Annotated in this window: 46 protein-coding genes and 1 pseudogene (1 of these 47 running past the window's edge); 28 read left to right on the forward strand and 19 right to left on the reverse strand. The window is 66.7% G+C overall.

Features of this window, described 5'->3' with window-relative positions; translation table 11 throughout:
- Positions 1-149 precede the first annotated feature (149 nt).
- Together HMPREF3114_RS06610 and HMPREF3114_RS06615 are read right to left on the reverse strand one after the other, a co-directional pair.
- Positions 150-695 (reverse strand): WG repeat-containing protein, encoded by a 546-nt coding sequence (locus tag HMPREF3114_RS06610; RefSeq protein ID WP_070489395.1) that lies wholly within the window; start codon positions 693-695, stop codon positions 150-152.
- Positions 692-2,398 (reverse strand): alkaline phosphatase, encoded by a 1,707-nt coding sequence (locus HMPREF3114_RS06615; protein WP_053497129.1) that lies wholly within the window; start codon positions 2,396-2,398, stop codon positions 692-694. Before HMPREF3114_RS06615 ends, HMPREF3114_RS06610 begins: the two co-directional genes overlap by 4 nt.
- Before the next feature lie 154 nt (positions 2,399-2,552).
- Between HMPREF3114_RS06615 and HMPREF3114_RS06620 the strand changes: the two genes are divergently transcribed.
- On the forward strand, positions 2,553-3,887 hold the full coding sequence (locus tag HMPREF3114_RS06620; protein ID WP_053497131.1) for a dicarboxylate/amino acid:cation symporter: 1,335 nt from the start codon (positions 2,553-2,555) through the stop codon (positions 3,885-3,887).
- Between the two features lie 325 nt (positions 3,888-4,212).
- Here HMPREF3114_RS06620 and HMPREF3114_RS06625 read toward each other — a convergent pair whose 3' ends face one another.
- Complete coding sequence (locus HMPREF3114_RS06625; RefSeq protein ID WP_227836959.1) at positions 4,213-4,920, reverse strand: C40 family peptidase; 708 nt, start codon at positions 4,918-4,920, stop codon at positions 4,213-4,215.
- A 197-nt stretch (positions 4,921-5,117) separates the two neighbouring features.
- Positions 5,118-5,657 (reverse strand): C40 family peptidase, encoded by a 540-nt coding sequence (locus HMPREF3114_RS06630; RefSeq protein WP_005418044.1) that lies wholly within the window; start codon positions 5,655-5,657, stop codon positions 5,118-5,120.
- Positions 5,658-5,768: 111 nt separating this feature from the next.
- On the opposite strand from HMPREF3114_RS06630, the gene HMPREF3114_RS06635 reads away from it, so the two are divergent.
- The 7 genes and pseudogenes from HMPREF3114_RS06635 (at position 5,769) to HMPREF3114_RS06660 (ending at position 11,321) form a co-directional block, all read left to right on the forward strand.
- Complete coding sequence (locus HMPREF3114_RS06635; RefSeq protein WP_005418041.1) at positions 5,769-6,251, forward strand: FKBP-type peptidyl-prolyl cis-trans isomerase; 483 nt, start codon at positions 5,769-5,771, stop codon at positions 6,249-6,251.
- 99 nt (positions 6,252-6,350) lie between these two features.
- Positions 6,351-7,595: a DUF418 domain-containing protein gene (locus HMPREF3114_RS06640; RefSeq protein ID WP_005418032.1), complete on the forward strand. Its 1,245-nt coding sequence runs from the start codon at positions 6,351-6,353 to the stop codon at positions 7,593-7,595.
- A 26-nt stretch (positions 7,596-7,621) separates the two neighbouring features.
- A pseudogene (locus tag HMPREF3114_RS20940) lies at positions 7,622-7,783 on the forward strand (amino acid dehydrogenase); the annotation flags it as partial.
- Positions 7,780-9,138: a glutathione-disulfide reductase gene (gorA, locus tag HMPREF3114_RS06645; protein ID WP_005418027.1), complete on the forward strand. Its 1,359-nt coding sequence runs from the start codon at positions 7,780-7,782 to the stop codon at positions 9,136-9,138. The pseudogene HMPREF3114_RS20940 and the gene gorA, both read left to right, overlap by 4 nt.
- 159 nt (positions 9,139-9,297) lie before the next feature.
- On the forward strand, positions 9,298-10,218 hold the full coding sequence (locus tag HMPREF3114_RS06650; RefSeq protein WP_053497135.1) for a DMT family transporter: 921 nt from the start codon (positions 9,298-9,300) through the stop codon (positions 10,216-10,218).
- On the forward strand, positions 10,215-10,553 hold the full coding sequence (locus HMPREF3114_RS06655) for an MGMT family protein (protein WP_229765988.1): 339 nt from the start codon (positions 10,215-10,217) through the stop codon (positions 10,551-10,553). Before HMPREF3114_RS06650 ends, HMPREF3114_RS06655 begins: the two co-directional genes overlap by 4 nt.
- A 93-nt stretch (positions 10,554-10,646) precedes the next feature.
- Complete coding sequence (locus HMPREF3114_RS06660) at positions 10,647-11,321, forward strand: rhomboid family intramembrane serine protease (RefSeq protein ID WP_005410509.1); 675 nt, start codon at positions 10,647-10,649, stop codon at positions 11,319-11,321.
- Between the two features lie 89 nt (positions 11,322-11,410).
- Here the strand turns inward: HMPREF3114_RS06660 and HMPREF3114_RS06665 are convergent, their stop codons facing one another.
- From HMPREF3114_RS06665 to HMPREF3114_RS06695, 7 genes are all read right to left on the reverse strand, one after another.
- Positions 11,411-12,994 carry a phytoene desaturase family protein gene (locus HMPREF3114_RS06665; protein WP_053497241.1) on the reverse strand — a complete coding sequence of 528 codons (1,584 nt, stop codon included), beginning with the start codon at positions 12,992-12,994 and terminating at the stop codon, positions 11,411-11,413.
- A gap of 73 nt (positions 12,995-13,067) precedes the next feature.
- Positions 13,068-13,562: a VOC family protein gene (locus HMPREF3114_RS06670; protein WP_053497139.1), complete on the reverse strand. Its 495-nt coding sequence runs from the start codon at positions 13,560-13,562 to the stop codon at positions 13,068-13,070.
- Positions 13,563-13,685: 123 nt separating this feature from the next.
- Positions 13,686-15,695 carry a M13 family metallopeptidase gene (locus HMPREF3114_RS06675; protein WP_005418018.1) on the reverse strand — a complete coding sequence of 670 codons (2,010 nt, stop codon included), beginning with the start codon at positions 15,693-15,695 and terminating at the stop codon, positions 13,686-13,688.
- Positions 15,696-15,911: 216 nt separating this feature from the next.
- Positions 15,912-18,014, reverse strand: a complete 2,103-nt coding sequence (locus HMPREF3114_RS06680) for a M13 family metallopeptidase (RefSeq protein WP_053497141.1) — start codon at positions 18,012-18,014, stop codon at positions 15,912-15,914.
- Between the two features lie 172 nt (positions 18,015-18,186).
- Positions 18,187-20,214, reverse strand: coding sequence for an alpha/beta hydrolase family protein (locus tag HMPREF3114_RS06685; RefSeq protein ID WP_053497143.1), 2,028 nt, complete (start codon positions 20,212-20,214; stop codon positions 18,187-18,189).
- 94 nt (positions 20,215-20,308) lie between these two features.
- Positions 20,309-23,287 (reverse strand): TonB-dependent receptor plug domain-containing protein, encoded by a 2,979-nt coding sequence (locus HMPREF3114_RS06690; protein ID WP_014647913.1) that lies wholly within the window; start codon positions 23,285-23,287, stop codon positions 20,309-20,311.
- Positions 23,288-23,674: 387 nt separating this feature from the next.
- Positions 23,675-26,464 carry a TonB-dependent receptor plug domain-containing protein gene (locus tag HMPREF3114_RS06695; protein ID WP_005418014.1) on the reverse strand — a complete coding sequence of 930 codons (2,790 nt, stop codon included), beginning with the start codon at positions 26,462-26,464 and terminating at the stop codon, positions 23,675-23,677.
- Between the two features lie 214 nt (positions 26,465-26,678).
- Here HMPREF3114_RS06695 and apbC point away from each other — a divergent pair, with 214 nt between their 5' ends.
- Entirely contained in the window at positions 26,679-27,533 is an 855-nt protein-coding gene (gene apbC, locus HMPREF3114_RS06700) for an iron-sulfur cluster carrier protein ApbC (RefSeq protein ID WP_005418013.1), read from the forward strand.
- 78 nt (positions 27,534-27,611) lie between these two features.
- Positions 27,612-28,184, forward strand: a complete 573-nt coding sequence (gene dcd / locus HMPREF3114_RS06705) for a dCTP deaminase (RefSeq protein ID WP_005418012.1) — start codon at positions 27,612-27,614, stop codon at positions 28,182-28,184.
- 70 nt (positions 28,185-28,254) lie between these two features.
- Here the strand turns inward: dcd and HMPREF3114_RS21180 are convergent, their stop codons facing one another.
- Genes HMPREF3114_RS21180 through HMPREF3114_RS06715 form a run of 3 tightly spaced genes read right to left on the reverse strand, consistent with a single transcriptional unit; the run spans position 28,255 to position 29,528 of the window.
- The gene (locus tag HMPREF3114_RS21180; protein ID WP_005418011.1) at positions 28,255-28,422 is read right to left on the reverse strand and encodes a LiaI-LiaF-like domain-containing protein; all 168 of its coding nucleotides are present in this window, start codon (positions 28,420-28,422) and stop codon (positions 28,255-28,257) included.
- 15 nt (positions 28,423-28,437) lie between these two features.
- Positions 28,438-28,860, reverse strand: coding sequence for an HIT domain-containing protein (locus HMPREF3114_RS06710; RefSeq protein ID WP_049414742.1), 423 nt, complete (start codon positions 28,858-28,860; stop codon positions 28,438-28,440).
- A complete protein-coding gene (locus tag HMPREF3114_RS06715; RefSeq protein WP_053497147.1) occupies positions 28,857-29,528 on the reverse strand; it encodes a dienelactone hydrolase family protein in 672 nt (223 codons plus the stop codon). Before HMPREF3114_RS06715 ends, HMPREF3114_RS06710 begins: the two co-directional genes overlap by 4 nt.
- A 203-nt stretch (positions 29,529-29,731) precedes the next feature.
- Between HMPREF3114_RS06715 and rimO the strand changes: the two genes are divergently transcribed.
- The gene (gene rimO / locus HMPREF3114_RS06720; protein ID WP_070489397.1) at positions 29,732-31,093 is read left to right on the forward strand and encodes a 30S ribosomal protein S12 methylthiotransferase RimO; all 1,362 of its coding nucleotides are present in this window, start codon (positions 29,732-29,734) and stop codon (positions 31,091-31,093) included.
- Positions 31,090-31,914, forward strand: coding sequence for a DUF3025 domain-containing protein (locus tag HMPREF3114_RS06725; protein WP_053501132.1), 825 nt, complete (start codon positions 31,090-31,092; stop codon positions 31,912-31,914). Before rimO ends, HMPREF3114_RS06725 begins: the two co-directional genes overlap by 4 nt.
- Before the next feature lie 54 nt (positions 31,915-31,968).
- Here the strand turns inward: HMPREF3114_RS06725 and greB are convergent, their stop codons facing one another.
- Both greB and HMPREF3114_RS06735 read right to left on the reverse strand, forming a co-directional pair.
- Positions 31,969-32,475: a transcription elongation factor GreB gene (gene greB / locus HMPREF3114_RS06730; RefSeq protein WP_005418006.1), complete on the reverse strand. Its 507-nt coding sequence runs from the start codon at positions 32,473-32,475 to the stop codon at positions 31,969-31,971.
- Between the two features lie 87 nt (positions 32,476-32,562).
- Positions 32,563-34,068 carry a helicase HerA-like domain-containing protein gene (locus tag HMPREF3114_RS06735; protein ID WP_070489399.1) on the reverse strand — a complete coding sequence of 502 codons (1,506 nt, stop codon included), beginning with the start codon at positions 34,066-34,068 and terminating at the stop codon, positions 32,563-32,565.
- Between the two features lie 122 nt (positions 34,069-34,190).
- On the opposite strand from HMPREF3114_RS06735, the gene HMPREF3114_RS06740 reads away from it, so the two are divergent.
- Positions 34,191-35,801 carry a transglycosylase SLT domain-containing protein gene (locus HMPREF3114_RS06740; protein ID WP_053501135.1) on the forward strand — a complete coding sequence of 537 codons (1,611 nt, stop codon included), beginning with the start codon at positions 34,191-34,193 and terminating at the stop codon, positions 35,799-35,801.
- Positions 35,802-35,824: 23 nt separating this feature from the next.
- On the forward strand, positions 35,825-36,172 hold the full coding sequence (locus HMPREF3114_RS06745) for a ribonuclease E inhibitor RraB (protein ID WP_053501137.1): 348 nt from the start codon (positions 35,825-35,827) through the stop codon (positions 36,170-36,172).
- A gap of 141 nt (positions 36,173-36,313) precedes the next feature.
- On the opposite strand, the gene asd is transcribed toward HMPREF3114_RS06745, so the two are convergent.
- Positions 36,314-37,156, reverse strand: a complete 843-nt coding sequence (gene asd, locus HMPREF3114_RS06750) for an archaetidylserine decarboxylase (protein WP_053501139.1) — start codon at positions 37,154-37,156, stop codon at positions 36,314-36,316.
- On the reverse strand, positions 37,153-37,803 hold the full coding sequence (locus HMPREF3114_RS06755) for an SCO family protein (protein ID WP_070489401.1): 651 nt from the start codon (positions 37,801-37,803) through the stop codon (positions 37,153-37,155). Before HMPREF3114_RS06755 ends, asd begins: the two co-directional genes overlap by 4 nt.
- A 122-nt stretch (positions 37,804-37,925) precedes the next feature.
- On the opposite strand from HMPREF3114_RS06755, the gene prmB reads away from it, so the two are divergent.
- The 13 genes from prmB to HMPREF3114_RS06820 all read left to right on the forward strand — a co-directional run bounded on the left by prmB (position 37,926) and on the right by HMPREF3114_RS06820 (position 56,300).
- Positions 37,926-38,855, forward strand: a complete 930-nt coding sequence (prmB, locus tag HMPREF3114_RS06760; protein ID WP_053500256.1) for a 50S ribosomal protein L3 N(5)-glutamine methyltransferase — start codon at positions 37,926-37,928, stop codon at positions 38,853-38,855.
- Positions 38,852-39,955, forward strand: a complete 1,104-nt coding sequence (gene aroC, locus HMPREF3114_RS06765; protein ID WP_053500252.1) for a chorismate synthase — start codon at positions 38,852-38,854, stop codon at positions 39,953-39,955. The genes prmB and aroC overlap by 4 nt, the downstream gene beginning before the upstream one ends.
- Positions 39,948-40,985, forward strand: a complete 1,038-nt coding sequence (locus HMPREF3114_RS06770; RefSeq protein WP_053500250.1) for a 2-hydroxyacid dehydrogenase — start codon at positions 39,948-39,950, stop codon at positions 40,983-40,985. Before aroC ends, HMPREF3114_RS06770 begins: the two co-directional genes overlap by 8 nt.
- 90 nt (positions 40,986-41,075) lie before the next feature.
- Positions 41,076-42,104 carry an aspartate-semialdehyde dehydrogenase gene (locus HMPREF3114_RS06775; protein WP_053500248.1) on the forward strand — a complete coding sequence of 343 codons (1,029 nt, stop codon included), beginning with the start codon at positions 41,076-41,078 and terminating at the stop codon, positions 42,102-42,104.
- A 130-nt stretch (positions 42,105-42,234) separates the two neighbouring features.
- Entirely contained in the window at positions 42,235-44,265 is a 2,031-nt protein-coding gene (locus HMPREF3114_RS06780; RefSeq protein ID WP_053500262.1) for a FimV/HubP family polar landmark protein, read from the forward strand.
- Between the two features lie 26 nt (positions 44,266-44,291).
- Positions 44,292-44,654, forward strand: a complete 363-nt coding sequence (locus HMPREF3114_RS06785) for a VOC family protein (protein WP_049414720.1) — start codon at positions 44,292-44,294, stop codon at positions 44,652-44,654.
- Positions 44,655-44,687: 33 nt separating this feature from the next.
- The gene (gene truA, locus HMPREF3114_RS06790) at positions 44,688-45,458 is read left to right on the forward strand and encodes a tRNA pseudouridine(38-40) synthase TruA (protein ID WP_053500246.1); all 771 of its coding nucleotides are present in this window, start codon (positions 44,688-44,690) and stop codon (positions 45,456-45,458) included.
- Positions 45,455-46,111, forward strand: coding sequence for a phosphoribosylanthranilate isomerase (locus HMPREF3114_RS06795; RefSeq protein WP_053500245.1), 657 nt, complete (start codon positions 45,455-45,457; stop codon positions 46,109-46,111). The genes truA and HMPREF3114_RS06795 overlap by 4 nt, the downstream gene beginning before the upstream one ends.
- A 168-nt stretch (positions 46,112-46,279) precedes the next feature.
- The gene (locus tag HMPREF3114_RS06800) at positions 46,280-46,954 is read left to right on the forward strand and encodes an OB-fold-containig protein (RefSeq protein WP_053500243.1); all 675 of its coding nucleotides are present in this window, start codon (positions 46,280-46,282) and stop codon (positions 46,952-46,954) included.
- Positions 46,954-48,972 carry a hypothetical protein gene (locus HMPREF3114_RS06805; RefSeq protein WP_005417967.1) on the forward strand — a complete coding sequence of 673 codons (2,019 nt, stop codon included), beginning with the start codon at positions 46,954-46,956 and terminating at the stop codon, positions 48,970-48,972. Before HMPREF3114_RS06800 ends, HMPREF3114_RS06805 begins: the two co-directional genes overlap by 1 nt.
- 82 nt (positions 48,973-49,054) lie before the next feature.
- On the forward strand, positions 49,055-54,442 hold the full coding sequence (locus HMPREF3114_RS06810; protein WP_070489402.1) for a DNA repair ATPase: 5,388 nt from the start codon (positions 49,055-49,057) through the stop codon (positions 54,440-54,442).
- Positions 54,439-55,146, forward strand: coding sequence for a cell division protein FtsY (locus HMPREF3114_RS06815; RefSeq protein WP_070489404.1), 708 nt, complete (start codon positions 54,439-54,441; stop codon positions 55,144-55,146). The genes HMPREF3114_RS06810 and HMPREF3114_RS06815 overlap by 4 nt, the downstream gene beginning before the upstream one ends.
- Positions 55,147-55,190: 44 nt before the next feature.
- On the forward strand, positions 55,191-56,300 hold the full coding sequence (locus HMPREF3114_RS06820; RefSeq protein WP_070489405.1) for a toxic anion resistance protein: 1,110 nt from the start codon (positions 55,191-55,193) through the stop codon (positions 56,298-56,300).
- Positions 56,301-56,371: 71 nt separating this feature from the next.
- Here the strand turns inward: HMPREF3114_RS06820 and HMPREF3114_RS06825 are convergent, their stop codons facing one another.
- Positions 56,372-57,259, reverse strand: a complete 888-nt coding sequence (locus HMPREF3114_RS06825; protein ID WP_070489407.1) for a LysR family transcriptional regulator — start codon at positions 57,257-57,259, stop codon at positions 56,372-56,374.
- A gap of 97 nt (positions 57,260-57,356) precedes the next feature.
- Here HMPREF3114_RS06825 and trpB point away from each other — a divergent pair, with 97 nt between their 5' ends.
- Positions 57,357-57,671, forward strand: the start of a protein-coding gene (gene trpB / locus HMPREF3114_RS06830) for a tryptophan synthase subunit beta (protein ID WP_005417953.1). Its footprint extends 903 nt past the window's final position; only the first 315 of its 1,218 coding nucleotides appear in the window; it begins with the start codon at positions 57,357-57,359; the stop codon falls past the right edge of the window.

The raw sequence follows: 57,671 nt of genomic DNA on the forward strand, positions 1-57,671 counted from the left end.
CGAGCCCCCATGGATGGGTTTACGGCGTGTCCTGACCACCCACACCGCGCCCCCCAACTCACAGAAAACCAGAGCCGCTTTTGATTTTGATTTGGCTTCGGCTTCGGCTTCGGCTTCGGCAGGTGCAGGGCGCAGCCCTGCGGAAAAAACTACTTCACCCGGCGGCCCGAGCGGTCGATGCGGAACCGTTCTCCGCCTTCCATCGGCGTGTGGCCATCGGCATCCGGCATGCCACGCCGGCAGCCGTTGCAGACCTCGGCCACGCCATCCTGGAACGGCCAGGCGAAATCGAAGGTGCCCGGCACCACCTGGCGGAATTCCAGATCGAAGTAGCTCACGCGATTGCCGACGCGGCCGCGCAGCAGGCCTTCCTGCGGCGTTTCCGGGCCGTTGTCCCAGGTAAGCACCGGCAGGCTGTGGCCCGTGCGGTCGACGTAGTGGAAGCCCTGGTCGGCATACACCACGGCCAGGCCGTGGTCGTCGTAGTTCAGGTCCTTCAGCGTATCGGCGCTGATCTTCAGCCGGTGATCGACCACCTCGCAGTTGGGGAGCGGCCACAACCCGTGTTCGTCGGTCAGCAGCTTGCATGCCGGTGCCTGTGCCTGTGCATTGGCACTGACCAGCACGCCAAGCATTGCCAGCGACCGCGCAAAGCGGCCGCTGGCAGGGGCAGGGCGGGCCTGCGGCGCGATCACTTGGCCTCGGCCTTGCGTTCGAAGGCCGTCGGTGCCGGCAACTGCACAGGGACGCCCTTGTCATCGCAGGTGCCGGCCTGGCACAGGCGCTCGCGCAGGGCTGGGGTGGCCTGCACGATCATGTGGTAGATCGCGTTCTGTTCCAGCGTGCCGCGGATCGCCTTGCTGCCCGGGCCACGTGCCCAGATGCCGACGTCCTCACCACCATGCGATTCGGACTTCATCGGCACCAGCGCTTCCTGCATGTAGTCCGGATGCTCGGTGTCGACCTCGCGCAGGTTCGGGCGACCGTTGGCCGGTTCGAAGCTGCTTGGGTTGTGCGGGTAGCGCTTCGGCCCGGCCGGCTGCTGGTTGCTGCTGCCGGTGTGGCCTGGGCCGTTGGCGTAGCTCAGCGTGGTGTACGGCTGGCCGGTGCCGTCCAGGGCGTAGTCCAGCTTGCCGGCGCCGTCTTCGCCGCCCTTGTCCTTCACCTTGCCCAGGATCGGGTTGCCGCGTGCCGGGTAGCCGACGAAGTTCAGCGTGTGCGAGTGGTCGGCGGTGACGATGATCAGGGTGTCGTCGGCCGAGGTCAGCTCGTTGGCCACGCGCACCGCATCGGACAGCGCCACGGTCTCGGTCAGTGCACGGTAGGCATTGCCGCTGTGGTTGGCGTGGTCGATGCGCGCGCCTTCGATCATCAGCACGTAGCCTTCCGGGTGCCTGGAAAGGTTCTTGATCGCTGCAGCCGTCAGTTCGGCCAGGCTCGGCTCACCGCCCGGATCCTGCGGGCGCTCGTACTCGTAGCGCATGTGGTCCGGTTCGAACAGGCCAAGGATGGCCGGCGCATTGGCGGCCGCGGCCAGCTGCTTGCTGTTCCAGACATAGGCACCCTGCGGATGCGCCTGCTGCCATTCCTGGACCAGGCTGCGGCCGTCCAGGCGCTGGCCGACCTTGTCGTCGTATTCCGGGTCGCGCTCTTCCACGGTGGTGAACTCACCACGGCCGCCACCAAGGGCGACAAGCGGGCCGCGCCCATAGCGCGAGGTCGACAGCAGCTGCTGGGCGATGTCCTTGCAGCCGGCCGCCTTGGCCGCTTCAGTCAGGTCGGTGTCGTTTTCCCAGTTGCGCTCGGGCGAGTGCGCGTAGGTGGCAGCCGGGGTGGCATGGGTCAGGCGTGCGGTGGAGACCACGCCGGTGGCCAGGCCGGCGCTGTCGGCCAGCTGCAGCCAGGTCAGCAGGCCCTTGGACAGGCTGTCGGCACAGTCGGTGCGGCTTCCGGCACTGACGCCGATCGCGCCCATGTGGGTCTTCACGCCGGTGGTGATGGCGGTCATGGTGCCGGCCGAATCAGGCGTCTGCGAATCGGTGTTGTAGGTCTTGCTGAACGCCGTGGCCGGGAAGCGTTCCCAGGACAGCAGGTTCTCCTCGCCGGAGCCGCCCTTGCGCTGGCCCTCGTAGATGCGCGAGGCGGCCACAGTGGTCAGGCTCATGCCGTCGCCGAGGAACAGGATGACGTTCTTGGCCTTGCCGGACATCGCACCATTGGCCGCAGCCTGGGCGGCCCCGCTGCGGTACCACCACTGCGGGGTCTCGCCGGCCGGATGGGCGACGGGATCGACGGCGACCTTCAGGCCGGCCGGGGCGGACGCGGGGGCGGAGCTGGCGCAGGCGCCCAGCAGAAGGGTGGTGGCGCAGGCGGCCAACAGGGAGACGGAACGACGCATGGACGCTGGGATCTCACAAACTGTAACGGGACATTCATTATGCCCGCCCCAGCAAGGCACGCCGATGACACACTGATTTGCCGGCCGGGCGGTCGTTCTGCGGGCTGCCTTGGGCTATCGTGCCAGCATCCCTTCCTTCCCCTCTGGATTGCCTATGAAGCTGGTCTCTGCCTGGCTGCGGATTCCGTTCTGGCAGCGCGTGGTCGGTGGCTTCGTGCTCGGCGCGCTGGCCGGCTGGGCGCTCGGCCCGGCCGCGGAAACGTGGTTTGGCCCGCTCGGTGAGCTGTACGTCACCCTGATCAAGATGATCGCCGTGCCGCTGGTGTTCTTCGCGGTCATCAACGCGATCTCGTCGCTGCACGGGCAGAAGTCCGTGGCCGCGCTCAGTGGGCGCACCTTCCTGTGGTTCGTGATTACCGCTGCGCTGGCAGTGTGTGTCGGCCTGGCCGTGGGTACGGTGCTGCAGCCCGGCGCGGGTGGCCTGCAGTTGTCGATGGCCAGCAACTACGTGCCGCGCGAAGTGCCCAGCGTGGTGCAGGTGCTGCTGGACGTGGTGCCTGCCAATGTCTTCTATGCGCTGTCCGGCATCGGCACCAAGGTCAACGCGGCCGGTGAGACCGTGCTGGCTGCGGGTCGCGGCTCGATCCTGCCGGTGATCTTCTTCGCCGGCCTGGTGGGCTTTGCCATCGTCAAGCTGGGCGAGAAGGTGACCGAGGCGCGCAAGCTGGTTGGCCAGATGAGCGACATCATGATCCAGGTGACCCGCTTCGTGCTGGAAGTCACCCCGATCGGCACCTTCGGCCTGATCGCAGGCCTGGTCGGCAGCTATGGGTTCGAGAAGCTGCTGCCGCTGGGCCATTTCGTGCTGGCGTTGTACGTGGCCTGTGCGCTGCACATCGTGGTTGTCTACAGCGCGCTGCTGCTGGCGCACGGCCTGAACCCGCTGAAGTTCTTCCGTGGCGCCGCACCGGGCATGCAGGTTGCGTTCGTCAGCTCGTCCAGCTTCGCTGCGATGCCGGTGGCGCTGCGTTCGATCACCCACAACCTGGGCGTGAACAAGGACTACGGTTCGTTCGCGGTGCCGCTGGGCGCCAGCATCAAGATGGACGGCTGCGGCGCGATCTATCCGGCGCTGTGCGCGGTGTTCATTTCGCAGTACAGCGGCGTGCCGCTGACCCCGGAGCAGTACGTGGTGGTGCTGATCGCCTCGGTGCTGGGCAGCTTCGGCACCGCCGGCGTGCCGGGTACTGCGGTGATCATGGCCACGGTGGTGCTGAGCGCAGCCAATCTGCCGCTGGAGACCATCGGCTACCTGTATGCCATCGACCGCATCCTGGACATGATGCGCACGATGACGAATGTGACCGGCCAGATGCTGGTACCGGTGCTCGTGGCCAAGGAGACCGGGTTGCTCGACCAGGCGGTGTATGACAATCCGTCCAGCAATGTGGGCGTGGACGATCCCGACCCGACACCACCGCAGCGCTGAGGTGTGTGGTGAATTGAAAGGCCCGCCCTGACCGGCGGGCCTTTTGTTTGGGAGATGCCCGACGCGGTGCCGGCCAAGGGGGCCCCGGGGTGGATCCACACTGAGCGAGGATGAAGGCAGTGCCGACCAACGGTCGGCCCCCACCGGCAAGCCCCGCCCCGATCGGCGGAACCCTGGAGCAGAGCCACGGTAGATCCACGCCATGCGTGGATGAAGGTGGTGCCGACCACGCTCGGCAGCTACCCATCAATTGCATGGGCTCAATAAAAAAAGCCGCTGCAGGGCAGCGGCTTCTCGCATCAGGCGGCGCCGTAGCGCCAGCGGGTCAGAGGTCGACCCGGCGGGCCTGCATGAACTTGTTGCCCCAGTAGCCACTGAGCAGGGTGTCCACGCGGACGTCCTTGCCGGAGCTCGGTGCGTGCAGGAAGCGGCCGTCGCCGACATAGATGCCGACGTGGTCGACGCGGCCCTTGCGGCCGAAGAAGACCAGGTCACCTGCGGCCAGCGCGGTGCGGTCGTTGATCAGTTCGGCGTTGTCATCGTGGGCCATCTCGCGCGAGACGCGCGGCAGCTCGATGCCCAGGGCCGAACGGAACACATAACCGACCAGGCCGCTGCAGTCGAAACCGCTGTCCGGGTTGCTGCCACCCCAACGGTACGGAGTGCCCAGCAGGGTCATCGCGCGGCGCAGCAGCGACTGCACCTTGCCGTTGTCGGCGGCGGTACCGACAACGCTGCCATTGGCGGCGCTGCTGGTGTCGTAATTGGCGAGCAGGCGGCTGAGGTCGCCGGCCACCACGGCCGAGCGGTCCATCAGCGGGATGGTGTCGTTGGCGGCCAGGTGCGGCAGCAGGGCGGCCAGCGTGGCGCTGGCGGCGGCATCGACGCGGCTGCGCTGCGGAGCGGCAGCCTCGGCCTTGGCGGCCGGTCGGGCGGCGCTCTCGGCCACCGGGGCCGGGGGCACATCGGAACGGTTCGGAGCGGTCTGCGACCAGGCCGGAAGGCTGGTCAGGCACAGTGCCAAGCCAAGCAACAACGGGCGGGCACTGCGTGAAGATACGGAAGTCTGGCCTTCGCTTTTCAGGTCGTCAGTCGTCACGCGTCGGTCACAGGAAAAAAACGATGGGGCATCATGCCCTGTAAAAGCGCCGATAAGTTAAAAATTCCGTTAGTAAAACGTTATTGCGGCAGTGATTTTCGTCACAGTTTTGAACATATCGCCTGTTCATTTTAGCGAAGGACGCGTTTCGCCCCCGTGTAGTGGTCTTTCCAGTAGGGGCCGCTGAGCGAGTCGAGGCGTACCGTTCCGCCGGTACTCGGCGCGTGCACGAAACGCCCCTCACCTACATAGATGCCGACATGGGTGACGCTGCCTCGGCTGCCGAAGAACACCAGATCGCCGGTGGCCAGGCGCTGCGGATCGATCTTCGGGCCCTGTACCGCGGCCAGGTCGCGAGAGGTGCGCGGCAGTCGCAGGTCCAGCATTTCCCGATAGACATAGGCGACCAGGCCGCTGCAGTCGAAGCCCGAATCCGGGGTATTGCCGCCATAGCGGTAGGGCGTGCCGACCAGGCTGATGGCCCGCATCAGCACCGAGTTGGCGGCCTCGGGGTTGTCCGGCACGGTCTTCGGCCAGTTCGCCGTCGGCGGCGGCGGCGCCGGGCGGGTGGCCTTGCCGCCTCCACAGGCGGTCATCAACACGGGCAGGGCCAGCAACAGGGCCGGGGCGAGGAACCGGCGCGGGCCGGACGAAACTGGCGTGATGTGCATGATCTCCGGATAATGCGCCACCTTGGATTGGCCGTCATGATGGCGGCGTCCCCGCCGGGCGACAACCCGCCCCAACCCGCCTGCCTCCGGCAGATCCAGACAGAGTTGCGCATGAAGATCGAAAAAGACCGCGTTGTCCGCTTCCACTACACCGTTTCCGAAGTCGGCCAGGAGCCGATCGAGTCGTCCAAGGACCGCGGCGAGCCGCTGGCGATCCTGATCGGCCACGGCAACATCATCCCGGGCCTGGAAAACGCCATGATGGACAAGGAAGCCGGCGCGACCTTCAACGTCGACGTCAAGGCGGCCGATGCCTACGGCGAGCGTCGTGAAGGCCTGTCCCAGCGCGTGCCGAAGAAGCACTTCGGCAACACCAAGCTGGCCCCGGGCCAGCAGGTCGTGCTGCAGACCAACTTCGGCCCGCGTGCGGTGACCGTGCAGAAGGTCGGCATGAGCGTCGTCGACGTCGACCTGAACCACCCGATGGCCGGCAAGGACCTGCACTTCGACGTCGAGATCGTCGACGTGCGCGAAGCCGGCAAGGAAGAGATCGACCACGGCCACGTCCACGGCGACGGTGGTCACCAGCACTGATCGCAGCGCGATCGTGATGGATGCAGCGGCCCGCTTCGGCGGGCCGTTGCGTTTCTGGAACACGGCGCGGCCATCCATGGCGTACGGGCCGGCGGCATAATGGCGGACCTGCCTGACGGACGCCCCGTGAACGCCGCTTCTCCTTCCCTGCAGCCGGTCGCTTCCGGCGAACGCATCGCCGTGCTGGACGTGCTGCGCGGTGCCGCGCTGCTGGGCATCCTGCTGATGAACATCGAGGCCTTCAGCGGACCGCTGGACCTGGCCTTCACCGGCATCGACGTGCATTGGCAGGGCATCGACTACTGGGCCGATGCCTTTGTGTACGTGTTCGTGCAGGGCAAGTTCTTCACCCTGTTCTCGCTGCTGTTCGGCGCCGGCTTCGCGGTGATGGCGCAGCGCGCTGAGGCCGCCGGGCGCGACTTCACCCCGTTCTATCTGCGCCGCAGCGCTGGCTTGCTGCTGATCGGCCTGTGCCACGCGCTGCTGGTCTGGTCCGGCGACATCCTGGTGATGTACGCGTTGGTCTCGTTGCCGTTGCTGGCCTGCCGCGAGGCGCCGCGCAGCTGGCTGCCGTGGATGGGCGTGACCGTCTATCTGGGCGGCGTTGCGCTGATGCTGCTGGTGGGCGCGATGGTGTCGATGGCTTCGACCGAAGAGGTGCGGGGCATGCTTGCCGAGGCGCAGCAGAGCATCGACCTGCAGCGGCAGGTGTACGGGCAGGGCAGCTGGGCGCAGGCCACTGTGCAGCGCCTGAGCGAGTTCGGCACCTCGATGGGCGCGCTGCTGATCACCGGCCCGGAAGTGCTGGGCATGTTCCTGATCGGCAGCTGGTTCGCCGGCAGCGGCGCGTTGGCGACGCCGGAGCGCTTTCCGCGGCTGTACGCGGTGCTGCGTTGGGGGGCACTGCCGCTGGGCCTTGTGGTCACGCTGCTGGGTGTTGCCTGGAAGCCCTATCTGGCGCCGGGTGCCTACGGCCTGCCGGCGACGGCGGCGATGGCGCTGGTGACGATCGGTGGCCTGCCGATGTGCCTGGGTTACCTCGCGTGGATCGTGCATTGGCGTGCGCGGTTGGCCTGGCTGGCACCGGTCGGGCGCATGGCGCTGACCCACTATCTTGGCCAGTCGCTGCTGTGTACCTGGACCTTCTACCAGTATGGCCTGGGCAGGTTCGAGACGATGCCGCGCAGCGTGCAGCTGTTGTTCGCGCTGCTGCTGTTTGCCGCGCAGGTGGTCTTCTCGCACCTGTGGCTGCGCCATTTCCGCTTCGGCCCGATCGAGTGGATATGGCGTGCGATGACCTATCGGCAGTGGCCATCGATGCGGCGCGGGACGGAGCAGGGGTGAGCGATGGGCACGCATGCGCTGTGCCGATCGGCCGCGCGCCCGCGCATCCTCACGTCTGGCTTGCAACGGGGCATGGCATGCTCGGCATCAGCATGAGCGCCGGCACCGGCCAGCTGATCGCTGATCTCGTCTGCGGCCGCACGCCAGCGATCGATCCTGCCCCTTACCGACCCGAGCGATTCCGATGAGCACTGCACCTTATGATTACGACCTGATCGTCCTTGGCGGCGGCTCCGCCGGCCTGGCCGGCGCCATCCGCGCAGCACAGCATGGCAAGCGCGTGGCGATGCTGGAACCGGGCGAACTGGGCGGAACCTGTGTCAATGTTGGCTGCGTGCCGAAGAAGGCGATGTGGCTGGCGGCCGACCTGCACGAGCGCATCGGCCTGGCCAATGCGATGGGCTTCGATGTCGAGGCACGCCCGGCGCTGTCGTGGAAGGAGCTGGTGATCCATCGCCAGGCCTACATCACCAACATCCACACCAGCTACCGCAAGCGCCTGGATGAAACCGGCGTGGTGCGCATCCCTGCGCGCGGCCGTCTGCTCGATGCGCATACCGTGGCCTGCAGTGACGGCGTGCATTACAGCGCCGAGCACATCCTGATCGCCACCGGCGCGCATCCGCTGCGCCCGGATATTCCCGGCGCTGAACTGGGCCTGGTTTCCGATGACTTCTTCGATCTGCGTGCGGCACCGGCCGAGGTGGCGATCATCGGTGGCGGTTACATCGCGGTGGAGCTGGCCGGCCTGCTGCAGGCACTGGGCAGCAAGGTCAGCCTGCTGGTGCGCGGCCAGCGGCTGCTGGATCGCTTCGATTACGAGCTGACCGATCAGCTGGCCGAGAACCTGAAGCAGCAGGGCGTGCGCATCCATTTCGGCTATCGCCTGCGCGAACTGCAGCGCGATGGCGAACGCGTACGTGCGTTCGGTCATGATGGCCCGCTCGACAGCGTGTTCGATGCAGTGTTCTTCGCCACCGGCCGGCGCGGCAACAGTCGCGACCTGGGCCTGGAAGCGCTCGGCATCGGCATCGGCGAGCACCAGCAGGTGGAGGTGGACGAATGGCAGACCACCTCTGTGCCGAGCGTGCACGCGGTGGGCGACATCGCTGGCAAGGTCGGCCTGACGCCGGTGGCGGTGGCCGCTTCACGGCGGCTGATGGACCGCCTGTTCGGTGGACGTCCGCAATCGAAGATGGATTACGAGAACGTGGCCAGCGTGGTGTTCTCGCACCCGCCGCTGGGTGCAGTGGGCATGAGCGAAGAAGAAGCGCGCGCGCGTTTTGACCAGGTGAGCGTTTACCACAGCCGTTTCCGCCCGATGCTGCAGGCGCTGGCCAACGGCACCCAGCGCAGCCTGTTCAAGATGGTGTGCGCGGGCCCGGAAGAACGGGTTGTTGGCATCCATCTGCTGGGTGAAGCGGCCGACGAGATCCTGCAGGGCTTCGCGGTGGCGGTGAAGATGGGCGCGACCAAGGCCCAGTTCGACGACACCGTGGCGATCCACCCGACCTCGGCCGAGGAAGTGGTGCTGATGCGCTGAGCCCGCAGTTGTAGAGCCGAGCCCGCGCTCGGCTGCTTTTCGCCCAGGCTTGGCGAAGCCGAGCGCAGGCTCGGCTCTACAGGGCACCGGGGGCGCCCATGCGACAATGGACGCCCCCACGTCTTACCGGGCCGCTCTGCGCGGCCCGCCGTCGTCCTGATGTCCAGCCCCGCCTCCCGTATCGCCACCGCTTCCCCGCGCATTGCGCTGGGGGGTATCGGCCTGGCCGCGATCGGCGCCATTGCTGCTTCCGGCAAGGCCATCATCGTCAAGCTCGGCCTCCGTCATGGCGTCGATGCCACCTCGCTGCTCGCCCTGCGCATGCTGATGGCGCTGCCGCTGTTCGTGCTGATGGCACTGTGGGCTGCGCGCCGGGCAGAGCCGCTGTCCTGGGCCGACCGCGCCCGCGTGCTGTGGCTGGGCTTCACCGGCTACTACCTGTCCAGCCTGCTCGATTTCCAGGGCCTGCAGTACATCAGCGTGACCCTGGAGCGGCTGATTCTTTACTTGAACCCGACCCTGGTGTTGCTGATCAACGTGCTGCTGGCACGGCAGCGGCCGGGCCGCTGGCAGATCGGCGCGCTGGTGCTGAGCTATCTGGGCGTGCTGCTGGCCTTTGGCCACGATCTGCAGCGCGAAGGTGGGCAGATCATCGTCGGCAGCCTGCTGGTGCTGGGCAGTGCGCTCAGCTACGCGCTGTACCTGTTCGGCAGCGGGCAGGTGGTGGCACGCATCGGCGCGGTGCGGCTGACCGCCTACGCCAGCTGCGTGGCCAGCGTGCTGGTGCTGCTGCACTTCGCGGTGACCCATCCGCTGCCACTGCTGTGGCAGGCACCGGCGCCGGTGCAGTGGCTGTCGCTGGTCAATGCCACCGTGTGCACGGTGCTGCCGGTGCTGGCGATCATGCTGGCGGTGCAGCGCGTGGGTTCGTCGCTGGCCGCGCAGGTCGGTATGCTGGGCCCTGTTTCCACCATCGTGATGAGCCTATGGCTGCTCGACGAACCGATGGGGCCGGCACAGATCGCCGGCACCGTGCTGGTGCTGATCGGCGTTCTGCTGGTGACCCGCCTGCGGCGCTGACGCCGGAGCAGGCGCGTGCGCGCATCCTGGCGGTGATCCGCGCGATCCCGGCGGGGCAGGTGATGGGCTACGGCCAGGTGGCGATGCGCGCGGGCCTGCCCGGGCGTGCGCGCCTGACCGCGCGCATCCTGGGCCAGAACGACGACCCGGACCTGCCCTGGCACCGCGTGCTGCGCTCGGATGGGCGCATCGCCATGGAAGAAGGGTCGGCGGGCTGGCGCGAGCAGTCGCAGCGGCTGCGTGCCGAGGGCGTGGTGGTTGAGAACGGCCGGGTGCGGATGCCCACGACCGATCCGGCGGTTGCGCTGGATGCTGCCGTTTGGGGCCCGGGCTGAGCATCGCTGGCGACTGAACAGGCCGGACCTGCCGGTCGCCAACAAGGCGCGGTGCTGCGGCTATGATGGAGGCCGTTCCATGCCGGTGCTCCCATGTTCCCGCGTCTGCCAACCGTCACCAAGGCCCTGCTGATCGCCAACGCGATCCTGTTCCTGCTGCAGCAGCCGTTCCTGCTTGGCATGCAGACCTTCGAGCCGTTCATGCTGCAACCGCTGCAGCAGGGCTTCGATGCGTTCTCGCCGGGCGGCAACTTCCAGCCGTGGCAGCTGCTGACCTATGGCTTCCTGCATGGCAGCTTCGGCCACCTGTTCTTCAACATGCTGGCGGTCTTCATGTTCGGTGCGCCACTGGAGCAGACCTGGGGCGAGAAGCGCTTCCTGCTGTACTACCTGGTCTGCGTGGCCGGTGCCGGTGTCTGCCAGCTGCTGGTGGGTACGCTGCTGGAGAACCCGGCCACGGTGCTGGGGGCCTCTGGCGGCGTGTTCGGCCTGCTGCTGGCCTACGGCATGCTGTTCCCGAACCAGCGGGTGATGCTGCTGTTCCCACCGATCCCGATGAAGGCGCGCACCTTCGTAATCCTGTTCGGCGTGGGCGAACTGGTGCTGGGCATGACCGGCTGGCAGCCGGGCGTGGCCCACTTCGCGCACCTCGGCGGCATGCTGTTCGGCTGGTTGCTGATCCGCTACTGGCGAGGGCAGCCGCCGTTCAACAAGCGCCGACCGCCCGGCCCACCGAAGCGCCCGAACCATCTGCGCAGCGTCAAATGATCCGAAGGATCATTTGACGCTGTAGGTGCCGACCGTTGGTCGGCAGCCTTCTCCCACGCGGGTAGGTGCCAACCTTGGGTGGCACGCCTTCAGAGATCCTGCAACACTACCTGCGCCGCATTGTGACCTGGCGCGCCGGTCACGCCGCCCCCGGGATGTGTTCCCGACCCGCACAGATACAGGCCGGGCAGGGCACCACGATAGCCAGCCTGGCCAACCATCGGCCGTGCCGAGAACAACTGGTTGGCACTGAGCGCTCCGTGGAAGATGTCGCCGCCGATCAAGCCGAAGGTGCGCTCCAGATCCAGCGGTGACAGCACCTGGCGGCCCAGTACGCTGCCAGCGAAACCCGGCGCATACCGTTCAACGGTGGCGATCATCAGATCGGCCACCGTTTCACGATGATCATCCCAGTGACGCCCGCCGGGCAGCACGGGCGCCACGTGCTGGCAGAACAGGCTGGCCACATGCTGCCCGGGCGGCGCCAGCGAATCGTCCAGCGTGCTGGGAATGAGCATTTCCACGATCGGTTCGCGTGACCAGCCATTGCGACGCGCATCCAGCCAGGCACGGTCCATGTAATCCAGGCTGGGGGCCATGATGATCCCGGCGCTGAGGTGATCGCCGGGACCGGGCAGAGCGCGGAAGTCCGGCAGCTGCGACAGCGCGACATTCATCCGGAACGTGCCCGAACCGCAGCGCCAGTTCGCCATGCGTTCGCGCGTTGCGTCCGGTACCTGCTCCGGTGCCAGCATCTGCTCGTACAGCAGCTTTGGATTGACGTTGGCGATCATCGCGCGTGCGCGCAGGATTTCGCCGTTGGCCAGCGCCACGCCCACGACACGACCCTGCTCGATCAGCAGGCGTTGCACACCGGCATCCACGCGCAGCTCAGCCCCGGCCTCCCGCGCGGCAGTGGCGATGGCCTGGCTGATCGCGCCCATGCCACCGATCGCATGGCCCCACGCACCTTTCATGCCATTGCACTGGCCGAACACGTGGTGCAGCAGTACGTAGGCACTGCCTGGTGTATACGGGCTTGCGTAGTTGCCGACGATGCCATCGAAGCCGAACAGCGCCTTGATCGGCTCGCTTTCGAACCAGCGGTCCAGGTACTCGGCGGCCGACAGCGTGAACAGGTCCAGCAGTTCCTGGCGACGCGGCGCATCCAGCGTTGCCAGTTCGCGGCCGAGCTTCCCCATCTGCCATAGTGCGGGCAGCGCACGCCAACCACCCGCCACGCCCAAGTCCGGGGGCGCGCGCAGGGCCCAGGCACGCAGCACATCAGCGAAGATCTCCAGGCGCGCTTCGTATTCGGGTAGCCGCTGTGCATCCCGCTCGGAAAACTTCGCGACCTCGGCCTGGGTGCGGCCCGGTGCGGACAGCAGGTAGCGGCCGTCCGGCAATGGCAGGAAGTTGTTGGCCGGGCGATTGATGATGCGCAGCCCATGCGCATGCAGCTGCAGGTCGTCGATCACCTTCGGCTGCAGCAATGACACCGTGTAGGACGCCACCGAGTTGCGGAACCCGGGGTGGAATTCCTCGGTGACCGCCGCGCCGCCGAGAACGCCACGACGTTCCAGCACCAGCACCTTCTTGCCAGCGCGTGCGAGATAGGCCGCGCAGACCAGGCCGTTGTGGCCACCACCGATGATGATCGCATCCCAGGACATCAGCACCTCGGAAAAAGGGGACGGAGGGAATTAAGTCGCAATCCGCATCTGCGCACAGGGGGGAAGAAACGACTTAATCCCCTCCGTCCCCTTTTTTGATTGCCGCTTCGATGGTGGCGATGTCGATCTTCTTCATCGGCATCATCGCATTGAAGGCGCGCTTGGCCAGTGCCTTGTCCTGGCTGGTCACCGCTTCGATCAACATGCGTGGGCTGATCTGCCAGGAAATGCCCCATCGGTCCTTGCACCAACCGCACTGGCTCTCCTGTCCGCCGTTGCTGACGATGGCGTCCCACAAGCGGTCAGTCTCGGCCTGGTCCTCGGTCTGGATCTGGAAGGAGAAGGCTTCGCTGTGCTTGAACGCGGTGCCGCCGTTGAGGCCGACGCAGGGGATGCCGCAGACCGTGAATTCGACGGTCAGTATGTTGCCCTCCCTGCCGTCCGGGTAGTCGCCCGGGGCGTGGTGGACAGCGGTCACCGCGCTGTCGGGAAAGGTGTTGGCATAGAAGGTGGCGGCCTCGAGCGCGCCGTTGTCGTACCAGAGGCAGATCGTGTTCTTGTGTGCCATGTCCGGCTCCACGTTGGACGAAGCCGCAGCGATAGCACGCCCGGTGTTAACCCGGGATCGTGCTGCACCCGCAAAAAAAGGGCGCCCGAAGGCGCCCTTTGCACTACCAGTGCGGCAGCAGGCTCAGCGCCAGACCTTGATCTGGTCGGCTTCGCTGCGCTGCATCGGCTGCCCGGCCTTGCAACTGAAGGTGGCACCGAACGCCGGCAGGTTGGCCAGCGTGCCGTTGCTGCGCCACAGGCCCGGTGCGCGGATGTCGGCGGTCAGGCGGCGTGCGGCCTCGTTCGGCGACAGCTGCTGTGCCCACAGCGTCGACCAGGCGCGGAAGAAGCCCTGCTGCTGTGCCTGCTTGGCCTTGGGCTCCTGCGCGGCATACGCCGCCCATGCCAGTTCCAGGCCGGCGATGTCGGCCAGGTTTTCTTCCTGGGTGAGCGTGCCGTTGACCTTGGCACCCTTTACGCCCGGGAAGTCGTAGGCGCTGTACTGCGCGGCCACGCGATTGCCGAGCAGGGTCCAGGCGGTCTTGTCGGCCGGGGTCCACCAGCTGCGCAGCTCACCCTTGGCATCGACCAGCGCGCCCTTGGCATCGATCGCACGGGTCAGCTCATGGCCGACCAGGCCACCGAAGCTGCCGAACTTGTCGGCGGCGTCGGCCTTGGCATTGAACACCGGGCCCTGCAGGATCGCGGCGGTGACGATCAGGCGGTTCTGCGCCAGGTCGTAGGCCAGCGACGGCTGCTGCGGCAGCACGTCCCAGCGGCGGTCGGCATTGCCCTTGCCGATGCGCTTCATTTCCTCGCGGTGGCGCCAGGTCGAAGCAATCAGCATGTTGCCACCAAACGAGCCGCGCCCCATCGGCTGCACGCTGTAGTCCAGGTCGCGCAGCGGCGTGCCGATCTCGATCTTCAGCGCAGCCAGCTTGGCTTGCGCTTCAGCCTTGGCTTCGGCGCTCATCCAGCTGTTGTTCTTGACCGCTTCGATCTGCACTTCGCGCAGCTTGTCGACGATCCACGCCGCCTGGCGACGATCTTCGGCGGACAGGTAGCGCGCGGCATATTCGCGGCCGACCATCGGGCCGGCGGCCACGTTGATAGCATCGAGCACGCTTTCCCAGCGCTGCGGTGGCAGGGTTTCGCCGCGCAGCACGCGGCCACGGAATTCGAACTCGGCGTCGCGGTAGGCCTTGGACAGGTACGGCGCCATCGAATCGCCCACGCGCCAGCGCAGGTAGGCCTTCCACTGGTCCGGCTTGAGCTTGGTGACCATGCCATCGAGCTGCTTGAACAGTCCCGGATCGGCCAGCGAGACCAGGTCGTCATCCACGCCCTGTGCCTTCAGGAAAGCGTCCAGCTGCAGATTGCGGTAGCGGCTGTTGAGCTCCTTGGTGGAGATCGGCGCGTAGTTGTTGAACGGGTTGTTGATGCCGGCCAGCGACTGCGCGTTGCGCGCCAGTTCGGTCTCCAGCGCGATCACCGCCTGCGATTCGGCATCCAGCTTGGCCGCCGGGGTGCCGGTCAGCGCCAGGATCTGCTTGACGTAGTTGCGGTAGCGGCCCATCAGCGCCACGGTGTCGGCGTCGGTGCGGGTATAGAACGCAGGATCCGGCAGGCCCATGCCGCCCTGCATGAAGTAACCGATGTGGCGGTCCAGTGCCTTCAGGTCGACGTCGGGGCCGAAGTTGAAGGCGACCGGGATCCCCACCTGGTGCAGCGCGGCGATCGACGCCGGCACATCCTTGGCCTTCTTGATGGCGTTGATGCGGGTCAGCAGCGGGGCAATCGGATTGGAACCGTCCGCCTCCACGGCGGCTTCGTCAAGGCCACTGGCCCAGAAGTCACCCAGCAGCTTCTGCACGTTGCCCTGCGGCGACTTCATCGCGGCGTCGAGCAGGTCGCGCTGCTGCTGGCGGCTGCGGTCGACCAGCTGGCCGAGCGCGGTCGTGGCGCCGGTCTGCGGCACCGGGTTGGCCTTCAGCCAGCCTGCATTGGTGGCGTCGTAGAAGTCGCTGCACTGGGCGCTGACGGCCGGGGCGCGTGCGGCCTTCTTCTTGGCGGCGGCAAACGCATCGTGGGTCGGGACCAGAGTCGCCAGGCTGATGCCCAGGGCGATGGCAAGCGGACGGAAGTTGGGCATGTGGAACGAATCCGTGATGGATTGAGGGCGCGCGCACTATAGCAAGCCGGGCATGGGCGCGGCATGCACGCATCACGGTGGCTCCGCCGAGCCGTGCGCCGACCAAGGTCGGCATCTTCCAACGGCGTGGGCCATGCGTGGATGACGGGCGCTGTGAAAAACAAAGGCCCGGGAATTCCCGGGCCCTTGCAGGTACGCCGCAACGTCAGCCGTTGCTTACCAGATCACCACCTGCTGCTCGCCGGTGCGGGCCATCGGCGAACCGGCCTTGCACTGGAACGCGGCGGCGAAGGTCGGCAGGTTCGACGGCGCACCCATGGCCCGGAACTGCGCCGGGGCGTGCGGGTCGGTGGCCAGGCGGACCTTGGCGTTTTCCGGGGTGTACTTGGTGCGCCACACGGTGGCCCAGTTGAAGAAGAAGCGCTGGTCTCGGGTGAAGCCATCGACCTTCGCATCTTCCTTGCCGGCGGAGGCCTTCTGCAGGGCGTCGTAGGCGGTCGCCAGGCCACCCAGGTCGGCGATGTTCTCGCCCAGGGTCAGGTGGCCGTTCACGGCCTGGCCGTCCACCTTGTACTGGTCGAACTGCTTGACCAGCTTGCCGGTCAGGCCTTCGAAGTTCTTCTTGTCGGCCGGGGTCCACCAGTCTTCCATGTTGCCGGTCGGCCCGAAGCGCGCACCCTGGTCGTCGTAGCCGTGGGTCATCTCATGACCGATCACCGCACCGATGCCGCCGTAGTTCAGCGCGTCGTCGGCCTTCGGATCGAAGAACGGCGGCTGCAGGATGGCGGCCGGGAACACGATCTCGTTCTGCAGCGGGTTGTAGTAGGCGTTGACGGTCTGCGGGGTCATGCCCCACTCGGTCTTGTCCACCGGCTTGCCGATCTTGGACAGGTTGAACTTGTAGTTGAACTCGTTGGCCGCGCGCACGTTGCCCAGGAAGCTGTCGCGCTGGGTCTGCAGGCCCGACCAGTCGCGCCACTTGTCCGGGTAACCGATCTTCGGGGTGAAGGTCTCCCACTTGGCGATGGCCTTGGCCTTGGTTTCCTCGCTCATCCAGCTCAGGCCCTGGATGCGGTCCTTCAGCGCGGCGGCCAGGTTCTTCACCAGTTCTTCCATCTTCGCCTTGGCTTCCGGCGAGAAGGCAACCTTCACGTACAGCTGGCCGAAGGCTTCACCGGCATCATTCTCGATGGTGCCCAGCACGCGCTTCCAGCGCGGCTTCTGTTCCTTCTGGCCGTTGAGGGTCTTGCCGTAGAACTCGTAGTTCTCCTGCACGAACGCATCGGCCAGGTATGGCGAGGCGCGGTCCACGCTGTGGAAGCGCAGGTAGGCGCGCCACACCGACGGGTCGGTATCACCCAGTGCCTTGCTCACTTCTTCATGGAACGCCGGCATGGCCAGCGAGAACTTCTCCGGCGCGGCAACGCCCTGCGACTTGAAGAACTCGGTCCAGCTGAAGTTCGGGGTCAGCTTGTCGGCGTCGGCCAGGGTGACCGGGTTGTAGTACAGCTCGACGTTGCGCGACAGTTCGACGCGCGACTTGGAGGCCTTGGCCAGCCGGGTTTCGAACTTGACCACGTCCTCGGCCTGCTTGGCCGCGTCGGCCGCGGCGACGCCGGACAGCTCCAGCACCTTGGCCACGTGCGCCTGGTAGGCCTTCAGCTTGTCGGCGTTCTTGGCATCGGTGTAATAGGTGGTATCCGGCAGGCCCAGGCCGCCCTGGCTGGCGTAGGCCATGTTCATGGCCGAGTTCTTGAAGTCGGCTTCGGCACCGAAGCCGAACAGGACGTTGTCACCCTTGGCGGCGCTGGTGCGCAGGTAGTTGGCGATCGCCGCCTTGTCCTGCAGGCCGTCGATCGCCGCCAGGTCGGCCTTCAGCGGCTCGATGCCCTGTGCGTTGATCTTGGCTTCGTCCATGCCGGTGGCCCACAGGTCGCCGACGATCTTCTCGATGTGGTTCGGGTTCTTGACCTGCGCGACCTGTTCGGCCAGCTGGTGCTGCACGGCCACCGAACGCTCGTCGAGGATGGTGAACGCGCCCCAGCTGGTGCGGTCGCCCGGGATTTCATTGGCGGCCAGCCACTTGCTGTTGACGTAGTCGCCGAAGGCGGTGCACGCGTCCTTGGTGGTGTCCAGGTCGCTCGGCTGGAAGGCGTTGTAGGCCGGCAGCTTGCTGTCGTCCAGCTTGTAGGTGGTGGCTTCGGCGGTGGCCGGGGCGGGGGTCGCGGCATCCTTGGCCGGGGTTTCGTTCTTGCCGCAGCCGGCCAGCACGGCCGACACGGCCAGGCTGAGCAGGACGATCTTGGGAGTGCGCGTCATCACTATTCTTGGCCTCCAGGCCGAGTGAGTCAGGGAGAAGCCGCAGGTACGGCCGTGGGCCGAACGATACGCCGCCGGCCTGGCCTGCAAGGGTGTCGAAGGTCATGTCCGGGCGCAAGGGCCAGAACGTGCAAGGGCGCCCCGTGGGCGCCCTTGCAGGAAGCGGTGCGGCTTACAGGCCGCCGCCGCCGCAGCCCTTGCCCAGGTAGTCGTCGATCAGCCTGAGCTGGTCACCCATGATCGCGCGGGTCCAGGCGGGACCATGCGCGTAGTCGGCGATGGCGTGGAACTCGACCGGCTGCCCCGAACCCCTGGCCTTGTTCACGAACCACTCCGACTGCTCGATCGGCACCGTGCGGTCGCGGTCACCGTGGTAGACCATCAATGGAATCTTCATTTCACCGGCCTTGTCGACCGGGTTGAGGCCGGCCACGGTCGGCGCCTGGGCCTGGCGGAAGAACGGGTTGGTATAGAAGCGCGACCAGATCTTCTTGATGTCCGAAACGCCGGCACCGGCGATGGCGCACTTGTACAGGCCATTGGGACGCACCGAAGCCGCGAACGCCGAGTAGCCGCCATAGGAGAAGCCGAACATGGCGATGTGGCCGGGCTGGGCGATCTTCTGGTCGATCATCCACTGCGCGCCATCGTCCTTGTCGTCCTGCATCTTCTGGCCCCATTCGGCATCACCGGCCATCCACAGCTTGCGGCCCCAGTCGGCCGAGCCGCGGAACTGCGGGCGCAGGACCGCCATGCAGCGTGATGCCATCAGCGGTACCCACATCGAGCCGTCGAAGTCCATGCCATCGCGCGCCCACGGGCCGCCGTGCGGATGCACCACGGCTTTCCACGGGCCGGCACCGCACAGCTCGGTGCTGGGCGTGGTCAGGAATGCCGGAATGTCCAGCCCGTCGCGTGCCTTGTAGTAGACCAGCCGGGTGGTGCCCAGCGCGGCTGGCTGGATCTGCGGATAGGTCTTGGCCAGCAGGGTCAGCTTGCCGTCGTGCAGCAGGTGATACTCGGGCGGGTTGGAAGGGCCGGAGGTAGCCACCAGCACATTGGAAAGATCGGCGGTGTAGTCGACGATGCGGTAGCTCAGGCCTGTATCGTAGTTGGCGGTGTAGCGCTGGCCGTTCGCGGTATCGACCATCGCCAGCGGCTCCTGGCGGATGCCAAGCGCCTGGCGCAGCCCCTGGTCCAGGGCCTTCATGCGCGGAGAGGTCCACTGGATGTCGTCGCCGCGCGGACCGGCGTAGCCGATTCCCATGATCTCGCCGAAGGGTACCGCACCGCTGCGGTGGCGGTTGATCAGCATCGAGCCGGCGTTGAACAGTTTGTGCTCGAACAGCACTTCCTTCTGCTTGCGCGCGCTGATGTCGTACTCATACACGATCGCCTTGTCGCGGCCGACATTGCTGAGCACGAAGGCGATGTTCGGGTCGTCGGCAAAGCCGATCACCTGGTTGACGTCGCGGTTCTTCACATAGGAGCGAAAGTGCTCTTCCCAGGTACCGGTGGCGGGCGACCGGAACTCGGTGGCGACGTAGGCACCGGTGCCGTCGACATCCTGGCGCAGGCGTGCGCGCAGCTCGCTGTCGAGGTCGGTGATGTAGCCGGCCACGCGCTCTTCGGTCTTCTGGATGCGCTGCGAGGTGAAGTTGCGCAGGTCGACCTTGTAGACGTCACCGGAGCTGCTGCCACTGCCGTTGACCACCAGGATGTGGTCCGGATCGTTGGGCAGGGTGTCCAGTACCGTGGCGTTGGCCAGTGCCTGCTCGAGCTCTTCATTGCGACTGGAGGCGCGCGGCGGCGTGATCGGCTCCTTCCACTGCTTGCCTTCGATGTCGGTGATGAAGAACTTGCTGACGAAGGTCTTGGTCACCCGGTCGGCGCGCAGGTCGTAGGGTTGCCACAGCACGACGGCCAGCTGTCCGTTCTTGATGAACGACACGCTCTGGAACTTCATGCGGTTGGCGCCGATCACCGTTGGTGGCTTGTCCAGTGCATCGGTCCGCCAAACCACGATCACGCGCTCCTCGCCATCGGCGCGAAGGCCGGCGATGTGTTTTCCGTCTGGTGACAACGACAGGCTGGAGATGGCCGGGAAGGCGGCCATCTGTTCGATGGTGGGCGCCACAGGCTTGGCGTGCAGCAACGGTGAAAGGCTGGCCAGGGCCGCCAGCAGCAGGGCTCGCTTCATTGCAACCTCGGAATGCGTTGGCACCGGCCTGCGGAGAATCCGGTGCCTGAAATGGAACCGCCGCCCCGAAGGGCGGCGGTTGCAGGGAGCAGGATCAGAACGAACGCGTGATGTTCAGGAAGTAGCTGCGACCGAAGTAGTCGAAGCCGCTGTACAGCAGCGCGTTGCCGACGGTGCTGTAGACACCCTGGGAGATGGTCGGCGGCTTGCGGTCGGCGAAGTTGCGCACGCCACCGGTGACCGACCACTTGTCCGCTTCATACTTCACCGAGATGGCCTGCAGGAAGTAGTTCGGGGTGTACAGCTTGTACGCCGAGGTGGCCGGATCGAAGTCACCCGGGTTGCGCTCCTCGTAGTACGCGTAGCTGTCCATCTTGTCGATCCAGTCCAGGCCGTAACGCACCTGCCAGTTCTTCCACTTGTAGCTCAGGTCCAGCGAGGCGGTGTTTTCCGGACGCGACAGCATGCCGTTGTAGTCCACCAGCGGATCGTCGGAGAAGACCTTGCTGGCCTGTTCCAGGTAGTGGGTGAACTGCAGCGTGGTGCGCAGGGTGCCCGGGCCGATTTCGCGGACATAGCGGGTGGTGAAGTCCAGGCCACGGACCTTGTCGGTGGACAGGTTGATGAAGCCGTTGGTCACCACCAGCTGGTTGTTGACCGGGTTGCGGGCCACCAGGCGGCACAGACCCGAACCGGAGGAGAAGTCGGCACTGCCGCTGTCGTAGCAGCGCGACAGGATGTTCGCACCGCCCGCGCTGTCGACGCCGTTCTTCACTTCGATGTCGAAGTAGTCGGCGGCGAAGGACAGGTCACCGAAGCCGCTGCCGAATTCCGGCTGGATCACCACGCCCAGGGTCTTGGCCTTGGAGGTTTCGGCTTCCAGGCCGGCCTCGGCACCACCCTGGGTGACCACGGTCACGCCCTGGGTGGCCAGGTAGTCCGGTGCCAGGCCCAGCGATGCGCAGTTCTGGTAACGCGGCGAGCTCGGGTTGCGATCACCATACTCGTTGCAGGGGTCGGCACTGCTGCTCAGGAAGCCGGTGGTGCCGCCCAGGAACTGTTCGAACAGCGCCGGTGCGCGGTAGGAGGTGCCGTACGACGCACGGAACGACAGCCACTTCACCGGGGTCCACAGCGCGCCGATCTTGTAGGTCTCATCCGAGCCGTAGGACTTGTAGTCGGTGTAGCGGCCGGACAGGTTGACCGTCAGTTCCTCGGCAGCGGTGACGCCGGACAGCAGCGGCAGTTCCAGTTCGCCGTAGGCTTCGAACACCGAGTCCGAACCGCGGGTCGGAGTGGCGTTGGTCAGGTTGTACAGGTCGGCATTGATCGAGTACGGCGACGGGGTGTCGTCGATGCGTGCCTTGCGGTACTCGACGCCGAATGCACCACCGGCCGAACCGTACGGCATGTCGAACAGCGGGCCGTTGACGTTGAAGTTGACCGTCGTTTCCTTGTACAGCGTGTTGCCGGTGACCGGCACGAACACCCAGTCCTTCCAGTCCTGCGGCAGCTTGCCACCGATGGTGTTGGTGTTCAGCGCCGGCGCGGCGATGCAGCCGTTGGAACCGTCCCGGCAGACATAGCCACCGGCACCGTTGGAGACCACGTCCAGGCTCTGGCGCAGGCGGCTGGTCAGGAAGCTCTCGAAGGTGTAGTCGGCGTCGCTGCGCGAGTGCATGACGTTGAAGTCATAGTTCCACTCCGAGCTCAGGTGGCCACGCAGGCCGGCATTGAAGCGCAGGAAGTCGACGTTCTGCTTGTTGGTGTCGTTGCCGAAACCGATGAACGCACGCACGCCCAGGTTCTTGCCGCTGGTCTGGTCGGTCGGAGCACCGGCAACGCTGTCACGCAGGTTGGCCGGGATCAGCGGGCTGCCCACGGCATAGTCCAGGGTCAGCTGGCGATAGCCGGTCTGGGTCGACTTGCGCTTGTTGCCCAGGAACTCGTAGTACAGCTCGGCATCGCCCAGTGCGTTGAGGTCGAAGCCACCCTGCAGGTACAGGGTGTGGGTCTTGGTCGGCGAGATCAGCGACTGGTTGCGCATGGCCGGATCGAAGGTGTCGCGGGTGTTCAGGTCCACGCCTTCGTAGCCCACCAGGCCGGTGGTGATGGCCGCATTCGGGCGCCAGCGGTTGAAGCGGGTGCCGGCGCCGCCCGGGGCCGCAACACCGGTACGGGTGTTGGTGCCGATGGTGTTCAGCGTGGTGCCGCCGGCATCGAGCGACCAGCACTTCGGCTTGCCGGTCAGCGGGTCGATGAAGTCGCCGCTGCCCCAATAGTCGCCCGCGTCGATGTCGCGGTACATGTCGGTCGGGCAGCCACCGGCCCAGCTGCGGTCGGCCAGGGTCAGCTCGTTGCGGGTGTAGTACTCATAGGAGCCGGAGAAGTGCGAGCGCTCGCCGGTGGCACCGAACATGATGGAGTAACGGCGCTCTTCACCGCCGCCGCCATCGGTGGCGTTGTGCTGTGCTTCGAAGCTGACGCCATCGACCTTCTTCTTGGTGATGATGTTGATTACGCCGGCAACGGCGTCGGAGCCGTAGATCGAGGACGCACCGTCCTTCAGGATTTCGACGCGGTCGACGATCGAGTTCGGCAGCACGTTCAGGTCGGTCGAGCCCACCGAGCCGCGGGTACCGGCCGGCGACACGCGGCGGCCATTGAGCAGGATCAGGGTGCGGGTCGGGCCGAGGCCGCGCAGGCCCAGGGTGTTGGCGCCCGGGCCACCGTCGGTGACGTAGCCGCCATAGGCGTTGTTGATCTGCGCCGCACCGGCGGTGACCGCGGTGCTCTGCAGGGCCGCCGTGGTCGAATTGAAGCCGGCCAGGGTGGTTTCTTCACGGGTGACGACCTGCACCGGCGAGACCGAGTTGAACACGTCGCGGCTGATGCGCGAGCCGGTGACGGTCACCGTATCCAGATTGGTGGCCTTGGACTTGGATGCCTCTTCGGTGGTCTGCGTCGAGCCCGAGGCGTCCTGTGCGATCGCCGGGGCAGCCGCAGCGAGCAGCACGGCGGAGGCGAGGGCGAAGCTCAGCGGGTGCTTGCTGAGCGACTTGCGATTGATCATCTGAAATCCCCTTGAATCGAATGATTGCGTCGTACACCGGGACAGGTCCTTGTCGGCGTCTCCGTGTGCCCCTTGCCCGGGGTCGGCAGCGTGCTGCCACCCGGCGCTGGTACCGGCTTCACGTGCCGATGACCCGAGATTAACACGACATTAACCGAGCCTGTCAAACGTTCACGAGGGAGTCATGAAGCTGTGGGTGATGGGCGCGCCTTGCAGTGACAGGAGCGCCCATTTCTCCTTCATCTCATTGATATGTATTGATTTGTTTCGGTTCATGTCAAACGTGTCTGAACCGTGAACGGGATGTGGCCGTGCTGTGCGACGGACAAAAAAAGGCCCCGCCGAAGCGGGGCCTGGTCCAGACACGCGGTCCGGAATACGACGGGATTAGAAGTCGTACTTGACCTGGGCCGAGATCTGACGGCCGTAGACGCTGTAGAAGCCGTCGTTGAACGGGGTCGATTCGTTGCCCGGGTAGTTGTAGCGCTGGCCTTCCGGCAGCTTGTTGAACACGTTGTTGACCATCAGCGACAGGGTCAGATCGTCCTGTGCCTGGTAGTTCAGGCTCATGTTGTACGTGGTGTACGAGCCCCACTTGCCGGCCTTGGCGCCGGAGGAGTGGACGTAGTCATAGCTGCGGCCGGTGTAGGCCAGGTAGTTCGGGGTGCTGCCGACGTAGTTGGCGTACACGGTGGTGGTGAACTTGGAGATGGCCCAGCCCACCGACACGTCGCCGCGTACCTTGGCGAAGTTGTCGTAGTACCACATGTTGTACGGATCGCTCAGCAGGTCCAGCTTCTGCGCACCCGGCAGGGCCACCACTTCACGCTTGAGCATGTTGGTGTAGTTGCCGGAGAACATCAGCGAACCGAAGCGGCCCAGGTCCTGCTGGTACTTGGCACCGACGGTCACCGCTTCCAGGTTCTGGCTGGCCACGTTGAGCTTCGGGGTGTAAACGCGGGTCAGGTTGCCACCGGCGTCGCGGGTCACCCAGTCGGTCACGTTCTGGCAGCTGGCCGAGGTGTTGTTCGGCAGGCCGTTGTGGCACTGGTACTCGGCCAGCAGCAGCTGGTCGGTGCTCAGGGTCTTGACCTCGTTCTTGATCTTCCAGTTGTAGTAGTCGACCGACAGCGAGAAGTTGCTCACCGGGGCCCACACCACGCCTGCGCTCCACACGTCGGCGGTGATCGGCTTCAGGTCCGGGTTGCCGGACTTTTCGCTGTACACCGAGGTGGTCTTGTAGAACGAGCAGGCTTCGTCACGCAGCGCGTAACCCATCTGGCTGCAGCGGTAGTAGTCGTTCTGGCCGGAGGCGAACGAGCCGCTCATGCCCTGGAAGGCATCGGACAGGGTCGGTGCGCGGAACGCGGTGCCGTACTTGCCGCGCAGCAGCAGGCTTTCCACCGGACGGTATTCCAGGCCGATGCTGTAGGTGGCCTTGTCGACGGTCTTGTCGGCGATCTTGAAGGCGTCATAGCGGCCCGAGGCGCTGATGGTCAGCGACTCGAACACCGGCATGCGCAGTTCGCTGGTCACCGCGTAGTTGCTGCGGTGGCCGGCACCGGCCACGGCGCTGGCGCCCCACGCGTTGCCATCGACGAAGGCCTGGTCGGGCGAGTAGTCCCAGCCCTCGCTGCCGCCTTCCAGCACGACGGCCAGGCCGGCGTCGCCGCCCGGCAGGGAGAACAGCGAACCGTTGGTCACCTGCACGCGACCCAGGTTCTGCCAGGTCTTGCTGCGGTGGGTGCCATAGCCGGTGAAGCTGGCGAACTGGTCCGGGGTGATCGGCGAGTAGAACGCGGTGTAGTTCGGGTTGTAGATGCCGAAGCCATCAGCGGTGGTGCCCAGGCGCGGGCCCAGCACGGTGTCGCCGAAGAAGCCTTCGACCTTGTCCTTCCAGCGCGCGAAGCGGTTCTGGTCCAGACGGTATTCGCCGCGGGTGAAGCTGGCGCTGTAGTCCCAGTCGCCGACCATGCCCTTGCCGCCCAGGGTGACCTGGTAGGAACGGCTCTCATCGGAGTTCAGGATGTTGTTGTAGTGGCCCGGGCCGATTTCTTCCGGTGCGAAGGCGCGCTGCAGATTCACGACCTTGCCCAGGCCCTGGTCGTAGAAGCCGCCCATCACCGACTTGGTGCCCCACCACAGGGCGCTGGAGCCGGAGGTGAACTCGGTCTTTTCCTTGCTGTACAGCACGTCGGCGAACAGCTGGAAGTTGTCGTTCACGTCGAAGGTCATCGACGAGTAGAACTGGCCGCTGTTCTTGCCGTTCTTCAGGGTCTTGTAGCCGGCGCTGTACACCGAGCCGCAGGATTCGCCCGATGCACGCTTGCCGACGGTGGTGGTGCCGTCGTACAGGCCTGCCACGTTGCCGCAGCGGGTCGGGTCCATCATGTACAGCTTGTTGTCGGCGTTGCCGATGACGGCAAAGTCGTTCGACGGCAGCTGCGCGGTGTAACCGACCGGGTTGTTCTGCTTGGTGATGTCACGCTGGTAGCCCCAGATCGGGCTGCCGTTTTCGATCTGCACGTTGACCAGCGCGTGGAAGCGGTCGTCGAACGCGTTGAAGCCCTTGGCGGCGCTGAAGCGGATGTTGCTGCCACCACCTTCGGTGTAGGTGCCGCCACGGATCGACATCGTGCCGCCGTCCATGCGTTCCTTCAGGATGATGTTGACCACGCCGGCGATCGCGTCCGAGCCGTACAGCGACGACTGGCCGCCCGGCAGGACTTCGATGCGCTCGACGATGTCGATCGGAATGCCGCTGATGTTGTTGAACGACTCGCTGCCGTTGTACAGCGCCGGATACGAGAGCATCGGGCGGCCGTTGATCAGGTACTTGGTGTAGCCCGGATTCAGGCCGAACATGCCGGCGGCTTCGGCGCCCTGGGTGAACGCACCCGAGGTCTGGCCACCCTGCAGGCCGCCGGTGGTCAGCGATGACTGCTGCAGCACTTCAGCAACACTGCTGAAGCCGCGGGTCTGGATGTCTTCGGCGGTGATGGACATCACCGGGGTCTGGGTTTCGACCTGGGTCTGCGGGATCAGCGAACCGGTGACGGTGATCTTGTCCAGGTTGGTCGCCTTGTCCTGGGCCATTGCCGGGGCGGCGGCCATCAGAGCGGAAATCAGGGCGACGGCGAGCGTGTTGCGACGTGCGGTATTGCTGACGTGTTTCATGTAGTTCCAATGGAGAGCAAAAAACAAAAACGGCACTGCGCATGCGCCATCGCGCGGGCCGGAACAGCGGGCTCCGCAGCTCAAAACAGTGCTGATCGAACGTAACATGAACTTAACAATCTGTGCACGAATCCGTCGCAATCCTGAATTTCAGTCAGGTTACGTCCAGCTTGTATGATGTTGGGTTATCCCCCTGACTCCGCCGGTGCTCGTTGTGAACAGTTCTCCCCGCCGTCCCCATGCCAGCCAGGTCCAGAAGGGACTTACGCCGCATGCCCGCATCCGCAATGTCATCGCGGTCGGTTCGGGCAAGGGCGGCGTCGGCAAGTCCACCACCTCGGTGAACCTGGCCGTGGCGCTGCAGCAGCTCGGTGCGCGGGTGGGCGTGCTCGACGCCGACATCTACGGCCCCAGCGTGCCGGCCATGCTGGGGCTGTCCGGCCGCCCGGAAAGCCCGGACAACAAGAGCATCGAGCCGCTGCGTGCGTTCGGCGTGGACACCATGTCGATCGGCTACCTGATCGAAGAAGACACCCCGATGATCTGGCGCGGCCCGATGGCCACCTCGGCGATGACCCAGCTGTTCAACGATACCCTGTGGGACGACCTGGATTTCCTGCTGATCGACCTGCCGCCCGGCACGGGTGACATCCAGCTGACCCTGACCCAGAAGATTCCGCTGGCCGGTGCAGTGATCGTCACCACGCCGCAGGACATCGCCACGCTGGATGCGAAGAAGGCGCTGAAGATGTTCGAGAAGGTCGAGGTGCCGGTGCTGGGCATCGTCGAGAACATGGCGGTGCACACGTGCAGCAGCTGCGGGCACATCGAGCACCTGTTCGGCGAGGGCGGCGGCGAGCGCATGGCCGCGCAGTACGGCGTGCCGCTGCTGGGGTCGCTGCCGCTGCAGATCGGCATCCGCGAGCAGGGCGATGCAGGCACGCCGATCACCGTGGCCCAGCCGGATTCGGCACCGGCCCAGGCCTACCGCCATGCCGCGCAGCGCCTGATCGAGGAAGTCGGCAAGCGCCCGCGGGCCTCGATCCCGATCCTGTCCTCGCTGCTGTAAGTGCCGGGGCAGGGGCCGCCGGCGCAGGCCGGCCCCCTGCTAGAATCCTCGCGCCCCCTCGTACCCCCAGGACAAAGCATGAGCATCAAGAGTGACCGTTGGATCCGCCGCATGTCCGAGCAGCACGGCATGATCGAGCCGTTCGAGGCCGGGCAGGTCAAGCAGGCCAACGGCCAGCGCATCGTCAGCTATGGCACGTCCAGCTATGGCTATGACGTGCGCTGCTCGCGCGAGTTCAAGGTGTTCACCAACATCAACTCGACGATCGTCGATCCCAAGCACTTCGATCCGGGCAGCTTCGTGGATATCGTCGGCGATGAGTGCATCATCCCGCCGAACAGCTTCGCGCTGGCGCGTACCGTGGAGTACTTCCGCATTCCGCGCGATACCCTGGTGGTGTGCCTGGGCAAGAGCACCTACGCGCGCTGCGGCATCATCGTCAACGTGACGCCGCTGGAGCCGGAATGGGAAGGCCACGTCACCCTGGAATTCAGCAACACCACGCCGCTGCCGGCGCGGATCTACGCCAACGAAGGCGTGGCGCAGATGCTGTTCTTCCAGGCGGCCGCCGATGACATCTGCGAGACGTCGTACCGCGATCGTGGCGGCAAGTACCAGGGCCAGACCGGCGTGACCCTGCCGCGGACCTGAAGATTGCAGGCGATCTGTAGCGCCGAGCCCTGCTCGGCTTCAAGGCAGGCGGCGCAATGCGCCGCCTTCCTTATTTGCCGCGACCGAACAGCATCGCGATGCCGACACCCACCAGGGCCACCGGCCACCAGGTCAGCAGCAGCTTGGACAGGTTCAGGTGCGTCCAGCCGAGATTGCTGGCGAGCATGAACAGGCCGATCAGGATCAGCAGGACGGCGGCAACGAGGTTGAATCGCATCGGGTCGGCGAAGGCTCAGGACAGGGCCGGATATCCTAGCCGTTCCTTCCAGTAGGCGACATGCTGGTCCAGCGCCGCCGGCTCGTAGCGGTGCGCCGGGCCGCTGCCCCAGACCGGGCCCGGCCAGGCCGGATCACCGTCATGGCGGCCGATCACATGGAAGTGCAGCTGGCGCACGATATTGCCCAGCGCCCCGATGTTGATCTTTTCCACCCCGTCGGAGCCCTTCAGGGCCTTGCAGGCGCGGTTGAGCTCGGTGCGCAGCTTGTCCTGCTGCTCGCCGTCCAGCTCGATCCACTCGGTGACCCCGGCCAGGCGCGGTACCAGCACCAGCCAGGGGAATCGTTCGTCGTTCATCAGCCGCACTTGCGACAACGGTCCTTCCGCCACCAGCACGCTATCGGTGGCCAGGCGTGAATCGAGTTCGAATTCGCTCATCCAAGATGCTCCGAGAAGAAGTCCAGGGTGCGTTGCAGCGCCAGGGCGGCGCTGTCTGGATCATACGCATGTCCGACCTCCCGGTTGAAGGCATGATCGGCCGGATAGACGTAGGTGGCCATCTGCGGCAGCTTCTCGCGGTGGGCCTGCACGGCTTCCGGCGGGATGCTGCGGTCCTGGGCGCCGAAGTGGAAGATCACCGGCGCCTTGGGTGTCTCATCGAGGAACTGGACGTTGCGCGCACCGTAGTAGCTGACCGACGGCAGTCCCAGGCGCACTGCGGACAGCATCGCCACCGTACCGCCCCAGCAGTAGCCGACGGTGCCGACCTTGCCGTAGGGGGCCAGCCGGGTCGCCGCCGCGCGGACCACTTCCAGCGCACGCTCCATGCCCAGCGCGCCGACCCGTTCCAGGCCCTGCTTCACGCCTTCGGCGTCGTAGGGCAGCGCGTCCGGATCGGCGTCGGGGCCATCGAGCAGGTCAAAGAACGAGGGCGCCAGCACCGCATAGCCTTCCGCCGCGAAGCGTTCGGCCACGCTGCGGATATGCGGATTGGCGCCGAAGATTTCCTGCACCACCACCAAGCCGCCGCGCGCGGTACTCTCCGGCAGGGCCTGCCAGGCCCGTACCGGGCCGTGATGCGTATCCAGGGTGATCCACTCGGCCATCGTTTCCATCTCGTTGTGGGGAACAGAACGGCATTGTCGGTGCTGCATGGGTTAGCGCGATGTCAGCGGCTGTGCGGGATCGGGCGGCTGGCCATTCAGAGCGCGGCCGCCAACCCCGGTATACTGGCGCCCTTTCAGGCCCCGGCCCCCAGGAACCCCTGCCACGACGGCAGGGGCCCAGGCCCCCAGAGTCCCGCGATTCCATGTCCCAGCTGAACCCCAAAGTCGGCTTCGTCAGCCTTGGCTGCCCGAAGGCCCTCGTCGATTCCGAGCGCATCCTCACCCAGCTCCGTTCGGAAGGCTACGACATCGTCCCGTCCTACGATTCGGCCGACGTGGTGGTGGTCAACACCTGCGGCTTCATCGATTCTGCGGTGACCGAGTCGCTGGACGCGATTGGCGAAGCGATGAACCAGAACGGCAAGGTCATCGTCACCGGCTGCCTGGGCAAGCGCCCGGAGCAGATCCGCGAGGCGTACCCCAACGTGCTGGCGGTGTCCGGCCCGCAGGATTACCAGAGCGTGATGGAAGCGGTGCATGAAGCACTGCCGCCCAAGCACGATCCGTTCGTGGACCTGGTGCCCGACTACGGTATCAAGCTGACCCCGCGCCACTACGCGTACCTGAAGATTTCCGAAGGCTGCAACCACAAATGCAGCTTCTGCATCATTCCGTCGATGCGCGGCAAGCTGGTTTCGCGCCCGGTCGACGAGGTGCTGCGTGAAGCCGAGCGCCTGGTGCGTGGCGGCGTGCGCGAGCTGCTGGTGGTTTCGCAGGACACCTCGGCCTATGGCGTGGACGTGAAGTACGCCGAAAAGATGTGGCGCGACAAGGCTTACCAGACCCGTTTGAAGGCGCTGTGCGAAGGCCTGTCGGAGCTGGATGCATGGGTGCGCATGCACTACGTGTACCCGTATCCGCACGTGGACGAAGTGGTGCCGTTGATGGCCGAGAATCGCATCCTGCCGTACCTGGATATCCCGTTCCAGCACGCCAGCCCGCGCATCCTGCGCCTGATGAAGCGCCCCGGCGCGGTCGAGAAGACCCTCGAGCGCGTGCAGAACTGGCGCCGTATCGCGCCGGACATCACTGTGCGTTCGACCTTCATCGTCGGCTTCCCGGGCGAGACCGAAGCCGAGTTCGAGGAACTGCTGTCGTTCCTTGACGAAGCGCAGCTGGATCGCGTCGGTGCGTTCGCCTATTCGCCGGTTGAGGGGGCGACCGCGAACGATCTGCCCGATGCTGTGCCGGAGGAAGTGAAGCAGGAGCGTCTGGCCCGCTTCATGGAGAAGCAGGCGCAGATTTCCGCTGCACGCCTTGAGGCCAAGATCGGCACCGTGCAGCAGTGCCTGGTCGACGCCATCGAAGGCGACATCGCCGTGGCCCGTTCCAAGGCCGATGCCCCGGAGATCGACGGCCTGGTGCACATCCAGAATGCCGACCAGGTGCCGCTGCGCGTGGGCGAATTCGTCGAGGTGGAGATCACCGAGAGCGACGAGCACGACCTGTATGGTGACGCGCTGACGGCCGCCCCCCATCCGGCGTTCGACCTCAAGGTGCTGTGACCGCAGCGTCGGCCGCCACCGGCAACGGCGGCGGTTCACGACGCTTCGTACCGCCGCCACGTGCGGCGGTAGCTGCACGGCAGTTCGAGCATCCGCTGTTTGCCGGACTTCAGGACTTCCGTGACCTGCTGGACGGCACCGCGTGGCCGTCCATCGCGGCGCTCGATGCACGTCTGGCCGTGCCTGGCAAGCGCCTGGTTGAACAGGACGCCGCGCTGCTGGCCGATGGTCTGCATTATGAGGCGCGTATCGCGCAGGGACGCATCGCCACCCGTGCCGGCAACTGGCACGACCTGTTCAATGCGCTGGTGTGGGCCTCACAGCCGCAGCTGAAGCGCGCGCTCAACGTGCGGCAGTGCCTGCATATCGAGGCGATGCCACCCGGCCAGCGCAACCGCGCGCAGGCCGCCTTGACCCAGTTCGACGAAACCGGCGTGATCGTGCGTGTGCGCGATGACTCACTGCGGGTTGCCTGGGATGCACACGACTGGCCCGCGTTGTTTGACCCGGTGAACTGGCAGAGCGGTGACATCGCCATCACTGTGGTATTCGGGCATGCGCTGATGGAACAGGCCCTGCTGCCGGGGCGATTGCTGGTCGGCAAGTGCGTGGTGGTGCAGGGCGATGTCGAAGCCGCCTGTGTCGACGTGGTGAGCGCTGCCATTGCCGAGGGCAGGGCAGTGACCGATCCGCTGCAGCTGCGTCCGCTGCCGTTGGCTGGAATCCCAGGCTGGCACGACGTGCAGGATTCTGCCTTCTACCGCAATGCCGACTATTTCCGCCCGCTGCGTGCAGGGCGCACGTACCCGCCACCGTTGTAGAGCCGAGCCCATGCTCGGCTCTACATGGACAGCGAGGTCGGGCATGGCTCGACGCTACACAGGCTCGTACTCCACGCCGATCACTGCAAAGGTGAACTGCCCGCCGGGCAGCTCCACCGAGAACTCATCATCCAGCCGCTTCTTCAGCAGCGCACGCGCCAGGGGGGAATCGATGCTGATCCAGCCCAAGCCTGCATCGGTCTCATCCGGGCCGACAATGCGATAGCGGCTGGTGTCGCCGCTGTCCACGTTCTCCAGTTCCACCCACGCGCCGAAGAACACTGCGAGCGGATCGGTTGGCGTCGTATCGACCACGCGCAGCGATTCCAGCCGCTTGGTCAGGTAGCGCACGCGGCGGTCGATCTCGCCCAGTTGCTTCTTGCGGTAGGTGTACTCGGCGTTCTCGGAACGGTCGCCTTCTGCTGCAGCTGCGGCGAGCGCTTTCACCACTTCCGGGCGGCGCACGCGCCATAGCTCATCCAGTTCGGCCTTCAGTCGCGCATGCCCGGAAGCGGTGATCAGGGCGGTGCTTTTTTCTGCGGGGGGACGCCAACGGGACATGCAATACGACTTCTTTTCTGGATGACGAACGGGAAGCGGGGTCAGATCCCTTTCCAGCGGAAAGGGCTCTGACCCCAGCAGGGGCATCTAGCGCTTGCCGCCGAAGATGCCACCGAGGATGCCGCGCACGATCTGGTTGCCCAGCTTGGTGCCGACAGTGCGCGTGGTCTGCTTGGCCATGGTTTCGATCATGCCCTGGCGGCGCTTGGTGCCGAAGATCGCATCCTTGATGGCCTGGCCGAAACCACCTTCCTGAGCTTCGTCCTGCTCGCGGCTGCGCGCGGCCGGCGCCTGTGCCTGCTCGATGCTCTTCTGCGCGCGCTGGGCCAGCAGTTCGGCGGCCGATTCGCGGTTGATCGCGGTGTCGTAGCGGCTGCCGACCGGGCTGCCGGCGCGTACCTGTGCACGCTCGGCCTCGGTGATCGGTCCCATCCGGCAGCGCGGCGGCGCGATCAATGTCTGCTGCACGGGCATCGGCACGCCTTTGTCCTGCAGCGTGGATACCAGTGCCTCGCCGGTGCCGAGCTGGCTCAGCACCTTGGCCACGTCCAGCTTCGGATTCGGCACGAACGTCTCGGCCGCGGTTTTCACCGCCTTCTGGTCGCGCGGGGTGAACGCACGCAGTGCGTGCTGAACGCGATTGCCCAGCTGGCCGAGAATGTTGCCCGGCACGTCGTCGGGGAACTGCGAGCAGAAGTACACGCCCACGCCCTTGGAACGGATCAGGCGCACCACCTGCTCGATGCGCTGCACCAGCGACGGCGGTGCATCATCGAACAGCAGGTGCGCCTCGTCGAAGATGAAGACCAGCTTCGGCTTGTCCAGGTCGCCCACTTCCGGCAGCTGCTCGAACAGTTCCGACAGCAGCCACAGCAGGAAGGTGGAATAGAGCTTGGGCTTGAGCACCAGCTGGTCGGCGGCGAGGATGCCGATCATGCCGCGGCCGTCGTGGTTGACCCGCATGATGTCGGCCAGTTCAAGTGCCGGTTCGCCGAAGAAATTCTCGCCACCGTCCTGCGCCAGGCGCAGCACCGAACGCTGGATCGCCGCGATCGACTGCGCACTGACCAGGCCGTACTCGGTGGAAATGTCCTTGCGCTCCTCGGCAACCAGGCCGAGCAGGGCGCGCAGGTCGTCCATGTCCAGCAGCAGCAGGCCGCGGTCGTCGGCCAGCTTGAATACGATGTCGAGTACCCCGGCCTGGGTGTCGTTCAATTCGAGGATGCGCGACAGCAGGGTCGGGCCCATCTCGCTGACCGTGGTGCGCACCGGGTGGCCCAGTTTGCCGTACAGGTCCCAGAAGATGGTGGGGCTGGCGGCCGGCGCATAGTCGGCCACGCCGATCTCGGCGGCACGCTGGAGCAGGTTTTCTGCGCCGGTGCCGGGCACGGCCAGGCCGGAGACATCGCCCTTCACATCGGCCAGGAACACCGGCACGCCCCGTCGCGAGAAGCTCTCGGCCAGGGTCATCAGGGTCACGGTCTTGCCGGTACCGGTGGCGCCGGCCACCAGGCCGTGGCGGTTGCCGAGTTTCGGCAGCAGGGTGACGGCAACATCGTCGGTAATGCCTTTGCCGAGCAGAATCGGATCCATGGTCCAGCCCTTGTGATGAATAGCCCAATGTTAACCGCCGGCAGTGACGGTCCGAAGGTCGGCTTGCCCGGACCTTGGCGGCGCCGCTACTCTGCCTGCCTGTTTCGCACACAGTGCCATCAATGCCCGTTCCTGTCCTGATTTCCCGCGGTTGGCCGCTGCTGGCCCTGGCCGGCCTGGTTTCCCTGGCGCCCGACGCCCACGCACAGCGGGTTTCGGCCCGGGACAAGGTGAAGGTGGATGCGCTGCAGCAGCGCATGACCGCCGCCGAAAAGCGCTACGGCGATGCCCTGCTGCTGGTCGCCAACGCCGATCCCAAGGGCAGCAACGAAGCCGATGCCGCGCTGGAGGACATGGAAGATGTCCTCAACGACTGCGTCAAGCAGAAGGGCTGCCAGATGGGGACCCTGCTGGCCAGCTACAAGCGCCTGCTCAAGCACGACGCCGATGCCGCCGCCAGCGATGACGTGGCCGATGAGGGCGGTGACCGTCTGGAAGCCGACCCGGACCACATCGGCCCCCTCACCGCCGACGTGCCCGAGGCCGCGCGCGCTGCCGCGCTGTTGAACGACAAGCGGCACGCCTTCGACAGCATGGTCGAGTACAACCCGGCGGTGCAGGCCGGCATCCGTCGCTGGCTGACCGACATGCGACCGGCGCTGCTGACCAGCTACGAGAATTACCAGAACCTGCGCGCGGTGATGTGGCCGGAGTGGGAAAAGCGCGGCCTGCCCGAGGCGCTGCTGTTCGGGATCATGGCCAAGGAATCCAACGGCCGTGTGCATGCTTCCTCGCGCGCCGGCGCCGCCGGCCTGATGCAGTTCATGCCGGCCACCGGCCGCCGTTTCGGCCTGGGCCCGGACGGCACCGGCTTCGATACCCGCTTCGACGCGCGCAGCGCCGCTGAAGCCAGCGCCAGCTACCTCAACGAGCGCCTGCGCGAACTGAACAACAACGTGGAAATGTCGGTGGCCGCCTACAACGGTGGCGAAGGCCGTGCCGCGCGCGTGTTCAAGCAGAGCGCCGGCCAGAGCTTCTGGACCGACAGTGTCTACAACCAGTTCCCGGGCGAGACCAAGGACTACGTGCCGATGGTGATTGCCGCGGCCTGGATCTTCCTGCACCCGCAGCAGTACGGCGTGGAGTTCCCGAAGATCAGCGCGCAGCCGGCCACGCTGCGGCTGGCCAAGTCCACCACCATCTATGAATTGACCATCTGCCTGGGCAGCCACGGTACCCGCGATGGCTACATGCGTGCGCTGCGCAACCTCAACCCGCGCTATGAGGCCGATGGCTGGATTCCGGCCGGTACGCTGATCAACGCCACCACCCGCATCGCCGGCCTGTACCAGCGCAACTGTGTCAGTGGTCCGCGTGCCGACCTCGCCCGCACGCTGATCACCGCTGATCTCAACGCGGCGATCAAGCGCCCGACCGCGGCGAGCTATACCGGCAGCGTGGCGGTGGGTGGTGTGGTGCCGGTGGCCGACGCGGCTGCATCCACCAGCGTGCCGACCGCACCGGTGGCTGCAGTGGCGGCACCGCGCCCGGCGCCGGCCGCCCGGCCGAAGCCGGCGCGCAGCCACAAGGTGGGTCGGGGGGAGACCCTGGGCGCCATCGCCGCGAAGTTCCAGTGCGACCTGCCGACCCTGGCCCGCGCCAACGGCCTGAAGGCGCCGGCCTACAGCCTGCGCCAGGGCCAGACGCTGAAGCTGCAGGGCTGCGACAAGTAATTCCCAAGACCACTGGAATCCGTATGGACCTCGAAGCCACCCGCAACCTGTTCGCCAACCTCCGCGAGAACACCGACTGGGACGTCAACGGCCCGTTGCTGTGGGGGTATTTCTTCGTCCACGCCAGTGCCGAGCCGCTGCAGGCGCTGGCCCAGTACCTGCAGGCGCAGGGCTACACGTTCGTGGAACTGTTCGAGCAGGAACCGGAAGAGGGCGACGCCTCGTTCCACGTGCTGCACGTGGAGCGGGTGGAAATCCACGACGAAGCCTCGCTGGACCGCCGCAACCAGGAATTTGCGGCGCTGGCGGCGGAGCACGGCGTGGAAGACTACGACGGCATGGACGTCGGACCGGCCCCGGTCCTGCAGTAATCCGCTTCTGACTGTAGAGCCGAGCCCATGCTCGGCTGTTCATGCCGGCAGCCGAGCATGGGCTCGGCTCTACAGACCCGGTAGTGCCGGCCGCTGGTCGGCATCCCGTTGAATTCATCCACGCATCGCGTGGATCTACGGTCAGCGCAGCTTTGCCAGGGCCTGGCCCAGCTGCACAGGGCTCTCGGCGCCCAGCTGCGGGGCGAATTCGGCTACGCCCGGCGGCAGCAGCACCACCACGGTCGAGCCGTAATTGAAGCGTGCCATCTCGGCGAAACGCTCCAGCTTGATGCCCTGGCCGCGGTAGTCCTTGCGGGTGATGCGATCGCCGTAGGCCGGGATCTCCTCGCCGCTCCACACGGTTTCCACGCCGGATACCAGCAGCGCGCCGACCATCACGCTGACCATCGGGCCGAAGCTGGTGTCGAAGTGGCAGACCAGGCGCTCGTTGCGGGCGAACAGGCGCGGCACGCCGTTGACGGCCGCAGGACCGACACTGAACAGGCGTCCTGGCACGTGCACGGTTTCACGCAGGGTGCCGGTCCACGGCATGTGCACGCGGTGGTAGTCGCGCGGCGACAGGTACACGGTGGCGTACAGGCCGTCGTTGTACGGCTTGGCATCTTCGTCGCTGCCCAGCAGTTCGGCGGCAGTGAACGACTGGCCCTTGGCCTGGAAGATGCGGCCGGCCTCGATCTTCCCCAGCTGGCTGATGCGGCCGTCGGCCGGCATCACCAGGCTGCGCGGATCGGCATCGGCCACGCGCGCGCCCGGCTTCAGCGCGCGGGTGAAGAACTGGTTGAAGGTCGCATAGCTGCGCGGGTCCGGGTTGGCCGCTTCGTCCAGGTTGACGTTGAACTTGCGGGTGACGGTGTCGATCAGCCAGCGCGACACGCGCGGATCGTCCGAGTACGCCAGCGAGCGTGCCATCGAGGACAGCAGGCGATGGGGCAGGGCGTACGTCAGGGCGGTGGTGAGGCTCATGGGGCGGTTTTCTCGGTCAGCTTCTGCAGGTCGCGGGCGATCGCCGGCGCATTGAACGGGGGGCGCACCAGGCCGGCAAGGCGGCCCTGCGGGTCGAGCACGGCCAGGCTGGCCGAATGCTCGACGGTGTAATCCTCGGGGTTTTCGTCGAAATGCCCGCCCGGCACTTTCTGGAACACGAAACCCAGCGAGGTGGCGAAGCGCTCCAGCGAGGGGATATCCGCGGTGGCGGCCAGGGTGTCCTTGTGGAAGCCGTGCACGTACTCGCCGAGGCGGGTGGCGCTGTCGCGGTCCGGGTCGACCGAGATGAACAGCACGCGCGGGCGCAGGCCATCGGGCAGGGCCTCCCACTGGTTCTGCGCACCGGCCAGCTCGGCCAGGGTGGTCGGGCAGACGTCCGGGCAGAAGGTGAAGCCCAGGAACACCAGGGTCCAGTGGCCCTTCAGTTCGCCCGGGATCAGGCGGGTGCCGTCGGACTGGGCCAGGTTGAAGTCGGGCAGTTCACGCGGCTGCGGGTACAGGGTGATCGCTTCGGTGGCCGGGGCGTTGGCCGGCGGCTTCGGCGCGAACACCTGCTGGGCGGCGAGCAGGCCAAGCCCCGCCGCCAGGGCGATCAGCAGGATGATGCCGGCATTGCGATTGAACATGGGGGCTCCCACGCGAAATGGGCTCCATCATACCGGCTGCGGCCCGATCGTTTCCGCCGCAACGGATGCTGCCGCGGGCGCCAGCCCCTATAATCGGGGGCCACTTTGCCCGCAGTACCGCCATGACCGCTGAAACGGCCGCCGAACTCCACACGATCATCGATCTGATCCGCTACGGCACCAGCCGTTTCAACGAAGCCGGGCTGACCTTCGGGCACAGCTACGACAATGCGCTGGACGAGGCGACCCAGCTGGTGCTGCACAGCCTGCACCTGCCGCACGACCTCGGCCCGGCCTACGGCCAGGCACGCCTGCTACGGGCCGAAAAGCTGCGCGTGCTGGAACTGTTCCAGCGTCGCATCGACGAACGCATCCCCGCTGCCTACCTGACCGGTGAGGCCTGGTTCGCCGGCCTGAGCTTCAAGAGTGACACGCGCGCGCTGGTGCCGCGCTCGCCGATCGCCGAACTGATCGAATGTGGTTTCGAACCGTGGCTGGCCGGCCGCGATGTCAGCCGCGCGCTGGATCTTTGCACCGGTTCGGGCTGCATCGCCATCGCCATGGGCCACTACTACCCGAACTGGGAAGTGGACGGCGTCGACCTGAGTGACGACGCACTGTCGCTGGCCGAGGAGAACAAGGAGCGCCTGCAGGCGCACAACGTCACCCTGATCAAGTCGGACCTGTTCAATGGCCTGACCGGCCGCCACTACGACCTGATCGTCACCAACCCGCCGTACGTCACCAACGACGAGACTGATGCCCTCCCGCAGGAGTATTCCTACGAGCCGGAAATGGGCCTGCGTGCCGGTGACGATGGCCTGGACCTGGTGCTGAAGATCCTGCGCGATGCCCCGCTGCACCTGAGCGAAGACGGTCTGCTGATCTGTGAAGTGGGTGAGTCCGAACAGCATCTGGTCAAGCTGCTGCCGGAAGTCGATTTTTCCTGGATCGAGTTCAAGGTCGGCCAGATGGGCATCTTCGCGGTCGAATGCCGCGAGCTGATCGCCCACAGCGCACGCATCACCGAACTGGCGGCGCAGCGCCCGTGAGCTCCAATTCGTTCGGCAAGCTGTTCACCGTCACCACGTTCGGCGAGTCGCACGGGCCGGCCATCGGCTGCGTGATTGATGGCTGCCCTCCGGGGCTGGCGCTGGACGCGGCCGAATTCGCCCACGACCTGCAGCGCCGTGCGACTGGCAAGAGCCGGCACACTTCCGCGCGGCGCGAGGCCGACGAGGTCGAGATCCTGTCCGGCGTATACGAGGGCCTGACCACCGGCACCCCGATCGCGCTGCTGATCCGCAACACCGACCAGCGCAGCAAGGATTACGCCAATATCGGCCAGCAGTTCCGCCCGGGCCATGCTGACTACAGTTACTGGCACAAGTACGGCATCCGCGATCCGCGTGGCGGTGGCCGTTCCTCGGCACGCGAGACCACCATGCGCGTGGCCGCCGGCGTGGTCGCCAAGAAGTGGCTGGCCGAGCGTTTCGGCGTTACCGTGCGTGGCTACCTGTCGCAGCTGGGTGACATCACCCCGGCCGGTTTCGACTGGTCGGCGGTGGAAGACAATCCGTTCTTCTGGCCGCACGCCGCACAGGTGCCCGAGCTGGAGGCGTACATGGATGCGCTGCGCAAGTCTGGCGACTCGGTCGGTGCGCGCGTGGACGTGGTCGCCGACAACGTGCCGCCGGGCTGGGGCGAGCCGATCTACGGCAAGCTTGACGGCGAACTGGCCGCTGCGCTGATGAGCATCAATGCGGTGAAGGGCGTGGAGATCGGCGACGGATTCGCCAGCGCCGCGCAGAAGGGCACCGAGCACCGTGACCTGCTGACGCCGCAGGGCTTCGCCAGCAACCATGCCGGCGGCATCCTCGGTGGCATCTCCACCGGTCAGCCGGTCGTTGCGTCGATCGCCCTGAAGCCGACGTCCAGCCTGCGCCTGCCGGGCCCGTCGCTGGATACGGCCGGCAACGTGGTCGAGGTGGTCACCACCGGCCGCCACGATCCCTGCGTCGGCATCCGCGCCACGCCCATCGCCGAGGCGATGGTGGCGCTGGTGCTGATGGACCAGGCGCTGCGTCATCGAGCGCAGTGCGGCGATGTCGGCACGATCACCCCGCGCATTCCCGGGCAGATCGATGGCTGACACGCGGCCGACCGTGTGGGTGAGCCAGCCGCTGATCGAGGCGGCCATCGCGCCGCTGCGCGATCGCGTGCAGCTGCGCAGCACCGACACCGTCACCGCCTGGTCGCCGGACCAGATCGCCGCACAGCTGGCCAGCGCCGACGGCGCGATCATCACCCTCAACGAGCGCATCGGTGCGGCCCAGGTAGCCGATGCCACGCAGCTGAAGGTGATCGCCAATGTCGGCGTCGGCTACAACAACCTGGATGTCGACGCGCTCAGCGCGGCCGGCATCCTGGCCAGCAACACGCCGGACGTGTTGACCGAAACCACCGCCGATCTCGGTTTCGCGCTGCTGATGGCAACCGCGCGCCGGATCACTGAGTCCGAGCGCTGGCTGCGTGAAGGGCAGTGGCAGCAGTGGTCGTTCCAGACCATGCTGGGCGCGGATGTCCATGGCAGCACGCTGGGCATCCTTGGCATGGGCCGCATCGGCCAGGGCATCGCCCGCCGCGGCGCGCACGGTTTCGGCATGAAGGTGCTGTACCACAACCGTTCACGGTTGCCGGCCGATACCGAGTCGTCGCTCAGCGCGACCTACGTGGACCTGGATACGCTGCTGGCACAGTCCGACCATCTGGTAACGGTGCTGCCCTACACGCCGGCCTCGCATCACATCATCGATGCGGCTGCGCTGGGGAAGATGAAGCCGACGGCAACCCTGGTGAACATCGCCCGCGGCGGCATCGTCGACGAACTGGCGCTGGCCGAAGCGCTGGCCAACGGCCACCTGGCTGCCGCCGGCCTGGATGTGTACGAGGGCGAGCCGAAGGTGCGCCCGGAGCTGCTGGCGCTGCGCAACGTGGTGCTCACTCCGCATATCGGCAGCGCCTCGCTGGCCACGCGCACGGCGATGGTACAGCTGGCTGTGGATAATCTGGCTGCCGGGCTCGGCCTGGACGGCGGCCCGTCGCGCATGCCGAGCGCGATCAACGCTGACGCGGCGATGGCCGCGCGCGTGACGCTGGGCAAAAAAACCGGGAAACGATAGGGAACCTCCGCGCGCTCCGCTTGAGGAGGTTCCCCGAACCCAGCTGTCGTGCGTGTTTTTCCCCCATTCCCGTTTTCGTGAGAGTTCCCCATGAGCAATGCACAGCGCAGTTTCCACGTCGCCGTCGTCGGTGCCACCGGCGCCGTTGGCGAGACCATGTTGTCGATCCTGGCCGAGCGTGATTTCCCGGTCGGCACCCTGAGCGTCCTCGCCTCCGAGCGTTCGGCCGGTGGCGAGATTGAATTCAACGGCCAGAAGGTCAAGGTCCAGGACCTGGCCACCTTCGATCCGACCGGTGTCGAGATCGCGCTGTTCTCGGCTGGCGGCAGCGTGTCCAAGGAATACGCACCGAAGTTCGCCGCCGCCGGTGCGGTGGTGATCGACAACTCCTCGGCCTTCCGTTACGACGATGACGTGCCGCTGGTGGTGTCCGAGGTCAACCCGGAACAGGTCGCCAACCGTCCGCGCGGCATCATCGCCAACCCGAACTGCTCGACCATGCAGATGCTGGTGGCGCTGGCGCCGCTGCACCGCAAGTACGGCATCGAGCGCATCAACGTCTCCACCTACCAGTCGGTGTCCGGCGGTGGTCGTTCGGCCACCGAGGAGCTGGGCAAGCAGACCGGCCAGCTGCTCAGCTTCCAGGAGATCGATCCGCAGCGCTTCCCGGTGCAGATCGCCTTCAACCTGATCCCGCACATCGACGACTTCCAGGACAACGGCTTCACCAAGGAAGAGATGAAGCTGATCTGGGAAACCCGCAAGATCCTGGGTGACGACAGCATCCTGGTGAACCCGACCGCGGTGCGCGTGCCGGTGTTCTACGGCCACTCCGAGTCGGTGGCGATCGAGACCCGCGACAAGGTCACCGTCGCTGAAGCGCGCGCGCTGCTGGAGCAGTCGCCGGGCATCGAAGTGGTGGATCGTCACGAGGCCGGTGGCTATCCGACTCCGGTTACCCATGCTTCGGGGACCGATGCGGTGTATGTCGGCCGTATCCGCGAGGACCTGTCGCACCCGCGTGGCCTGAACCTGTGGATCGTGTCGGACAACGTGCGCAAGGGCGCTGCCCTGAACGCCGTGCAGCTGGCCGAGCTGGTCGCCGCCGAACAGCGTTGATGGAGAGGCCGGGCAATGCCCGGCCATTTCTGTAGAGCCGAGCCTACGCTCGGCTCAGGCCATGCAGCCGAGCATGGGCTCTGCTCTACATGGATGCGGACCGCGGTCCGCACGCTTTATAGTGTCGCCCATGAATAAACGGGCCAGGGGCGCAAAGCGCCCGCTCCTCTATCTTTCCACCGCGCTGCTGGCCCTGGCCAGCAGTTCGGCGCTTGCCCTGGGCTTGGGTGACATCCGTGTCCTGTCCAAGCCGGGCCAGCCCCTGCTGGCCGAAATCCCGGTAGTCTCGGCCGATCCATCCGAACTGGAGAACCTGCGCGTCGCGCTGGCCTCTGCGGTCACCTTCGAACGCGTCGGCCTGCAGCGGCCGGCCGGGCTGGTCAGCGAGCTGCAGTTCGAACTGACCCGCAATGCGCAGGGCAGGGCGGTGGTGCGGGTGACCTCGCAGACGCCGGTCGAAACCCCGTCGCTGAGCTTCCTGATCGAGGCCGACTGGGGCCAGGGCCGCCTGGTGCGCGAATACTCGGCACTGGTTGATGCGCCCTCCAGCGCACTGGCGGTGGCCGAACCGGAAATCGTCGCGCCGGCAGGTACCCTCTCCAACACCATCGTCCGTGATGTTGCACCGGCACCGGCCGCTGCGGAGAACGCAAGCGCACCTGCGCCGTCCACTGCGGCAGCGCCGGCACCTGCATCGGCTCGCCCGCGTGCAGGGGCTGCACCCGCTGCCGCGCAGGCAGCCGATGGCAGCGTCATCGTCCAGCGTGGGCAGACCCTGTCGCAGATCGCCAGCGCGGTGGCCCGCGGCAACCAGGTCAGCCGCGACCGCGCGATGATCGCCCTGCTGCGGGCCAACCCGGAGGCCTTCATCCGCGGCAACGTCAACCTGCTCAAGCAAGGCGCCGTACTGCGCATGCCAGACAGCGATGCACTGGCGGCGGTCGATGCCGCCGAGGCCGCAGTGCTGGTGCGCGAGCATGCCGCGCAGTGGCGGCAGGCGCGCACCGTGCCGCAACCGGCGGGTACCGTCGCCCCGGTGGCCGCGGCGGCAACCACGAACGCTTCTTCCCCGGCCGCGGCCAATGGGGCACGACTTGAAATCGCCCCGGCGCTGGCTTCCGACGCCGCGCGCGCGGGCACAACCACCGGCACTGGAGCCGGCAGCGAGGGTGACATGCTGGGCAACGAACAACTGCGCCAGGCACGCGAGGACATCGCGACCCGCGATGCCGAGATTGGCGAGCTGAAGCAGCGCGTCGCCGACCTGGAAAAACTCAAGGAACAGCAGCAGTCGCTGATCGCGATGAAGGACAACGACCTGGCCGCCGCGCAGCAGCGCCTGGCGCAGGTACCGGATACCCGCGATGCGGCAACGCCGTGGTACTGGCTGGGGCTGCCGGTGCTGCTGCTGGCGGCCGGTGCGGCCTGGCTGCTGCGTCGTCGCAAGCCATCGCCGCTGCCGCCGCTGCGCGACGAAGACGATGCCGCCGGTCTGACCGCTGCGGTACCGGCGGGCGCGGCGCTGGATACCCTGGCCGAGCAGTCCTCGTGGTCGTCGGTGGGGCCCGAAGCGGGCCGCCAGGAGCCGGCGATGCCGGCTTGGGCGAGCGAAACCGGGGGGCAGGATGACGTGGCTGCCGAACCGGTCGCCGACGTCGCCGCCCAGGCTGACTGGCAGGCGCAGACGCTGCGCGATGACGAAGTGGTGGAGCTGCCCGAGGCAGTGACCGACCTGCCGCGCTGGGACGAGCCGGTGCCCACGCAGGAGGATGATCCCACGCCGGCCGCCGCCGCGCAGGATGAGCCGCTCGCGCAGGCGGCCCCCGGCGAGGTGGCAGTGCCGGACTACGCGCTGCACGCCGAACAGCAGCCGCAGTTCCGCGGCGTGTTCGACCTGCCGGCCGAGCACTCTGACGGCGAGGCTTCAGGCGCAGCGCCGCACGACGCGCTGGCCGCAGCGCCGCATGAAGACGCTACTGTGGCGCCGGCCGGCGATGCCGGCTGGGCGCCGCGCGCCGGGCAGGAGCGCCTTGAGCTGGCCATCGCCTACCTCGACCTGGGCGATGCCCAGACCGCGCGTACGTTGCTGCAGGAAGTGGCCGAGGGCGGCGACCTGCACTGCCAGGCCCAGGCCCGCGAACTGCTGGCCCGCCTGCCGTGATCGACCCTGCCGACAAGGACCCCGTCATGAGCCGCGAGCGCCGCATCGACTACGTTGAATTCGCTTCCACGGATCCTGCAGCCAGCCGCGCCTTCTTCGAGAAGGCGTTCGGCTGGTCGTTTGTAGACTATGGCAGCGACTACACCGCGTTCGACGACGGCCGCCTGCAGGGCGGCTTCTTCCGCGGCCAGCCGCTGCGGGCCAGCGATGCCGGTGCGCCACTGCTGGTGTTGTACGCTGACCAGCTGGCACCGATCGAAGCGGCGGTGCTTGACGCTGGCGGTGAGATCGTGCGGCCGGTGTTTTCCTTCCCCGGTGGCAGCCGTTTCCAGTTCGTCGAGCCCGGTGGCAACGAACTGGCGGTGTGGTCCGAACGCGATCCGGCCTGAGCGCCGCCCCTCCCGCAACATCTGAGGTAGCACATGCGTTACGCGCTTGGCGTCGAGTACGACGGCAGCGATTTCAGGGGCTGGCAGAACCTCGGCGAGGGCGGCCCGAGCGTGCAGGCCAGCCTTGAGCAGGCCCTGTCGTCGGTGGCCGATTCGCCGCTGCAGGTGGTCTGTGCCGGCCGCACCGATGCCGGCGTGCACGGCCAGTGCCAGGTCGTGCATTTCGATACCGACGTGGTGCGCGATCCGCGCGCGTGGATGCTGGGCACTACCACCCGCCTGCCGCGCTCGATCGCAGTGCGCTGGTGCGTGCCGGTGGCCGGGGATTTCCACGCGCGTTTCTCCGCGCGCGCACGCCGCTACCGCTACCGCCTGCTCAACCGCGAAGTGCGGCCCGCGCTGGACCGACAGACCTTGAGCTGGGAGCGGCGCGCGCTGGACGAGACCCTGATGCACGCCGCCGGGCAGGCCCTGCTCGGTGAGAACGACTTCAGCGCGTTCCGTTCGGTGCAGTGCCAGGCGCTGCACGCCCGGCGTGAGCTGCAGTCACTGCAGGTCAGCCGCCAGGGCGAGGTGATCGAGGTTGCCGTGCAGGGCAATGCATTCCTTCATCACATGGTCCGCAATATCGTCGGATCGCTGATCCTGGTGGGCAGTGGCGAGAAGCCGGTGGAATGGATCGCCGAACTGCTGGCCGGGCGCGATCGCACCGTAGCCGGTCCCACCGCACCGCCGCAGGGCCTGGTGTTCCTTGGGCCCCTGTACCCCGACAACTGGCACCTGCCCGCCGAGGTCACGCTATGAGCCGCTCCTACTACCGCACACGCATCAAGTTCTGTGGCATGACCCGGGCCGGCGATGTCCGCCTGGCCGGTGAGCTGGGCGTGGACGCGGTGGGTTTCATCTTTGCCCGTGAAAGCAGCCGCCGGGTCGCTCCGGCCGAAGCGCGCGCGATGCGCCAGGCGATCGCGCCCATGGTCGACGTGGTGGCGCTGTTCCGCAACAACAGCAAGGAAGAGGTGCGCGAGGTGCTGCGCACGGTACGACCGACCCTGCTGCAGTTCCACGGCGAGGAAGACGAGGGCTTCTGCCGCAGCTTCAACATGCCCTACCTGAAGGCGATCGCCATGGGCGGGCGTGAAGAGATCAACGCCCGCACCCTGCAGCTGCGCTATCCCAGCGCCGCCGGTTTCCTGTTCGACAGCCATGCCCCGGGCGGCGGTGGCGGCACCGGCGTGGCCTTCGATTGGGGCCGCATTCCGACCGGCCTGCACCGGCCGTTCCTGCTGGCCGGTGGCCTGAATCCGGAAAACGTCTATGACGCGGTGCTGGCCACCCTGCCGTGGGGCGTGGATGTCTCCAGCGGCATCGAACTGGAGCCGGGCATCAAGGACGGCTACAGGATGCGTACTTTCGTCGAGGAAGTGCGCCGCGCCGATTGCACGGTTCTTGAGTGATTGTCGTCACTATTTGCCGTGATCTGGACCTGGATTTGAGCCTGCACGCATTCTTCACATAGGATGGTCCCAAGCGCGCCTGCCATGAGGGCCGGCGCGGGGATCGACGGGGCGCGTCCGGCGCGTCCCGAACGGGCGGCCGCCGCCCACAGCCCAGGAAGGCAAGCGATGCAGGAGTTCCTCACCGTCGTGTTCGGTTTCCCGACCCTGCCGTACAGCATCGTGCTGGCGGTGGCGGTGCTGTATTGGGCACTGGCGGCCTTCGGCCTGGTCGACGACGGGTTTGGCGATGCCGGCGCCGATGGGGCACTGCATGGCGACCCACATGATCTGCAGGGACTGTCCGCGCTGCTGGCGCGCTGGGGCCTGGGTGGGGTTCCCCTCATGCTTGTGGTGACGCTGCTGGGTTTCTTCGCCTGGATCGTCACCTATTTCGTCCATCTGTTCGTGCTGTTGCCGCTGCCGGACCTGCTGCGCTGGGCCATCGGTGCGGTCGTGGCCCTTCTGGCGCCGTTGCCGGCGGTGCCGTTCACCGCGCTGCTGCTGCGCCCCGTCCGCAGGTTCCTGCTGCGCCTGCGCCCGGTGGCGCAGGCCTCGCTGCTGGGGCGTACCGGCGTGGTTGCCTCGCCGAAGGTGGATGCCCGCAGCGGTCACGCCACCTTCGACGATGGCGGCGCCGGACTGGTGCTGCAGGTGCGCAGCGAGATCGAACTGCAGCGTGGCGAGCGCATCGTGCTGGTCGAACACGTGGCTGATCAACACCATTACCGGGTGGTCCGCGCCGACGCGGTCGCCCTCGACTTCCAGGACAACCTGCTTCCGGGCAACAAGGAGAATCACTGATGACGTTGGCAACCATGGCCCCCTTCCTGATCGGCGTAGCCGTGCTGCTGGTCGCACTGCTCGGCCTGGCCGGCCTGTTCAAGGCCTTCTACCGCAAGGTCGACCAGGGCGTGGCCCTGATCGTCAACGACATGAGCTCCACGCCCAAGGTGCACTTCACCGGTGCGCTGATCATCCCGGTGCTGTACCGCGCCGAGCTGATGCGGATCAGCCTGATCACGCTGCAGATCGACCGCCGCGGCAAGGAAGGCCTGATCTGCCGCGACAACATGCGTGCCGATATCGCCGTGGCGTTCTACCTGCGGGTCAACGAGACCCAGGCCGACGTGCTGCGGGTGGCCAAGGCCATCGGTGCCGACCGTGCATCGGACAAGCATGCCGTCGACGAGCTGTTCAACGCCAAGTTCTCCGAAGCGCTGAAGACGGTCGGCAAGAAGTTCGACTTCACCGAACTGTTCGAGAAGCGCCAGGAGTTCCGCGACGAGATCATCGCGGTGATCGGCAATGATCTGAACGGCTACGTTCTCGAGGACGTGGCGATCGACTACCTGGAACAGACCCCGAAATCGCTGCTGGACCAGTTCAACATTCTCGATGCGCAGGGCATCCGCAAGATCACCGAATTGACCGCCGCGCAGAACGTGGTGACCAACGAGCTGGAGCAGAACGAGAAGCTCGCCATCACCAAGAAGAACGTGGAAGCGCGCGAAGCGCTGCTGGCCCTGGAACGCCAGCAGGCCGAAGCCGAAGCGCGGCAGAAGCGCGAGATCGAGACCATCCGTGCGCGCGAGGAGGCCGAGACCGCCAAGGTGCAGGAAGAACAGCGCCAGCTGTCCGAGAATGCCCGCATCGAAGCGCAGCAGCTGATCGAGATCCGCGACCAGAACCGCCTGCGCGAAGTGGAAGTGGCCGAGCAGAACCGCCAGCGTGCCGTGGCCATCGAGGCCGAGCGCGTGGAGCGCGCACGCCAGCTGGAGCAGGTCACCACCGATCGTGAAGTGCAGCTGCAGGGCGTGGAGCGTGACAAGGTGGTCGAGCAGGGCAAGATGGACGTGGCCAACATCACCCGTGAACGCATCTCCATCGACAAGACCGTGGCGCAGGAAGAGGAGCGCATCAAGGAAGTGCGCGAAGTCTCCGAGGCCGACCGCCAGAAGCAGGTGCTGATCCTGGAAGCCGAGGCCAAGGCGCAGGAAGCGCTGGTGCGCGAAGTCAAGGAAGCGCAGGCGCGCGAGACCGCTTCAAAGCATCGCGCGGTGGAACTGACCACGCTGGCCCAGGCCGAGCATGAAGCGGCCGGCAAGCAGGCCGAAGCCAAGCGCCTGTTGGCTGATGCCCTGCGTGCCGAACAGGCAGCGCCGGGCCTGGCCGAAGCGCAGGTGCGTGAAGCTTCGGCGCTGGCCATCGAGAAGGTCGGCATTGCCGAGGCCCGCGTGATCGAAGCCAAGGCCGAAGCCAGCCTGAAGCAGGGCAGCAACGAAGCCCGCGTGCTGGCCGAGACCCTGCAGGCGCAGGCACAGGGCGAGGAAAAGATGGGCCTGGCCCGTGCCACCGCCACCGAGTCGCTGGGCAATGCCGAAGCCGGCGTGGTGCAGAAGAAGCTGCTGGCCGAGGCCGAGGGCCTGGTGCGCAAGTTCGAAGCCATCGCCTCGCTGAGTGACCAGGCACGTGGCCATGAAGAGTTCCGCATGATGCTGGACAACAGCCTGAAGCAGGCGCTGGCCTCGATCGAAGCCGGCAAGGAAGTCTCGCGCGAGAACGCCAATGTCATCGCCAGCGCGCTGCGCAACGCCGATATCGACCTGGTCGGTGGCGACGGCGGCATGTTCGAGAACCTGGTCAAGGCGGTGTCGCTGGGCAAGTCGATCGAAGGCTTCGCCGGCAAGAGCCCGATCGTGCAGGAGCTGATGCAGCGCTACCTGGGCGTGGCCGTGGCCGAACCGGCGCCGCGCCAGATCGCCGAGGATGCCGAAGCGGTACCGACCGTGTCGGCTACCGTGGTCGACAGCGCCCGTTGATGCATCGGGCGATGGCCGCCGCCATCGCCCGCCCGCGCCGGCCGCAACCGCGGCCGTCCGCCCGTGAGCCGGAAACCTGCTGATGTCTGAAACCCATCCGTCCGCCGAATCCACTGCGCCGGAGGCCGGCGGTAGCACCGTCGACCAGGCTGTCGCCCAGGGCGGCGCCTACGAAGTCCTGCGCCGCCGCCTGGCCGAGCAGGGCCAGCGCCTGCAGGGCCTGGCCGAAACGCTCAACCGCCAGCGCCTGGCCGAGTTCGGCGACAGCCGCCTGGAGGTGGTCGGGCGCTTCCGCATCCGCAGCGACAACAACTGCGTCGGCCGTGACATCGTGCAGGTGGGCCCGGACCGCCTGCTGTTCGGCTACAACGTGTTCATCGGGTTGAAGACCCAGACCCGCATCGAGGATGTGTTCGGCCTGTACCGGCTGGTGCAGGGCAGCGACGGCTACGACGTCGCTGCGCTGGAACTGAAGGGCAGCTTCCTCGACCAGCCCGGCTTCGTGCACGATTTCAACGAGCTGTATGCCTACTACAAGCACGCGCGCCTGCTGCAGCTGATCGTGGTCGGCGACAAGCTGCTGGCCTCGTTCCAGATCGGCGAGCGCAGCAGCGACGTGCGCGTGTTCCGCTGGGCGCTGTCGCGCGAGGGCGAGCTGACTTACCTGGATGCGCGCGGTGAGCGCGACATCGCATTGCCGCCGCCGTTTGATTTCGAATGGACCAAGGCCACCCGCGACCTTGCGGTCAGTGGCCGGCATTCGCACCTGAACATCCTCGACACCCTGTTCGTGGAGACCACCGGCGGTGATCTCACCATCAAGGTGGAGAACAACACCGAGACCGGCCAGGGCATCTACAGCGAGCCGGTGGAGGACAGCACGCAGTCGCTGGACGACGCCCAGTTCGAGTTCGCCCGGGTCGGCTCGCTGGTATTGCTGAAGGTGCTGCCGTACCGCGAGACCGAATGGCGCGGCCTGATCTACAACACGCTGACCGGCGGCATCGTGCGCAATGATGCGATCGTGCAGGCCTGCGTGCAGCTGCCCGAAGACCATGGCGTGATCTTCCCGGGTGGCTATTACCTGCAGGGCGGCGAGCACAAGGCATTTGATGCCTCGATGGCCGGCATGCAGTTCAAGCGCAGCATCCGTTCGCCAAACGGCGAGGACGTGCTGTACATCTTCTACGAGCGCGAAGGCGGGCGCTCGGCGCTGTTCGTCTACAACACCATCCAGCGCGTGCTGCAGAACCCGGTGTTCGGCCATGGCTACGCCTTGATGCAGGACGGGCGCATGGTGCTGTTCCATGCCGAGGGCAGCGAACCGACCCGCATCCATCCGATGCAGGTCTGGCAGACGCCGTTCAGCAGTGACGAGTTCGCCGCCAACCGGCCGCCCGGCAACACGTTCATGGGCCGCATCGGCAACGCCGAGCTGGTGCGCGGCATTTCCAACCTGTTCAACCTGGCGCGCGAGATCGATGGCCAGGACGTGTCGGTACAGCGCTACCAGCGCCTGGTGGCCGATACGCGGCGCCTGTTCGATGCGCACCACTGGCTGGGTGACGCGGCCTGCGATGGCGCCGAGGCGTTGCTGCGGCAGATCAGCGCGACCGGCGAATCGGTGCTGGACGAGTACGAGAAGGTGCAGTCGATCCGTCAGCAATCGGCGCAGGCGATGCTGGAGGCCGAGGCCGCGCACAAGGCGCTGCTGGGCCGGCTGCAACCGCAGAACTGGAGCGAGGTGCAGGCCTTCGTCGAGGCCCTCAACGCGATCACCGCATTGCGCGGGCGGCTGCTGACCCTCCGCGAGCTGCGCTACATCGACACCGCGCGCATCGAGGCGATGACCGTCGAACTGGTGGAGGCACAGGACCGTGTTGGCGCCGCCACCGGTGACTTCCTCGCCGGCGAGGAGGCGCTGGCGCCGCTGGCCACGCGCCTGCAGGCGCTGGACGATGCCGCGCAGCAGGCACAGACGGCGCGCCAGCTGGACGAGCAGTTGGAAGGCCTGCGTGGCATGGCGTCCGACCTGGACATGCTGTCGGAGCTGATGGCCGGCCTGAAGGTGGACGATGCCACTGCCCGCACCCGCGTGGTCGAGTCGATCTCGGTGCTGTACGGTCGCCTCAACCAGGCGCGCGCGCGTGCTGACCAGCGCCGCAGGTCACTCGGTTCGGCCGAGGCCGTGGCGCAGTTCGCCGCCCAGTTCGCGCTGTTCTCGCAGTCGATCACCAGCGCGCTGGCGCTGGCCACCGACCCCGAACGTGCCGACGAGCAGTTGTCGCGCCTGCTGGTCCAGCTGGAAGAACTGGAGAGCCAGTTTGGCGAACACGAGCAGTTCCTCGGCGACATCCTGAGCAAGCGCGAAGAGCTGGTCGAGGCCTTCGAAACGCACAAGCAGGCCTTGCTGGATGACCGCCAGCGCAAGGCGCGTTCGGTACTGGATGCGGCCAATCGGATCCTCGACGGCCTGGCCAGGCGCACCGAGCGCTTCGCCACCGCCGATGAGCTCAACGCGTTCTTTGCCGGCGATCCGCTGATCCTCAAGCTGCGTGAGCTGGCCGAGCGCCTGCGCACGCTGCACGACAACGTCAAGGCCGACGACATCGAGGCGCGGCTGAAGGGCGTGCGTGACCAGGCAGTGCGCCAGCTGCGCGACCGCAGTGACCTGTACGAAGCCGGCGGCAACGTGGTGCGGCTGGGCCCGCGCCATCGCTTCAGCGTCAATACGCAGGCACTGGACCTAACCCTGTTGCCGCGTGGCGATACGTTGGCCATCCATCTGACCGGCACCGACTTCCTGGAGACCCTGCACGACCCGGAGCTGGACGCACTCAAGCCGTTCTGGCCGGTCACCCTCGACTCGGAATCGCCCACGCTGTATCGCGGCGAGTACCTGGCCGGCAGCCTGCTGCTGGCCGCGCAGGAGGGGCGCGACGGCCTCGATCTGGCTGCGCTGCAGCACGACGTCGCGAACCCGGAAGCGCTGGATCAGCGCGTGCGTGCGTTTGCCGCACCACGCTATCGCGAAGGCTACGAGCGCGGCATCCATGACCACGATGCGGCACTGATCCTGCGTGCGCTACTGCCTTTGCAGCAGGCGGCCGGCAGCCTGCGCCATGCACCGCGGGTGCGTGCGCTGGCGTTGCTGTTCTGGGCCGCCGAGCAGCGGCGCGAAGCGGTGGCGCAATGGCCGGCGCGGCAGGTGGGCGCCGAGGCGCTGGCACGCCTGCTGGGGTCCGACGAAGGGCGTCTGGCGTTGCGCACAGAAATGGCCGAGGCGCTGCTGGCGTATGCGCAGTCCCACGTGTTGCCGTTCGATGCCGATGCCGCGCAGGCTGCATCCGCCTATCTGGGCGAAGAACTGGCGGCGGGCGATCCGGTGTTCAGCAGCAGCCGCCACGCGGTGGCGCTGCTGGAGGCATTGGCCCAGCAGCTGGAGCAGGCGGGGCAGCGTGAGGCGGTCGAGCGTGCCCTGCAGCGCGGCCAGGATCCACTGGCTACGCGTTGGTCATTGGCTGGGCAGTGGCTGCGCGCAGTGGCGCGGATGCCGGCGCATGCCCAGCATGCCGGCTATGTCGACGAAGCCGCCGCGTTGCTGCTGGTGCAGCGCCAGTTGCGCACCCGTACCAGCGATGCCGCACTGCAGGCGGAGGTCAATGGCCTGCTGGGTGAACACGCACGCATCAGCAATGGCACGCTGGTGGTATCGCTGGATGATTTCCTGGCGCGCCTGCAGCAGCACCTGCGTCATTTCGTGCCAGCGTTCCATGCCTACCAGGCGCTGCGCCAGGGCATCATCGGTCGCGAGCGCGAGACCCTGCGGCTTTCCGAGTTCAGGGCGCGGCCGCTGTCCTCGTTCGTACGCAACAAGTTGATCAACGATGTCTACCTGGGCGTGATCGGTGACAACCTGGCCAAGCAGATGGGCACGGTCGGCGAGAACAAGCGCAGCGATCTGATGGGCCTGCTGATGATGATTTCGCCCCCGGGCTATGGCAAGACCACGCTGATGGAATACGTGGCGCACCGGCTGGGCCTGGTCTTCATGAAGATCAACGGCCCGGCGCTGGGCCACGAGGTGCGCTCGCTGGACCCGGCCCAGGCACCGGACGCGACCTCGCGGCAGGAGCTGGAGAAGCTCAACCTGGCGCTGGAAATGGGCAGCAACACCATGCTGTATGTGGACGACATCCAGCACACCCATCCCGAGTTCCTGCAGAAGTTCATCTCGCTGTGCGATGGCACCCGCCGTATCGAGGGTGTGTGGCGCGGTCGCACACGCACCTACGACATGCGCGGCAAGAAGTTCTGCGTGGTGATGGCCGGCAACCCGTACACCGAGTCCGGCGAGGTGTTCAAGATTCCGGACATGCTGGCCAACCGTGCCGACATCTACAACCTCGGTGACGTGCTCGGTGGCATGGAGGCCGCCTTCACCCTCAGCTACATCGAGAACAGCCTGACCTCCAACCCGGTGCTGGCGCCGCTGGCCACGCGCGACATGGCCGACCTGTATGTGCTGGTCGACCGCGCGATGGGCAAGGAGGTCTCGACCAACAGCCTCAGCCACGCCTACAGCAGCGCGGAGATCAACGAGATCACCGCCACCCTGCAGCGCATGCTGCGTGTGCGCGACGTGGTCTACCGGGTCAACCAGCAGTACATCGCCAGCGCCGCACAGGACGACCGCTACCGCACCGAGCCGCCGTTCCGCCTGCAGGGCAGCTACCGCAACATGAACAAGCTGGCCGAGAAGATCTCCCCGGTGATGAACGAGGAAGAACTGCAGCAGTTGATCTCCGACCACTACCTGGGCGAGGCGCAGCTGCTGACCACCGGCGCCGAGGAGAACCTGTTGAAGCTGGCCGAACTGCGCGGCGTACTGGATGACACGCAGGCGCAGCGCTGGGCGCAGATCAAGCGCGACTTCCTGCGCAACAAGGCCATGGGTGCCGACGACAGCGATGTCGGCGGGCGCGTGGTGGCGCAGCTGGCCGATATCGCCACCGCGCTGCAGCTGCCACCGCCCGCGCCGGAAGCGATCCCCGTTGCGGACCCGGCGCCGTGGCCGGCGCTGCTGGAGGCCCTGCGTCGCCTTTCAGAGGCGCGTCCCGCCGCCGCGCCGGCGCCGGTCGTGGCAGCCCCCAGCGTGCCGGCCACGGCCCTGGCCGAAGACCTGCAGGCGGGCCTGGCGCCGCTGGTGGAGTTGCTGGCGGCATCGCAGGCGCAGCAGGTGCAGGTGTCGCAGACCCTGGCCGCGTTCGCCGGCTGGGCGCGACAGCAGGTCGAGCGGGGCACGCCGAGCGCTGTGGTGGCTCAGCGCGCGCGCGTGCGCCGCGCCGCGACGCCGGAGGAGCGGGCGCTGGATGAGGCGCTGATGCGCCATTTCTACGGCGAGTCATTGCCACCGGAAGACGGCGATGGCATGCCGGCATCCACGCCGAAGCCGCCGCCGCTGCCGTGACCACGCGCGTGCCACTGCCGCCACCGATGCTGCCGGATACGGTCGATGTCGCTGCGCTGGCCGACTATGGTGCGCCGTTGCTGCAGGCGCTGGCGCGGCGCGAAACGCCGTTGCCACCGGATGCGGGCGAGCGCCTGGTGGCTGCGCTTGCGCGCATCGCGCTGGCCCTGCAGGCCGGCAACCCGGCGCAGATCCGGCAGCAGGAAGGCTGGTGGGGACGGCTGCTGGGGCGCGATGTCGCTCGCGAAGCAGAAGGGCACGCGCTGCAGTCGCAGCTGGGCGTACTGGCCCTGCAGGCGCGTGAGCAGGCCCAGCACCTGCAGCAGCACATGCAGCTGCGGGCCATGGCCATCGTTGAGCATTCCGCGGCGGCCGCGGCGCTGGACGGCTGGGCCGAACTGGCTGCGTCGTGGCTGACGACGCTGGATTGCGCCGGTCAGGCCGCGCTGTCGCATCGGCTGGACCATCTTCGCCGGCTGGCCTCGCTGCGCCGCCTGGAAGCCGGTCAATGGCAGCTGCTGCAGGACCAGGACAACATGCTGCTGCAACGCTTCGCGCGCATCCATGACGTGCTGCTGCCGGCCTGGCGGCAGGCTGTACTGGCGGGCCAGGCCGCTGCGGGCGCTGCGTTGGCTGGCAAGGCTGCCACGTTGCACGCACAGATCGATGACGAGGTGGCCGCGGCTCAGGCTAGACTGCCTTAAGCCGGCCGCCGCTGCCGCTTACCCAACTGCAAGGAGACTGCCCGATGACCCAGGACAGCCAGACCCCCGGTGCCCTCGTACCCGGCACGACCACCGCCACTGCGCTCGATGAAGGTGCGCTGCAGGCGCTGGGACTGGTACGCGAGGACCTGCCGCGCATCGCCGAGATCCGTCTGGAACTGGACGATCTGCGCCCGGGCAACCTGCAGGTGTTCGGCCGCGAAGCGGCCACGCGCACCGCAGCGTTCTCCAGCCAGTTGCTGGACCAGGTGCGCAATCGTGACCTGGATGCCAGTGGCGAGAAGCTGGGCGAAGTGGTGCGCATCGCGCGCAGCCTGAAGCTGGATGGCTTCACGCAGCGATCGAAGGTGCCGGTGATCGGTGGCCTGATTGATCGCATGCGCGCCTCCAAGGGCGAGCTGGTGCAGAAGTTCAGCGACACCAATGCGCAGATCGAACAGCTGCTGGCCGACGTCGGCGTGCAGCAGGCGTTGATGGGAAAGCGCGTGGGGGAGTTCGACCGCATGCACGATATCGTCCGCGAAGAACGTCGTGCGCTCGGACTGTATGCGGCAGCGGGCAAGCAGCGGCTGGCCGAACTGCAGGCCGAACAGCTGGCCGGGCAGGGGAGTGAGGACCCCCAGCAGCGCATCCGCCAGGGCGAGATCGACAATGCGATCCGGTTGATCGAGAAGCGCGTGTCCGACCTGCAGCTGATGCAGCACGCCGCCGACCAGTCGCTGCCGATGATCCGCCTGATCCAGGCCAACGCACTGCAGCTGATCGAGAAGTTCAACACCGTCCGCGACATCACCATTCCGTCGTGGAAGCGCCAGTTCGCCATCCAGCTCTCGCTGGGCGAACAGAAGGCTGCGGTCGAACTGTCCACGGCCATCGATGACGCCACCAACGAACTGATGCGTCGCAATGCCGACCTGCTGCGCCAGGCCTCGGTGGATACCGCGCGCAGCAACCAGCGCGGCGTGATCGACGTGGCCACGCTGCGCCATGTGCACGACCAGCTGATCGCCACGGTGGAAGAAGTGCGCAGCATCCATCGCGAAGGGATGCAGCAGCGGCAGCAGGCCGAAGTCGAGCTGTCGCGCCTGCGCGAAGACCTGCAGCAGCGCCTGGCCACACCGACCGCCAGCTGAAAAAAGGGGACGGAGGGAATTAAGTCGCAAGTGGCACAAACGACTTAATTCCCTCCGTCCCCTTTTTGTTGTCAGCGGAGTTGCTGGCCCAGCCAGTCGGCGAGCGCATCCACGCGCGCATCAGGTGGTCCGTCCGGTCGCGCCAGCACCCAGAAACCACCGGTGGCGGCAAACCCCCACGGCGCGACCAGTCGCCCGGCGGCCAGGTCCTCGGCCACCAGTGGCTCGGGTGCGATCGCCGGGCCCAGCCCGGCCACCGCTGCCTCCAGCAGGTAGTACAGATGCTCGAAGGCCGAACCCAGCTGCAGCTTCGCGGGGTCCAGAGCGTGCGCCTGCGCCCACGCCGGCCACGCCTGCGGCCGTGAGCTGGTGTGCAGCAGCGTTTCCTGCAGCAGCGCCGAGGGCGGTACATGCCGCAGGCGCTGCGCGGCCGGATGCGAGGGGGCCACCACCACGCCGACCCGTTCCGGGGCCAGCTCACGCACCTGCCAGCCGCGGGGCCACGGCCCCTGCGCCAGCAGCAATACCGCATCCAGTGCCGCCTGTGCCTCGGTGAAGCTGCCATCCAGCGCTGACCATTGCAGGCGCACGCCGGGCAGGGCGGCCTGCAGCGCAGGCAGGCGCGGGATCATCCAGCGCGCCAGCACGCTGCCGCTACAGCCCAGTACCAGCGCCGGGGCCGCCGCCGGCCGCCGCAGTTCGCGCACGCAGTCTTCGATGCCGCCGAAGGCCTCGCTGCACGCTGCCTGCAGCCGCGTGCCCGCAGCGGTCAGGCGCAGGCCGCGACCGGCACGCTGGAACAGCGCCAGGCCGAGATGGTCTTCCAGCAGCTTCAGCTGGCGGCTGACCGCACCGTGGGTGACATGCAGGTCGTGTGCGGCGCGGCCAACGCCGCCGAGACGGGCGGTGGCCTCGAACGCACGCAGCGCATTGAGCGGCGGCAGCAGGGAACGGCTCATGTGAGATTTCCTGACGATATGCGCCAGATAATATCCATTTTCCGGTCAAGACCCGTGCGCTAGAGTATCCACCTGTCTCGAACCAGCGGTCGCTTCCATGTCTGCCTCCCCCATTGCCGACTACCACGCCTTCCCGGACGCCCAGGGCCATTTCGGCCGCTACGGCGGCAGCTTTGTTGCCGAAACCCTGGTGGGTCCGCTGCAGGAACTGGCCCAGGCCTATGACCAGGCCCGTCAGGACCCGGCATTCCAGGCTGCCTACGACCGCGACCTGGCCCATTACGTGGGCCGGCCGAGCCCGATCTACCACGCCCAGCGCCTGAGCGACCATGTCGGCGGCGCGCAGATCCTGCTCAAGCGTGAAGACCTGAACCACACCGGCGCGCACAAGATCAACAACACCATCGGCCAG

Origin of the sequence: Stenotrophomonas sp. HMSC10F07, assembly GCF_001807895.1 — a bacterium.
In the GTDB taxonomy this organism is placed as follows: Bacteria; Pseudomonadota; Gammaproteobacteria; order Xanthomonadales; family Xanthomonadaceae; genus Stenotrophomonas; species Stenotrophomonas sepilia.

Excerpts from the sequence above, each read along its gene's own strand:
- prmB (WP_053500256.1), top strand. The coding sequence starts at position 37,926 with ATGACCGCTGAAACGGCCGCCGAACTCCACACGATCATCGATCTGATC.
- truA (WP_053500246.1), top strand. The coding sequence starts at position 44,688 with ATGCGTTACGCGCTTGGCGTCGAGTACGACGGCAGCGATTTCAGGGGC.
- HMPREF3114_RS06690 (WP_014647913.1), bottom strand. The coding sequence starts at position 23,287 with ATGATCAATCGCAAGTCGCTCAGCAAGCACCCGCTGAGCTTCGCCCTC.
- HMPREF3114_RS06680 (WP_053497141.1), bottom strand. The coding sequence starts at position 18,014 with ATGACGCGCACTCCCAAGATCGTCCTGCTCAGCCTGGCCGTGTCGGCC.
- HMPREF3114_RS06825 (WP_070489407.1), bottom strand. The coding sequence starts at position 57,259 with ATGAGCCGTTCCCTGCTGCCGCCGCTCAATGCGCTGCGTGCGTTCGAG.
- HMPREF3114_RS21180 (WP_005418011.1), bottom strand. The coding sequence starts at position 28,422 with ATGCGATTCAACCTCGTTGCCGCCGTCCTGCTGATCCTGATCGGCCTG.
- rimO (WP_070489397.1), top strand. The coding sequence starts at position 29,732 with ATGTCCCAGCTGAACCCCAAAGTCGGCTTCGTCAGCCTTGGCTGCCCG.
- dcd (WP_005418012.1), top strand. The coding sequence starts at position 27,612 with ATGAGCATCAAGAGTGACCGTTGGATCCGCCGCATGTCCGAGCAGCAC.
- HMPREF3114_RS06740 (WP_053501135.1), top strand. The coding sequence starts at position 34,191 with ATGCCCGTTCCTGTCCTGATTTCCCGCGGTTGGCCGCTGCTGGCCCTG.
- HMPREF3114_RS06665 (WP_053497241.1), bottom strand. The coding sequence starts at position 12,994 with ATGTCCTGGGATGCGATCATCATCGGTGGTGGCCACAACGGCCTGGTC.
- HMPREF3114_RS06615 (WP_053497129.1), bottom strand. The coding sequence starts at position 2,398 with ATGCGTCGTTCCGTCTCCCTGTTGGCCGCCTGCGCCACCACCCTTCTG.
- HMPREF3114_RS06755 (WP_070489401.1), bottom strand. The coding sequence starts at position 37,803 with ATGTTCAATCGCAATGCCGGCATCATCCTGCTGATCGCCCTGGCGGCG.
- HMPREF3114_RS06670 (WP_053497139.1), bottom strand. The coding sequence starts at position 13,562 with ATGGCACACAAGAACACGATCTGCCTCTGGTACGACAACGGCGCGCTC.
- HMPREF3114_RS06635 (WP_005418041.1), top strand. The coding sequence starts at position 5,769 with ATGAAGATCGAAAAAGACCGCGTTGTCCGCTTCCACTACACCGTTTCC.
- HMPREF3114_RS06650 (WP_053497135.1), top strand. The coding sequence starts at position 9,298 with ATGTCCAGCCCCGCCTCCCGTATCGCCACCGCTTCCCCGCGCATTGCG.
- HMPREF3114_RS06695 (WP_005418014.1), bottom strand. The coding sequence starts at position 26,464 with ATGAAACACGTCAGCAATACCGCACGTCGCAACACGCTCGCCGTCGCC.
- HMPREF3114_RS06785 (WP_049414720.1), top strand. The coding sequence starts at position 44,292 with ATGAGCCGCGAGCGCCGCATCGACTACGTTGAATTCGCTTCCACGGAT.
- asd (WP_053501139.1), bottom strand. The coding sequence starts at position 37,156 with ATGAGCCTCACCACCGCCCTGACGTACGCCCTGCCCCATCGCCTGCTG.
- HMPREF3114_RS06715 (WP_053497147.1), bottom strand. The coding sequence starts at position 29,528 with ATGGCCGAGTGGATCACCCTGGATACGCATCACGGCCCGGTACGGGCC.
- HMPREF3114_RS06805 (WP_005417967.1), top strand. The coding sequence starts at position 46,954 with ATGACGTTGGCAACCATGGCCCCCTTCCTGATCGGCGTAGCCGTGCTG.
- HMPREF3114_RS06770 (WP_053500250.1), top strand. The coding sequence starts at position 39,948 with ATGGCTGACACGCGGCCGACCGTGTGGGTGAGCCAGCCGCTGATCGAG.
- HMPREF3114_RS06810 (WP_070489402.1), top strand. The coding sequence starts at position 49,055 with ATGTCTGAAACCCATCCGTCCGCCGAATCCACTGCGCCGGAGGCCGGC.
- HMPREF3114_RS06780 (WP_053500262.1), top strand. The coding sequence starts at position 42,235 with ATGAATAAACGGGCCAGGGGCGCAAAGCGCCCGCTCCTCTATCTTTCC.
- gorA (WP_005418027.1), top strand. The coding sequence starts at position 7,780 with ATGAGCACTGCACCTTATGATTACGACCTGATCGTCCTTGGCGGCGGC.
- HMPREF3114_RS06775 (WP_053500248.1), top strand. The coding sequence starts at position 41,076 with ATGAGCAATGCACAGCGCAGTTTCCACGTCGCCGTCGTCGGTGCCACC.
- HMPREF3114_RS06745 (WP_053501137.1), top strand. The coding sequence starts at position 35,825 with ATGGACCTCGAAGCCACCCGCAACCTGTTCGCCAACCTCCGCGAGAAC.
- HMPREF3114_RS06800 (WP_053500243.1), top strand. The coding sequence starts at position 46,280 with ATGCAGGAGTTCCTCACCGTCGTGTTCGGTTTCCCGACCCTGCCGTAC.
- HMPREF3114_RS06630 (WP_005418044.1), bottom strand. The coding sequence starts at position 5,657 with ATGCACATCACGCCAGTTTCGTCCGGCCCGCGCCGGTTCCTCGCCCCG.
- greB (WP_005418006.1), bottom strand. The coding sequence starts at position 32,475 with ATGTCCCGTTGGCGTCCCCCCGCAGAAAAAAGCACCGCCCTGATCACC.
- HMPREF3114_RS06710 (WP_049414742.1), bottom strand. The coding sequence starts at position 28,860 with ATGAGCGAATTCGAACTCGATTCACGCCTGGCCACCGATAGCGTGCTG.
- HMPREF3114_RS06685 (WP_053497143.1), bottom strand. The coding sequence starts at position 20,214 with ATGAAGCGAGCCCTGCTGCTGGCGGCCCTGGCCAGCCTTTCACCGTTG.
- HMPREF3114_RS06675 (WP_005418018.1), bottom strand. The coding sequence starts at position 15,695 with ATGCCCAACTTCCGTCCGCTTGCCATCGCCCTGGGCATCAGCCTGGCG.
- HMPREF3114_RS06735 (WP_070489399.1), bottom strand. The coding sequence starts at position 34,068 with ATGGATCCGATTCTGCTCGGCAAAGGCATTACCGACGATGTTGCCGTC.
- HMPREF3114_RS06820 (WP_070489405.1), top strand. The coding sequence starts at position 55,191 with ATGACCCAGGACAGCCAGACCCCCGGTGCCCTCGTACCCGGCACGACC.
- HMPREF3114_RS06640 (WP_005418032.1), top strand. The coding sequence starts at position 6,351 with ATGGCGGACCTGCCTGACGGACGCCCCGTGAACGCCGCTTCTCCTTCC.
- HMPREF3114_RS06660 (WP_005410509.1), top strand. The coding sequence starts at position 10,647 with ATGTTCCCGCGTCTGCCAACCGTCACCAAGGCCCTGCTGATCGCCAAC.
- HMPREF3114_RS06795 (WP_053500245.1), top strand. The coding sequence starts at position 45,455 with ATGAGCCGCTCCTACTACCGCACACGCATCAAGTTCTGTGGCATGACC.
- HMPREF3114_RS06620 (WP_053497131.1), top strand. The coding sequence starts at position 2,553 with ATGAAGCTGGTCTCTGCCTGGCTGCGGATTCCGTTCTGGCAGCGCGTG.